We start from the raw sequence: 57,671 nt of genomic DNA on the forward strand, positions 1-57,671 counted from the left end.
ATCAAACCCCTAGACAAGGTTCATCGTCCCAGCTCAGGAAGGCACTTTCGCGTATCCGGCCAGCATCCGGACCAGCCCCAACCGAAACCGCGAGGTTAGGTCGAAGCCCCACGCTCGCAGGAGACGGGCGACGTGGTGCACGGGGCGGTTCGTCCGATGTGCTACCGATGTGAGCTGCCGTCGAGTGATTGACCGGGCTTCTTCAGGGCTGACGGTGTGGAGGTGGTCCTGCCACAAGCTTCCGAGCATGGTGCGTTCTTCGGATGGCCAGTGGTCCTTGCGCGGATATTCGGACGGCACTTGGAATCCGAGGCAGCACAGTCGTCGAGCGGCGTTCTCTGTTGAGTACTTGGCCTGTGCCGCGCTGAACACGATCTGTGCCGGGGTCAGTTCGGCACCGGGTGTGAGCCATCCGTGTGGAGCGCCCAACGGGGCCAGTAGCGGCAGGTCGTCCGGTCCCACCTGTGCCGCGTCGCCCAATCGTTCGACCTGGTACCCGAGCCGACCGAGTCGTTCGGCCACGTGGCCGGCGAGACGCCCACAAGCCTTTACCCCTTTGAAGACCTCGTCGGCCGTGATCACCTCTGAGATCGACCGCCAACGCGGGATGTGCATGAAACTTGGCAAACCGGTGTGAGTGAGTTGGGATTGTGAGGTATCCCACCTGAAGCTGCCCTTGCTGGCGCCTTGGAGCCATAGTGTTAGGTCGGAATGCCAATCGGGACCGTACGTGACCGCGCCGAAGGCTGTGGTGACCAATGCGAGATCGGAGGGGCGGGCGTCGAGGGACAGGTCGTCCGACTGCGGCCCGCTGAAATGATCACCGAGGCTGGCCCGGTAGAGAGTGATGAGCCGCCACCGGAGGAGGGGGCTCGGAATGGTCCGCACAAATGCGGCGGCGTTGGCTACCTTGACATTCCCGTCCGACTTACCGGTTAGTAGCGGCATGAGCAGGAAGTCTGGTTCGAATGAGCCGACCGCATCGAACGACGTCTGCAGACCAGCGACCTCTGTCGGCACGGCTTCCGCAATGGCATGGTCGACCAGGCGGTCGGCGATCGGCAGTGCGGTGAAGCCTACCTGGCGGAGCCAGTCGGAAGCCATGAGCGACGGTGCCCGCCGGATCAGTTCCGGCGCCGCTGCCAGTGCGGACCGCGTCACATGCGAGTGGTCGAATCCCCTGGCCGTTTTCCGGTCGACACTCAGCTCAACTTGTGGGCGGCCATGGAGGTTGACGACTATCCCGTGCGGTGGGCGAAGGGAGCGCGTGATCCAACCGTGTTTTTCACCTTCCACGTGAAAGCCGTCTGCCAGCAAGACGCCTCTACCGTCGATCCACCACACGTCTGGGTCCGAGGAGGGCACGCACACCCCGCTGGGTCCTCGCCTGTGCTTCATCTCCGCCCACCACCGTTCGAGCTGAGCCCTTACAAGAACACCAGGCTCCCACTCCGTTCGTCGTGAACCGTGTTCCGCCACCGTGCGGTACGGCGCCACCCACAGCAGCTCGTCCAGGGTGTCCACGCATGACACCGGCTTCTTCCCCCGAGCCAAACGCAGCCGTACAGATGTGCCGGGCTCTTCACCCTCCCCGAGGTCCTCGATGCGGAAGAGGTTGCCGGGCCCGGCGATGCTGACCTTCAGCAGCCGTCCGGGGCGACCGTCGCGGCCCATTCGGCAGGTGCGGACCTCGATCTCGTCGGCCAGCATGAAATAGGACAACACCCCGATTCCGAAACGGCTGTTGGGATACACCTCCAGGGGCGGGTCCAGCGCCGACCAGTCGGCCTGCTCTTCGATGTACTCGGTGAGATCGACGAACCGGGTGCCGCCCTGGGCGAAGGCGCTGCTGAGTTCGTGGGCGCCCATGCCGATGCCGTTGTCGCGGCACTCGAGGTAGGGGTCACCCTCGGTATCCACCGCCTGCCGGAAGTTGATGAGACCGGTCCAATCGGCGTCGCTCTGGCTGCCCTTGCCGGTCCGGCGCAGGAACTCGGCGCGGGCGTCGCGATACCGGAGAGCGTCCAGCGCGTTCTGGTACAACTCGCGGATTGCCAACTTCGGCTCACCATAGAGGGATTCGCCCATCAGGAGTTCCTGGACACGGTCCTCGGCGAGATTGAAGCGGATGCCTTCTGAGAGGTGCTTGGGGGTGTTGCCGCTGAGCTGAACCAGGTCGGCGTCGGCGAAGGGCGGCAGGGAGCGGAGTGGGCCGAGCGCCGGGTGGCGATTGATCGCACGCAGCAGCTCGTCAGTGTGCTGAGCGTGGTCGCGCAACGCGATCTGGACGGCCGGATGCTGACAGAGCGCGTTCAGGGAGCGGCCAAGGCCCGAAGTGCGCCAGTCGGAGGCGCGGAGGGTGGTCAGCAGCTCGGCGGGGTCCACGGCATCTGAGATGCCGAGGTGTTCGACCACGATCTCCGGGAGATCGACGGGATCGACCGCCAGTGCGTGGGCCGCTTTCGCGAGCGAGGCGACGAGCGTGTGGCGTACTTCGTGCTCATGTCCCGTGCTGGCGGCGATCACCTCGGGTAGCGCCAGGGCCGAGTCGCCAGGGACGCTGAAGGGCGCGGCGCGCTGCTCCTGGACGAAGCGGTCGAAACGTTCGGCGGACAGCGCGGTGTCGACCCAGCCGGGCCGGTCGGGGCCGCCGGGCCGGCTTCGTGGAGGGCCGAGCAGCGACTTGAGCGACTGGCCCGAATACGGCTCGGGCTCCTGGAGCAGCCAGCGATGGAAGAGCCACCAGCGGATGCGCACGGCGTCGCCGCGGGGATCGCCGGACTGGTCGAGGGTCCGCAGGCGCCGGATCAGCCGCGGGTGCGTGCGAACGAAGTTGTGGAAGCGATCGCGTTCGGGGGTCGGGGTGCCGTCGGCGAGCACGTGGACGCGCCGGGCCGCCTCGTGGGTCCAATACGTATGACCGACCAACGGCAGCAGCACGATGAGGGCGGCCTCGGTGGGGGAGAGAGCGATGGTGCCCTCGCGCCGGTCCTTGACCTGGCGGACGAGGAAGTCCATCCGCTCCTGGGCTCGCCCGGCGAATTCAGGGTCGTGCCATGGATCGCCCCGCAGGGCGTCGGAGGAGCGGGTGAACTCGGTGGCGAGCTGTCCGGCGAGGTAGGCGCAGAGCTCCTTGAGTACTTCGCGGGTGAGCCCGGCAGGCGTACGTTCCCAGGCGGGGTGGTTGGCGACCGACCGTACCCACGGGTGAGCCGCGGCCTGCATCGCCGGGCCGGGCAGCACGGCGAAGCTTCGGCGGTCGGCGTCGGTGGTGACCCGGACCCGCTGCGGTCGGCCGGGCTTGCCGTACGCGGCGTGCAGAGCGGCCACGCGGGTCTGGACCTGCTCCTCGAAGTCGACGAGATCCACCGCGTACGGCACCTCGCTGATCAGGTGTAACACTGCCCGGGAGAAGAGGCTGAACGAGTCGCCCGGCGGTGCTGCCTCGTCCTTCGCGGTGTCGGTGGGACGGACGTAGTGGGCCTTCTCGGCAGGGGAGCAGGCGTAGACGTAGGCGACCTTGCGTCGCAGGGTCGCGGCGACTTTCGGCTTGCCCCAACTGCGGACCCCTGTCGCGGATTTGCTGTCTTGCTCCAGGCCCTCACGGCAGGCGTCGACGAGGAACAGCACCCGGGCGGCGGCCGAATCCTCCAACTCCTTGCGCCAGCCGATCTCCACACAGCAGTCGGCGAACGGCTCGATCGCGAAGTCCGCGTCCTCGGGGATCAGGTAGTCGGCGCCTTCGAAGTGCTGGCCATGGCCGCTGAGCAGAATGAAGAGGACATCGCTGCGGTTGGCGTCGCGCAGGAAGCGGCTGACCCTGGCGTTGACGGCGGTCCTGGTCGTCCCGCGGGACGACTCGAGGATCTCCACCGATCCGAACTCCCGCTGGGTCAGAGCGCTTTGCACCAGCCGGAGGTCGTCCGGGATGAATGGGAGATTGGAGATTGCCGGGTCGTCGTAGGTGCTCGCCCCGATCAGCAGTGCTTTGTGTGTCACCGGGCGATCACGGTCGCTTGAAGGTGAGGGTGAGTCCCCGGGTCCCCTGGACCTGGCCGGTGCCGATCAACTGAATGCCGCCGCTCGCGGTCACCTCGAACGACAACTGTGCCTCCGCGAGCGGCAGGGCGCCGTCGCGGGCGGCCACCTCGCGGAAGATCTCCTGGAGCGCGTCCACGGTCGTGGCGAGATTCTTCCGCAGCGGCCCTAGCGGCACCGCCCGCAGCACCGCATCCCCGCCGAGGATGCTCATCGTGCCCCCGTCCCCCTGACTCTCCGGGTCGTCCTCGTCGAGGGTTACCCAGAAGGGCAGGGCCGCGATGCCGTCCCCGGCCTCGGCCGTGGTGCCGTCATCGGTCGTGCTGTCGTACATCTGTCGTCCCCCAGAGGCCCAGTGACGGATTCCGCGACAAGTGGGTCAACCTTAGGACGTGCGAAGGAAGTTCACCGGTCAGACGAGAAGTTTCTGTTCGGCTCCCAGGCTGGTGGGCGCCTTGCCAGAGTGGGCAAACCAGCGGCGTCGTGTGCCGCGGGCGATCAACAGTACGAACGGCGGAGACTCGCACCGATACCGTTCGCTTGCACCGAATGTTGTCGCGGGGGCTGGAAGTGGGCGCCCTTGGTGATGGCAACTGATGGTGGGGCATGATGGGCGGTATGACGAGTTCAGCTTCCTTAACCTGGTCCAGAATCCACCGGGTGCTGCAGGAGCATGCGCCCGTCACCGCCGCTTCGTTGCGGCCGCCGGCCACCACGGCGGCTGTTGCCGAAGCGGAACGGGCAATGATGCTCGAGGTTCCGGCCGACGTTGGGGAGTGGCTGCTCCTCGTGGACGGGGCGGTGCCCGCATCGGGTGCGGGGGTGCTGCTGCCGCCGCTGTTCGTGCCTGTCGGCCTCCAGCGCATGGTCGAGCTACGGCGTATGAAGTTGGAGATCTACGGCGGGCAGGACGGTGAGCAGGGCTTCGCGGGAGAGTCCCGCCAGGAGTTCAGTAGCGCGTTCTTCCCCGTCGGGGACGACACGACGGGTGACCTCCTGGTCGTGGATACGCGGCCGGGCGGTGCGCAGGGCTGTGTTATGAGCTGGAGCAAGTCCGAGGGTATCTATGGTGCGCCGATCTGGGCGAACACCGGGCAGATGTGGGAGGACGTCGCTGACGCTCTGGAGACGGGGCAGCAGGAAGGCGATGACGGGAGTGGGGACCCGCATCTGACCCGCAATGGCTGTGCTGCCGTGTTCTCGGTCACCGGCAGCGTGATGTGGGAGTTCTGAACCGGGTGTCGTGGCTGCTCCCGCGACTCAGCGGGAGCAGCCACGGTGGCTCAGGTGATGATCACGACGTAGTACTCGTCGTTGGCGCCATCAAGGATGCGGTTGTTGTTGTAGTAGGCGCCCAGTTGTGATCCGGCCTTGCCGTTCTGGGTGGCGTTCAGGGCGAGAGCGCTGAAGTTCTTCGCTGGTTTGGTGGGGTCGTAGATCGACTGTGCCGCGCCCTCGTAGGTGGATGCGAAGGGGTACTCATCGCATTCCAGCCCCTTGGAGGCGTAGTCCGGATCCACGCTCTTGCATACCTTGACCGCCTCGCTGCGGTTCTTGTTGTAGCGGTTCTGGTTGGTCACGTTCAGCCCCGGCTGCAACCGGTGCAGTGGGTTGCTGGCGCTCTGGCCGGCGACCTTCTTGGACGGATTGGCCGGCATCGTGTTCTTCGGCTGGGTGAACGCCTTCTGAATATGCAGTGTCACCGCTCGCTCGGCTGCCGTCGTGGCCGTGCTGTACCGCAGGGGCGTGATGTCGTAGCTGAAGGCTGCGCCGCCGGTGTGGAGCGGGTCCGCTGGGTTGTAGTTGGGCAGGTAGGAGGAGTTGTCCCACCGTACGCCGAAGGAGGCGAAGCTCCACTTCTGCCCCGGGACCACGTCCGTCCACCCGGTCGGCCATTCGGGAGCGAACCTCATGTTCCAATCGCCCCAGACTCCGTCGTCAGGTGCCAGGCCATGGCCAGGAGCCACTGAAGCGGTGACCATGAAATGCGGCCTGGTCCGGATTTGGGCGATGCTCTCCGGGCCGGGCAGTGATCCGCCTTGGCTGAGGGTGACTCCACTCGGCACGGTTTCGTAGTTGGGCACCGGGCCTACGAGGGTTTCATCGAAACCGTTGACGCCCGACGAGAAGAAGTCGGAATAGTAGTAGTCGAACTGGATCTGCCGTGACTTCGCGTCCGGCACGGTCGCGATGGCTGTGACGGTCATCTGGGAGAATCCGACCACGGTCCTGTTCCGGAACCACTCGGATGAGAACCATTGCGATTCACAGATCGCGAAACGGGACTCCAGCCACATGCTCGCGTCGTTCGCGGTGTGAGCCTTGCACTCGGCCAGCGTCATCTTCCGCTGCGGAACATCAGTAACCTGCGGGCTTGCCGCGCTGGTTGCGGCGGGTGCCACTGTGGTCGCCTCACGGATCTGTGCGGGTCCTGTGCGACGCGGAGCATTCTGCCGCGCTGTCAACTGCGGCCGTGGCAGGCCCGCCTGCAACGCACTCTGGCCGGCCTTCAGTCGGCGGAAGACCTCGGCCGGTTGCTGCGTGGGTGCACCCGATACCCAGGTCTGCACCGAAAGGACTGGCGCCTGCGAGGCCACTGCGGCAGGAGCCCCCAGGCATAGGAGCGATACAACCGCACAGCATGCAGCCAAGGCTATTCGTAATCGATTCAACGGTTCGTCCCACCCCTTCGCCAGGAGGCGCTGATCCCCCCGGCAACTGTTCGCAACTTTCAACGGACCGGACTGTACGTGACAACTAGTGAGGCTGTCATCGAATAATGATGTTTCTGGGACTGATGGTCCAATTCAAGTCAGGTCCGGACTTGCGCTGTCGCGCCAATAGTCCTTCCTCGAAGTCGGCAGCTCTGAGCCAAGGTCGGCCAACGCTGGCTGAAACAGGCGGGCCGTCCGAACCTAACCACCAAGGGTCCTTGCGGTCGCTGGCCAAGTAGGCGATGAGCGCGTGGGTGAAGGCGGTGGTGATCTCGGTGGGTGTGTCCCGGCCGAAGCTCGCCAACCAGACCGGAATGCCGAGGGGCTCGTGGCGGCGGGTGATCTTCCAGCCTCCGTGCCGGCTTTGGGACAGGTAGGCGGACGGAGGCGTAGGAGGCCAGAGTGAACAGGCTGGCGCTGCTCGGGGACAGCGGTTCGGCGACGAGGGTTTCGAGCCGCTCGGAGAGTTCGCTGACCCGTCGCCTACAGCAGCGTCTGCTCGCCGTCCTATTCCCGCCCGTACCAGCCTCGGTGGCGCGCAGTCCGTTCCGCAGTCCCTCCAGTGCTACGTGCCCGATTACGTCTGGCCCAAGGCAGCGGGACCCCCGTCGCTGGTCGACGTAGTGCGCCAAGGGGAGGAGGACCTCGCCGCGGGAGACGGCCATTCCGCCGCCGGCGCAGTCTGGAACGCACTGCGGGGCCGCCCTCGCGAACCTCTCCCAGCCCTGCGCCTCCTCGACCGCCAAGAGGGAACGCCAGGTGCTCAGGTCCGATCCGTCCTGCGCGACTTGCTGTACATCCACGTGGATGACCCCGCGCAATGGGAAGCGCTCACCGACGCGACTCGTGCAGCGCTCTTGCGCCTGGCGCATGAGCAGGGTCGGCCCCCGGCACTCTCCGATGAGTCTGTGCGGGTGAAGTGTGGAGCCCGACCCGGCTTGCCCAGGATTGATCCTGATGGAGTGTGACCAGTTGGCGCCGGACTCGTTTGTACGGTCATAGGGCGGGCTGATGTGCGACTCCGCATGGGCACGAAGCCGTTCCGCTTCTTGACCGGCTTACGGCAATGCGGAGAGGGCGCGGCCTGGCCAGCGTTGCCCTGACCTAGAGGCTCGGGCCGCTGCCCGAGGGGATCCTCATGCCCAGCAGCACACCAGTCCACCACCCCACCAAGTAGGGAACGGTCCGACTATGCGTGGCATCGAACTTGGGGCGGCAGCGCCGCCCACCCCATCTGACCGTCGAGCCCTGGACTGCGGTCGCCTCGACAGTCAGTGCGTCGACCATTTCGTCGACACTGACGGCACGGTCATTCACCACAGCGCGGCTTTGAACATGGAGACTCCCAAGGACAGCTCGCTACAGTGTCGACTCTCGCAGTGGGGAGACGAAGCGCCGTTCCTGGAAATTGACGACACCGATCTCGAGCTGTTCGGTCTCGACAAGCTACTCGCCGACCTCACTCGGGTCCGCGCACACCTGGCGGCCGCTGTAGCTGGAATGCAGGTGATGCAATGAAGGCCTGCGGCGCTGCCACCCCGAGAGTGCCCAGCCCCGAGACCCAGCGCTGGCTGACGGGCATCGGACGTGTCCGTGACGCTGAGGGTTCCCCCGCCGTCCGCGCTTTCTGGGACGCCGTCGTGGACTGGATCGTGGAGACCAACAATCCAGAGACTGTCTTCCATCAGATGATCGGCATTCTCAAACGCGAGCAGACTCGCCGTGAGCATGAGGTGTCGGCATGATCGTCGACACAACCACCCACGACGCCCTCAACAAGCTGCTGACCACCCACGGCGTAATTGCCATGGAGGCCCCCGCCGAAGACCCGATGCCGCACGGCGCCCAAGCGTGGTTCGCCACAGTCAACGGCGTGCCAACGATCATCTACGCCGCTGGCCAGACGGACGCCTTCCGCCTGGCCATCACCGAACAGGCCCTCAGCGCTGGCCGCCTGGTAGCAAGCGGAGGTAGTGCCACTTCCCTCACCTGAGCACCGCACCTGGCAGGGCGGCGTACAGGGCCACTTTCTTTCGGTTCCCGGTGTTCGATTGTCAGAAGTCCGCAAGAGGTCCACGCTGAAGGAGGTACGTCTTGAGGAGAAATAGGACCAGGTGTCGGGGACCATATGGGGACCACACCTGATGCGCGTTGACGAGCGATAGCCGCATAACTGAACAAAGCGCGCGATGAGTTCGCCCCGATTGTCGGGGAAATGAGCTCCATTCACGCAACTGGGGGTCAAGGGGTCGCAGGTTCAAATCCTGTCGTCCCGACGGTGTTTTCGCAGGTCAGAGGCCGTTCCCGCTCCGCGGGGGCGGCCTTTGGTGTCTGTGTTGTCGGGTTTCGCATGTGAGAGCGATCTCGCCTCGACGCGTTTCGGCAGGTCAGACGGCATTTTCAGGGATCGCACCTGATATGAGGCGTTTCGGTTCCTCCTGAGAGTCCGTCGGATATTCAAGGCACCCCAAGGGGATGACGAGTTCGCGGAGTTCGCTTGGCTGCCAGGCCGTGCCCCGGATGTGCTGCAGGCGTTGCCCAGCCTGCGACCTGCGGGCGCTGACAGGTTCAGCTTCCTGGGATCTACTCCGTGACAGCAGCGGTGATCTCCAGACAGATGAAGCCCTGATGGTGGCGCGGGCCAGTCAGTCGCCCCGAACGCGTGCGGTAGGTCATTTCGAGTGCGTTTGCAGGGGGCAGATCAGGTCGGTGCGGCCGGATGCGAGTCCGGCGGCCAGGTCGGGGAGGCACTCGGCGGGCCCGTCGACGACGATGACGGCGTCGGATTCGCGGCGCATGCGTTCTGCGAAGGCCAGCCGGTTCAGAAGGTCGGCTCGCGTGTGCGGGCCCGTGAGCCAGACTCCGGGGCTGCCGTTTCGGGCCGCAGCGGTGAGATGTCTGACGAGGGCGTCCCCCTCATCGGTCCACGGGTTGTCCAGGGCCACGGATGTCCGCACCAGTCGCTGGGCGTTGGCTCGGGCAGTCCGTGGCGCAGCGGCGTGCGGTACGTCGAATCCTTGCAGGTCCACCACCCGGCCGGTCCAGCTCCTGCCCGCCTTGTCCAACGGCTGCGCGCACACCCACTCGGTCACTCCGTGAACAGGGACCTGGGCCGGCGCGCAGCCGGCGTACGTGGCGAGCGCGCGGCGCAGGATGTCCGGGTTGGTGGCCGCGAAGCGGTCCAGGGAGACGTTGCCTGCTCGGGTCATGTAGGCCACCGTGAGCTGGTCGACGTCCATGCCGGTCCGGCGGGGGAAGGAGTCCCACCACAGATGGCTGCGGCGGGCCAGACCTTGCAGGCGTTCGACTTCGGGACGGCGAGAGAGCTCGTACTGTGCGAGTGCGGTGGGCACGTCGGGAGCTGCGGCGATGGCCTGCCGCAACGCGATCCCGTCTTCCATCGCGAGTTTCGTGCCGGACCCGATCGAGTAGTGAGCGGTGTGGGCGGCGTCTCCGAGCAGTACGACGTTGCCGTGGGACCAGCGAGCACAGCGGACGGTGCGAAACCGCAGCCACCGGGTGCGATTCCCCATCAGGCGGCCGCCCTGGAGATGGTCGGCGAACGCCCTCTCGAGGTAGGCCAGGGAGACAGCGTCAGAGGCGTCGGGGGCGAGGCGGGCAGTGGTGGCGTCGAACCCCGCGGCGTGCCAGGTCCTGGCATCGGTCTCGATGAGGAACGTCGTGCGGTCGGGAGCGTAGGGATACGCGTGGGCGACGAAGGTGCCGTCCGCGGTGGTCGCGGGCGCGAAAACGGCGTCGTCGAGCGCGACGTCGGCTCCGGCCCACAGATAGAGCCCTTCGCCGATGCCCACCTCGACTTCGAGCTCCGCGGCCAGCTTCTCCCGGGTGTCGCTGCTGACGCCGTCGGCGACGACCACGAGGTCGGCGTCGACCTCGTCGAGGGCGACGCGGCTGCCGAAACGCAGCTCGACGCCGGCTTCGGCAGCATGCCGGGCCAGGATCGCGAGCAGTTCGGTGCGTGCGATGCCGATCACCGCACCGTTGCGCACTGTGGCCCTTCGACCGCCGACGTGCATGGTGGTGTCGTGCGGTCTGCCTGCGTGGATGATGTCGCGCAACGTGTCGGCGTCGGCCGACTCAAGGTTGCGCTGTGTCCGCGCCGCCAAGGCCACCCCGAAACCGAACGTCGTTTCAGGAACGCTTTGTTCGTGGACGATGACGGTCGCGCCGGGATTGTCGAGCTTGAGAAGGCGGGCCGTGTAGAGGCCCCCGGGGCCGCCGCCGATCACGGCTATGCTGTTGAGCTTCATGCCGTACCGATCTCCTCGCTGAGCTTCTTCTCGATCAGCAGGCGTAGTTCCTTCTTCGATACTTTCCCGAGATTGGTCAGGGGGAATTCGGCGAGCGTCTCGACGCGCTCGGGAAGCTTGAACTTGGAGAGCCCGAGCCGGAGGAGAAATCTGCCGAGCTCATCGACGGTCGGTGGCTTCGCGGCCGGCTCGACGACGACGAACGCGCACACTCGTTCCCCGAGTACCGGGTCCGGCATGGCGACGACAGAGACATTCCGTACCGAAGGATGCTTGAGGATCATCTCCTCCACCCCGTCGGCGTGGATCTTCTCCCCACCCCGATTGATGACGTCCTTGATACGACCGTCGATCGAGTAGTACGCGCAGCCGTCCACGATGTGCCGGGACACGAGGTCACCGGTGCGGAAGAAGCCGTCGTGAGTGAAGGTCGCCGCATTGTGCTCGGGTGCGTTGAAGTAGCCGGGGATGGTGTAGGGGCCACGACAGCACAGCTCGCCCAGATCGCCGTCGGCGACTTCGGAGTCGCCTCCGACGGCCAGCACGCGGATTTCGTCCGCCGGAGAGACCGGCGTACCGATCGTGTGGCGGCGGGCCCAGTCCGAGCTGCTCTTCGGCGTGTAGAGGAACATTCCCTCGGCCATCCCGAACATCTGCCCGGCGCGGATGCCGAGTTGGGACTCGAGACGGTCGAAGAGATCGACCGGGGGCCGCTGTCCCGCCAGGAGGAACCATTCAAGGCTGCTGAAGTCGGCCTCGTCGCAGGCGGGATCGCCCAGCATGCGTATGGCGACGGCGGGCGGTACCACCGGTACCACGGTGACTCGTTCACGCGCTGTCCATGTGGCGATCGTGGTGGGGGCGGCGTCCGGGGCGAGTACGAAGGTCGCTCCGGAGAAGTGCGCAGGCTGCATCGCCGCACCGATGCCCGCGTTGTGCAGCAGCGGAAGTGGGTGCATGACGACCGACTCCGGTCCGATCCCCAACGCGTGTGCCCACGCCCGCGCGTTGTAGAGGTATTCCTGGTGGCGTCGCGGTGCCACTTTCGGCAGGCCCGTAGTGCCGCCCGAGAGCTGCAGGACGGCGACGGCAGAGGCGTCTTCGGCAGGGACGTCGCTCCGCGTGGTGCGTCTTCGCCCGGCTTCCAGGAGCCCGGAGTATGACACCCACCCGGCATCGGGCTCTGCCCGAGCGACGATGGTCGTGGTGATGATGCTGACATTCGCCGCGGTGCGCCGGGCCAGTGCGGGCAGGTCCTGGGTGCGATGGTCGGCCTGGATCAGATGCCCGCGTGCCTCTACATGACGAGCGAGGGACATGACCTCGTGCTCCCCGTGCTGTGGCAGGGTGCACAGCGGTATCAGCCCCGCTTTGACGGCACCGTAGTAGCTGACGACGGTCTCGGCGATGTTCCCCATCTGGAAGATCACCGGGTCGCCGGGCCTCAGGTCCGTCAGCAGCAGCACGCCCGTGGCGAAGGCGTCACTGAGCTCGTCGAGTTCCCTGTACGTCCAGCGGCCGTCGGCGGACACCAGCGCGGTACGAGAGGCGTGGCGCTTGGCGGTCACCTTGAACTCGGTGCCGATGGTGCGGTTCTGCCAGAGCCCGTCGCGCAGGTATGCCGCGCTGTGTTCAGCGATGAACGAGGGGGCCCCCTTCGCCGTCACGTCATCCTCCTGTGATCGGGCAGCGATTCGGCCAAGCTCTGCTTCAACCGTTCCAGATCGTCCTGGACCAGCTCCAACGCCGCCCACGGCCCAGTGACCGCGGGACGCGCGTCGGGGCGCACAACGCCGCCCAGAGCGACATCGACCAGGACCTTCGCAGCTGCCTCCGGCGGCCCGTCCACGCCCGGGCGATACCACCAGGCGACCCAATTGGCCATCCCGAGCCAGCCGAGCGCGACCGAGCGGGCAGGCAACGGGCGGCATCTCCCGGCCGCGACAGCGTCTTCGACCAGAGTCGTCAGCAATTCCAGGACCCGATGCCGCGCCTGACGATGCTTGGCGGCAAGATCGCCGGGAAGGTCGAATTCGGCACGATCGAGGAGCCGGAATCGGGTGGCGTTCTCGGCGGTGTGTACCACTATCTGGCGCAACGCCAGCTCGATCCGTTCCACCTCGTCGAGGTCACGCCGGGCCTGCGCATCTTCGAGGATTCCGACGACGCGCTCGAGCACGTCGTGCACCAAGGCCGCGAGCAGCGCCTCTTTGTTGTCGGTATATCGATAGAGAGCCGGCCGACTGATTTTCATTGCGTCGGCGATGTCCTGGAGGCTGGTGTTGGCGAAGCCCTGCTGAGCGAACAGCCGGCCTGCATGCTCGAGAAGCTCGTTGGAGACTAGTTGACGTCGGTTGGCCTGTCCGGCCATTTCGCCCTCCTGGACGTAGTCGGATCTCTTCCGCCGATGGGGACGGGACTGGTCGAACGCGATCACCTCACCACCGGCCGGAGCGCTCACGGCATTGGACCAGACCGCGTGTCTGACATCACCGTAACATGGCTGTCACGTCTGCGACAAGAGCGTAATACGATCGATGATCGATCTCCTTCTCACTGCACGTCGTTGCTGGGATGCGAGCCCTTGACAGGCATGGTCGGCGATGTAACATCGATGTCACTTACGCGACATAGACGTAATTCCGTGCCCTGGTGATTGGAGTATTTCGGTGGAAACGCAAGAATCAAAAGGAATTCCCGCTCATCCCCAGCCGGAAGAACCGTCTTCTCCCGAACGCCTCATCGTCCGTTCCGCCGACGGCACCGAGATCGTGGTCCACAAGCGCGGAAACGGGCCGGGACTGGTCATCGCACATGGAGCACTGTCCACGGCCGAGGACTGGGCCCCGCTGTCGGCCGCACTGGCGTCGCGCGTGACCACCTACACCATCGAGCGCCGCGGATACACTTCCGCGGCTGAGCGCAGCAGTCATTCAATGGAACGCGAGCAGGAGGACCTTCTCGCGGTCGCCGACGCCATCGGCGGTGCTTACCTTCTCGGCCACTCCTACGCCGCGATCGTCGCGCTGGAAGCGGCGCTGGCAGGCCCGCTGCACGGCCTGATCGCCTATGAGCCGCCGCTTCCTTTGGACAGGCCGATCGGTGGCCCCGCGCTGCCGGTGTACGAAGCCGCGGTCGACCGCGGAGATTACGACGGAGCTCTCGAGATCGGCCTGGCCGAGTTCGTCCGGCTCCCGAAGGATCAGATCGCTGCCTTTCGCCAGTTCATGCCCGAAAGGTGGGACGCCATGGCACGGTTCACGCCGTCCTGGGTGCGCGAAGTGGCGGCGATCGACGCGACCAACCTCGCTATCACGCGCTACGCCGAGATCGCCTGCCCCACCGCCGTCGTCACAGGAACCGTCAGCCCGCAATGGCTGCAGGCGGTCGCTGCACGGCTGGTGGACAACGTGCCGCATTCACGGCTCATCACCATCGCCGACCATGCCCACGAGGCCCATCTGAGCGCGACTGACCTGCTCGCCTCCGAGATCGCCTCCTTCATCGACGCGACGCGGCAATAGGACGGGACGTGCGCGCATCGTACGGGGCCTTGGGCGGGGGGCCTCCCGCAGAAGGACGGCGGAAGCCTCCCGTCCCGGTACGGAGCCGACCATGACGACACCCACTGTTTCCCCACCTCCGGGCGCGTGCCACCGCGCCTCTCGCGCAGGCTACGAAGGCCACACCTTCTCCATGCGCGTGCCTGCGCGCGACATCGAGGCGCGCTGCGTCGGACGGTTCCGGCACATAGGCGGTGCGCTGGTGGCCAGTTGGGGGCTCTCCGCTCTCGTGGACGATGTCGGGCTTCTGATCAGCGAACTTGTCACCAACGCGATGACGCACGGCGCTGGCGACGGGATCTCTCTCGTCCTGTGCGTCACTGGCGGTGCGTTGCGCGTGGAAGTCACCGACGGGTCCCAGGCCCGCCCCCGAGTGCGCGACGTCTCGGCGCATGCCGAGAACGGCCGAGGCATGATCATCGTGAACCAGCTGGCCGACGCGTGGGGCGTGAGCGAAGACGGCAGGACGGTCTGGTGCTCGTTGGCGCTCCCCCGTACGGGACTGTCTCAATGACGGCGGACCCCGCTCAGCCTCGCGTCGCAGAGCGGAAGGGCAGGCGAATCCCTTGACCCGGACCAGGCCGCGCGCGGACGCGGTCCGCAACCGGAAGAGAATCGTCGCCGCCGCCGGAGAGCAGATCGCCCGTCACGGCCCCGAGGTGGGCATCGATGAGATCGCCGCGGCGGCGGGTGTGGCCGTAGGAACCCTGTACCGGCACTTCCCCACGAGGACCGACCTGGTCGCGGCCGTCGTCGCCGAGTACGTGGCCCGGGTCGCGGACGATGCGGAAGCCGTCCTGGCGCGCGTTGCCGCCGGGGCCCGTGCCGCGGATGAACTGACCGCCTTCCTCGGCCGCGTCGCCGAGACGGCCGCGATTCACCGCGCCGGGAAGGCAACCGCCCGGACCCTCGGCGAAGAACCGGCTGACCGCCCCTGCGAAGACCGCGGAGCCGCCGCCGTCAGCGCTGTCATCCGCGCGGGCCAATCAGAAGGTGACATCCACCCCGACGTCACCCTCGCGGACATCTACCTGTTGTCCGCCACCGCACCCACCGGCCAGTCGCCGGCCGCTCTCGCCCGCTGGCTCGTCCTTGTCGTCCCGGGCCTCACCACCCGAGCCCGGCGAGCACCCGGCTGACCATGATGCCGCCCAGCCCTTGGCGTCGGGCCAGGATCTGTCCTGGCCCGACGCAGCAGGATCCAGGTCAGGTCAGGTCGCGTACCCGGGGGTGATCTCGCTGACGGCGATGTCTCCCCACTGGCGGTTGGCTGACGTCACCGTGATGCGGATGCTGGAGGTCGTCACGGGGTCGAAGTCGATGCGGCGGGTTTCCAGGGTCCAGTCGTTGTGGTCCCACGTCAGCTGGACGCCGTGTCTGATCGATTGCCAGGCGCTGCCGTCCCAGTAGTCAACGTCCATTCCGGTGATGGCTTGGCCCTGGGCGAAGACGTTGGCGATCGTGAGGCTGTTGACGGACGGACGGCCCTTGGGCCAGGTCAGGGTGATCGTGCCGGGCAGTGTGACATCCGTTGCGCTCTGCCAGGGCGTACCGGTGTCACCGTCGCTGATCACGCTGACGGGCAGCGAGCCGTCGAGGGTTGCCATGTCGGTGGTGGCGGTCGGCAGCGGCGGTGCCGTGGCGGGCAGGGCAGGCGCCGGGCCCGGGTATATCTCGGACACGCCGATGCCGTTGGCGCCGTCCGCCGCGGCCTCGGTCACGGTGACGCGGAGCCGAGTGGTGTTCACCGTGTCGAACGCGATCGACTTCGCTTCGAGCGTCCAGTCGTCGTGATCCCAGCTCAGGGTGGCTCCGTGCCGCAACGGCTGCCAGCGCAGGCCGTCCCAGTAGTCCAAGTCCAGCCCCGTCACACCCTGTTCCTGGCAGTAGTCACAGACCAGGGTGATCCCGCTCAGCGGTACCTCCATGTCGGGCCAGGTCATGGTGAGCGTCGAGGGGAGAGCGGGGTGGGCGGCGGCGTGCCACTCCGTGGTGGGGTCACCGTCGGCGATGGCTTGCGCCGACAACGAGCCCGCGGCCGTGGGCAGGCCGGTCTGTATCTCGGGCCTACCGGGGATGACCGGGATCGCCGGTTCCTGTCCTTCTACCCCGGTCACGGTGAGCTGGGTCAGCCGGAGCGGCGAGGGTGCGTCCAGGGTGATGCGAAGACGGCTGGCCGCGACCGTCGTGCCCAGGCGAATCGGGTGGTTGGTGCGTGCCGCGGTGTCGATGAGCACTGGCGTCCACTGATGTCCGTCGAACGTGTCGATGCTGACCTTCATGCGCTGGTTGCCGGGTCCCGCGAGGGCGACCTCGTCGATGGCGGACTGCTGCTTCCATGCCAGCCTCACCGCGGTCGGCGCGCCGGGCTGGACGGTGATTCCTTGATGCCCTGACCTGCTGATGAGCGCGTCGCCCGGCCCCTGTTGTGCCCCGCCCAGAGTGGCCGTCGCCGAGCGCTGGAGCGCAGTGTCCGTGCTGCTGTGCTTGACCTTCGTGGTGCCGAGGACCGTCCAACCGTTGAGAGTGCGGGCGGTGGTGGCGAGGTTGAGGCCGGGCTGCCATCCCTGGGTGCGGTCGACGATCGCGGTGGCGAAGTAGTAGCTGTCGCTGCGGAGCCCGACCGGCGCGAACGTCGTGCGGTCGTTGTACGCCGTTCCCTTGAGCCAGCCCGCGGGATCCGACTCCGACAACACCGAGTAGGCCGGTCTGCCGGTTCTCTTGTCGAGCAACGCGTAGGCCACGCGGTACTTGTGGTTCCAGCCGGGAAGGTCGTTGGGCAGCACGCCGACCCCGGTGTTCGACCATTGGGCTGCCACAGTCACCGGCTTCCCCGCGGTCACGGCCGGGTACGTCACCTGGTCGGGTGCGAGCCGGTAGCCGCCGTTGAGTGCGAAGTCATGGACGAGGCCGGGGTTGTCGCGGACCCAGGAGGGCAGGTCGGTGGCGGGCCAGCGCAGGTCGAGTGTGTTGGCGTGCACGTTCTCCGCGTCGCTGACGACGCGGGTCAGCACGGTGCGCAGACCGTCCGTGGCCAGGGCTCCGTCACACGAGGTGGTGGGACGCAGGACGAAGTTCTGGTAGCAGTTCTCGCCGAAGACCGGTGAGGCGGGGAAGTGGGCCTTGATGGCGTTCTGGTCGGCGGGCGGGAACCAGACCTTGCTGCCGAGGCTGTCGCGGCGGATCGCCAGCCCGTTCGCGGTGATGGCCGCGTCCTGGTTGGCGGTCCCGAACTCGCCGCCGTAGTTCAGCGGGACGATGATCCTGTCGAACAGGCGCGAGTAGAGCCGCGTCGCCCAGTTGAGGGTGGGTGCGATGTCCGCCGTGGGCAACTGCAGGTGCGAGCCCTCGCCCCACCATCCCAACGCGGTGGTGTCGATGAAGTCGGTGGTCGCCGCGTCGTTGAAGCGGGCTGCGAACGCGGTCAGGAAGGTGGTGAACTTCTGCCGGTAGACCGGGTCGGTCAGTACCGGGTCGGGGAAGTCGGTGTCCGACAGCACTGGGGCCTTGGCGGCGCCGTCGTCGAAGACGTACTGCGGAGTCGCCTGCCTCGTGAAGTCCTGGCTGTCGTTGACGATGCGGAATCCCAGCTTGAGGCCGCGCGCCCGGGCGCCGTTGACGAGGGCGATGAAGTTGGCGTCGTCCGCCCAGGCGTAGTGGCCCTCGGTCGGCTCGAACGCGGACCACGGCATGCGAATGTACAGCTCGCTCGCGGAGGCCCGGTACGGGTCGACCTCACTCCAGTACGTCGCCGCGTCGGGGAACCTTCCGTCAGTGCTCTCGATGTACAGCTGCCAGCCCATGGCCGGATTCTTGATCACATCCGACACGTTCCGCGCCGGCGAGACGGTGACCATTCGGCCGCTGTCGACGTGCCCCTGAGGGGGCGCGGCGCCCAGGCACATGAGGGCGGTCGCCACAGCGGCCGCGCAAGACGTGAACCGTGCGAGCGTGCGCATCTACTACCTCCAGGTGTGGTTGGAACCATTAGCCGGGCCCGGAGGAACTCTGTCAATACTTTTGACATAGAGTCGTCTGATGGTGGTGACACAGAGAGTCTGCGTCCTTAAAATGGACGACAGTTGGGACTGGGTGCGCCGAGTTGAGGTTGCTGACACCGTACGCGGGGAAATGTGTCAACTCTACGAACGAAGTGAGAGGTGCGCGTCTCGTTTGGTGGGCCTCACTGGACGTCAGCCGAGATCCGGCCGCGGCTCCAGGTGAACGGTGGGGTCGGCGCAGTGATCGAGCTCGAGGACGGTGACCTCGTTCGTGCCGAGGTTGAGGACCGGCCACGGCACGTAGAGCGTGCGCTGAGGACCTCGGGCCCAGTAGCGGCCGAGCAGGAAGCCGTTTATCCAGGCATAGCCCTTGGTCCAGCCCGGAAGCGCGAGGTAGGTATCGCCAGGCTCCTCCAGCTCGACCGTGCCACGGTAGAAGGTGTGACCGGGCCGTGCGGCTGACGCGGCAGCGGTGTCCCAGGGGAGCCGGCCGGGTGTGCTGTCATCCAGAGGTATCGGTTCGGCGATCCAGCCGTGCAGGTACTGCCGGTTGTGGCGAGCGCCGGTGAAGCCCTTGCTGTCGCCGATCCCGGCACCGTAGTTGACCCGCCCCATCGACTCGACCAGCAGTTCCAGCCGCGACTGGCGGCCGGGAACCGCGACCAGCAACGGGGTCTCCCGCTCGGTGTCCCGTTCGAGTACGGCAAGGGGGGCGTCGTCGACGTTCACGTGGGCACGGTCGGCAAGCCCGTCGACGGTCAGCGGCTGGGCCGCACGCGGGCCGGGGATCGTGGTCCGGTAGCGAACCACACCATGCGGAACGCCGAGGTCCTCGAAGGAGGGCGGGACGGGAGAGCGCACCGGCCCGGTGGAGAGGTTCTCGATGACCTGCTCCAGCGGCAGCATGCGGTCGAGCATCACTTCGTGCGGGGCCATCGGGTCGGGCAGCTTCTCGGGCTCGGGCACGGGACCGTCCGCGTACCGGAGGAGCACCTCGCGGAATGCCCAGAACTTGGCGGTGGGCGCGCCGCGTTCATCGAGCGGGGCATCGTAGTCATAGGAAGTGACGGTGGGCTGGTAGCCGCGGCCGGTTCCAGCGTCGGCGGTGTTGGCGCCCGCCCAGGTGCCGAAGTTGGTGCCGCCGTGAGCCATGTAGAGGTTGACGGAGGCTCCCGCCGCCAGAATCTCCTCGAGCGCGGATACGGCGTCCTGTGCCGACCGGACGGTGTGCTGCTCGCCCCAGTGGTCGAACCAGCCGTTCCAGAACTCCATGCACATGGGCGGGTCCTGCGGACGATGACGGCGCAGCTCGGCGAACGCCTCGCCCGCCCGGCTGCCGAAGTTGACGGTAGCCAGGTGGCCGCGAAGGCTCCCCCCGGTCAGGAAGAAGTCGCCCGGCCCGTCGGAGGTGAACAGCGGGACGTCGATGCCGCGGGATCGCAGGCCTTCGGCGAGATGGAGCAGGTAGTCGCTGTCCGTGCCGTAGGAGCCGTATTCGTTCTCGATCTGGACCATCAGGACGTTGCCGCCCCTCGTGCTCTGGTGGTCGGCCAGGAGCGGGATCAGCGTGTCGTACCAGCGGTCGACGTGGGCCAGGTAGCCCGGATCGCTGGTGCGCAGCGTGCCATGCGCGCCCGTGGGCAGCCACCAGGGCAGGCCGCCGTTCTCCCACTCGGCGCAGATGTACGGGCTGGGGCGGACGATCGCGTACAGGCCGGCGTCGGCGGCGGCGTGCAGGAAGCCGTCCAGGTCTGCGTTTCCGCTGAAGGTGTAGCTCCCGGGACGGGGTTCGTGGAAGTTCCAGGGCACATAGGTCTCCACGGTGTTGAGACCCATGGCGCGGAGCATGCGCAGGTGGCCCGGCCACTGCTCGGGCCGGCTCCGGAAGTAGTGGAGGGCGCCTGACAGCAGGCGCAACGGGCGTCCGTCGATGGCGAACCCGGTCGGGGAGATCTCCAGCATGCGGTGGTCCTCGGGGTGATGGGTCGGTCAGTCAGGGAAGGCTGGGGCGGCCGGAAACCGACACGCACGTTCATCCGGCGGCCGTCGGCGGGAGACGCCTACGCCGCTGACGGTCGATCGGCAGCGGGGGCGCGCAGAGGAAAGCGGCTGCGAGGCGCCGCCGATGTCGCGCGCGTTGAGCGGCGAGTACTACTGGCACCCGATCGAAGACCTGTGCCGATCGGGCTCCGAGCCTCCGGGAGTGGCGGGAGATCAGGTGAGGGCGGCGCCCCGGAGCAGGATCGAGGCGAGTCCCGGTGTCTCCCGCAGCACCAGGGCGGCACCGCCGAGCGCACCGGCGCGTGAGCCGTGTTCCAGTTGGGCCGGGACGAGTTCGACCTCGCGGGACAGGGCCATCGCGTAGCGCTGAAGGGAGGTCCGCATCGGGTTGAGCAGGATGTCACCGGCTCGGGCGAGCTCACCGCCGACCACGATGCGCTCGGGGTTGAGCAGGTTGCAGATGTTGGCCAGGACCCGGCCGACGAGCTGCCCGGCGTCGCTGAGCACGCCCGCGCAGGCGCGGTCGCCGGCGTCGGCGGCGTCGAGGATCTCCTCGATCGTGACCTCCGCGCCGAACCGCGGTCGGAGGGTTTCGAGGATGGCGGGAACGGCGGCGTACTGAATCAGGCAACCGCGGTTGCCGCACGGGCAGGCGGGGCCGTCGATGTCCACCGACATGTGACCGAGCTCGCCGGCGCCGCCGACCGCACCCCGGTACAGCTCGCCGTTGAAGAACATGCCGGTGCCGATCCCGCTGGAGAGACCGAAGTAGAAGAGGTTCTGGGCTCCTCGCCCCGCGCCGTGCATGATCTCGGCGACGCTCTCCAGCCGCGTGTTGTTCTCCACGAGCACAGGCACGTTCAGACGTTGGCCGAACTCGTGGGGGACGTTGACACCGACCCATGCCTGGCCGGGCAGGGACGGCCCGACGGTGCCGGTGGCGCTGGCGATCTGGCCCGGCACGCCGACACCGACTCCGATGAGGTCGGGGCGGCTGAGCCGGGCCTCGTCGAGGAGGTTGTCGAGCAGGGCGAGGGCGGCGGCAGCACGGTCGGTCCACGAGGCGTCGGCCTGGATCGTCGCGCCCGCGTTGCCCAGAGGCTGGCCCGCCAGGTCCGTGATGAAGACGTCGATATTGCGGAGGGTGAAGTCGAGGCCGGCCGCGGCGCCCGCCGCCGGGTTGATGGTCAGCACCTCACGCGCGCGGCCGTCGAGCCGTTTCCCCGCGGGGGGCTCGGTCTCGATCACCAGATTGCGTTCGAGGAGCTCGCTGATGATGGTCGACACCGTTGTCCGCGAGACACCGGCCAGCCGGGCGAGTTCGGCACGGTGGGTCGGTCCGCGGTTGAGCAGCAGGGAGAACAGCCGCTCCTGGTTGGTGCGGCGAAGGCTTTGCAAAGATCCGCTTCGCTCCGACATCATGACGTCCAGGGTAGTCGCGATCGGGTCAACTTTGTCAAGAGATCTTACAGTTGCATGGACCCGTGAACGAGTTCTGTCCAGTTTCGTACGGTCACCACTCGGCGAAGGAGCCGTCGCGGTGGCGGAGCACGGGGTTGCGCCATCGATGGCCGGTCTCGGTGGCCCGGCGGACCGCGGCCTCGTCGATCTCGATGCCGAGGCCGGGGCCCAGGGGGCGGTGGAGATAGCCGTTGTCGAACCGGAAGACATCGGTGTCGAGGAGGTAGTCGAGCAGCCCTTCGCCCTCTCCGTAGCCGATGCCGATGCTCTGCTCCTGGATCAGCACGTTGGGGGTGGCGAAGTCGATCTGGAGGCTGGCGGCGAGGGCGATGGGGCCGAGCGGGCAGTGCGGGGCGAGCTGCACGTCGTGTGCCTCGGCCATGGCGGCGATCCTGCGGACCTCGGAGATCCCGCCGGCGTGGCTCAGGTCCGGCTGCACGACCGCGATGCCGCTGCGCAGTACTTCCTTGAAGTCCCAGCGGGAGTAGAGCCGCTCGCCGGTCGCGATGGGTACGGAGGTGGTCCCGGTGACTTGCGCGAGGTCCCGGGAGTACTCCGGCAGGACGACCTCCTCGGCGAACAGCGGCAGGTACTCCTCCAGTAGTGGGAGCACCCGGCGGGCCATCGCGGTGCTGGCGCGGCCGTGGAAGTCGATGGCGAAGTCGACCTCGTCACCGACGGCCTCGCGGACGGCTGCTACGCGGGCGACCATGTGGCGAACGACGGCGGGGGAGTCGATCGGGGTCATCTGGTCGCTCGCGCCGAACTTCATGGCGTCGAACCCGGCGGCCACGGCGGCCCTGGCGCTGTCGGCCAGTGCACCGGGCTCGTTCCCGTGGACCCAGGGGTAGGCCCGAATCCTCTCGCGGACCGGACCCCCGAGCAGGTCGTACACCGGGACACCGTAGGCCTTTCCCTTGATGTCCCACAGTGCCTGGTCGATCCCGGAGACGGCGCTGGAGAGCACCGGTCCGCCACGGTAGAAACCGCCCTTGGTCAGGGTCTGCCAGTGGTCCTCGATGAGCATCGGATCGGAGCCGACCAGCTGGTCGGAGAGTTCGGCGACGGCTGCCGCGACTGTCTCGGCCCTGCCCTCGACGATCGGTTCGCCCCAGCCGGAGATGCCCTCGTCGGTCTGGACGCACAGGAACAGCCAACGGGGCTTGACCAGGAAGGTCTCGAGGCTCACTATCTTCACGACCGGATCTCCTTCGGGCGGTGGGGAACTCGGTGCGCGGGTCGGCGCACGAGTGAAATGACGTGCGGAGCCTCGCGCGGGGCCGGCGCCGCACCGCCGACGGCGGCGCACAAGCCGGCCCGCGAGGCGGCCGGTGCGAAGGTCCGGCGGGGGCCGAGGGGCTGACACGCGCACAGTGGTGACTGGTGCCAGTACGCCCTGGCACCAATCACCGGTCCCCGTGCCTCAGGCCGGTGACATCGCGTCAGGGCGCCCTGGTCGATGAGCTCATTGACAATCGCGGAGACGGTGGCGGCGAGAAAGCGGCTCGGTACGCGAGTTCCGGCCCGACGCGCCGCGCTCCGCGTGAGGGCGCTGAGACCGTGTCCCGGGCCGTCTGCCCCCGTGCCTGCGGTGAAAAGCCGAAGTCGTCTGCCACATCGCAAACCTGACACAGTCCCGGAAGAGCGTCAAGTGTCTGGACGATTAGGCCAGAGTGAGTGGGGGAGTCGTCCGCTCATCGAGCGGAATGCCCACTCCAAGTTCGGTGATGTGTCAAAAGTATTGACACGCTCGTGAGTGATGAGCCCTAATGTGTGCAGGCACTTCGCAACCCAAGGAGAGCCACGGTGAGTCGACCTACCCTTCTCGTCACCGGTGGCCTGGGCGCCCTCGCCTCCGTGCTGAATCCGGCTCTGCGTGAGTCGTACGACATGCGGATCGCGACGCTGGCGCCGACGGCCGACGCCGAGGACGAGCTGGTCCTCGGTGACCTTCTCGACCCAGCAGTCATGGATCGGGCCACCCGAGGGGTGGACGCCATCCTCCATCTCGCCGCCATGGCCAGCCCGCGGGCAGGTTGGGACGAGATCGCGAAGAACGTGGCCATCACCGCGTCGCTGCTCGACTCCGCGCAGCGCCACGGGGTCGGCCGCATCGTTCTGGCCAGCTCCAATCACGCCGCCGGCCTGAACTACCGAGACGGGGAGTTCCCCGTCGCTCCGCAGGCACTGCCCCGACCGTGCTGCGCCTACGGGGCCGGCAAGATCGCGGCTGAAGCGCTGGGCCGGCTACACGCCGAACGAACCGGCGCGACGGTCATCAGCCTGCGATTCGGCCTGGTGGGCTGGCCACTGGCCGAACGCGACTACAACGCGATGTGGCTGTCGGACCACGACGCCCGCGCCCTTGTCGCCGGGGCACTCGTCACGACCGTGCGCCACGGCATCTACTTCGGCGTCTCCCGCCATGGGAGCCGCTACTGGGACATCGGCAACGCCACGTCCGACCTCGGCTACCGGCCCCGAGACCCGCTCCCCGCGGGAGCCGCGAACCTGCCCTGGGCGCATGACACGCCCTGCCTGATGTTCCCGCCCCGAGGCACCACAGCCTCCGGGCCACACCCAAGTTCCGATACCACCTGAGACGAGCACGAGATGCGAAGAGTTTCGCTGCGCACGGCATCCATCGCCCTCGCCCTGACCAGTGCCCTGGTCACCAGCGCGTGCGCCACCACCAGCGACTCCGCCAGCGGTGGCAAGTCGTTCACCTACTGGTCGATGTGGACCCAGACCGAGCCTCAGGCCAAGGTCCTGCAGCGCTCCATCGACGCCTTCACGGCCAAGACCGGCATCAAGGTCAACGTCCAGTGGCAGGGCCGCAAGGTGCTGGACAAGGTCGGCCCCGCCCTGCTCGCCGGCAACGCGCCCGACCTTGTGGACCAGACCTTCGACCAGATGCTGCCGACTCTCGCCGCCACCGGCCAGGCCCGTGACCTCACCGGCGTACTCGGCATGGACACCGGCGAGCATCGCAAGGTGAGCGACGTGATCCCCGCCAAGCTCCGCGACATCCTGCCCGCCGGCAAGGACGGCACCCCGTGGATGATCCCCTACGAGGCCATCACCGTCTCCCTCTTCTACAACTCCACCGCCATCGCAGGCCCCGCCCCGAAGACCTTCGACGACCTGCTGGCCCTGTGCCGGCAGGCCAAGGCCACGGGCAAGGCGTGCATAGGTACGGACGGCGACGCCAGCTGGGCCACCACCTACTGGTTCGACTACCTCCTGAACCGCAACGGAGGCTCACTGCCCGCGCTGGCCGCCGACAAATCCGGCGCGGCGTGGAAGAACCCGGTGGTCCTCAAGACTGCCCACCAGATAGAGCAGTTGGTCAAGGGCGGCTACCTGATCCCCGGCTACGACGCGACCAAGTACCCCGAACAGCAGAACAACTGGGCCACCGGCAAGTCGCTGTTCTTCCTCATGGGCAGCTGGCTGCCCAGCGAGACCAGCACCTTCGCCCCGCAGGGCTTCCAGTACCACTCGGTGAACTTCCCCTCCACCGGCGACACCGCCAAGGACGCCGTCGATGTCATCCCGCTCGGCTTCGCCGTCCCGAAGAAGGGCAAGAACGCCGAAGCCGCCGAGAAGTTCATCGCCTTCTTCCTCCAGCGCTCCCAGATCAGCGGCATCTCCACCACCGCGGGCAACATCACTCCGCGCACCGACACCCAGGCCCCGGCAAGCCTCGCCGACGCGGCACAGAGCTTGAACCAGTCGCAGACCCGGCTGCCCTTCGACAACCTCAGCCCCGACTACGAGGACAAGGTCCTGAACCCGGTCTTCACCGATCTGTGGTTCGGCAAGACCGACGCGGCCGGCTTCGTCACCAAGATGACCAGTGCCTCCGCCGACTACTGGAAGGCCAAGGGCTAATGCCACCCCGATCCACCGCCGGGCGGCTCTCCCCCCGCCCGGCGGGCAACAGCCCCTTCCAGCGCGCACAGAACCGCGCGTTCTGGCCCTTCATGACACCGGCTCTGGTCCTCTTCCTTCTCTTCTTCGTCGCCCCGATCGTCTTCAGCGTCTGGCTCAGCTTCCACAGCTGGGACGGCATCACCGACATCCACGCACGGGGCGGCAAGAACTACCGGCAGCTCTTCCTCGACCCGACCTTCCGGGCGGCCCTGCGCAACACCGGACTGATCCTGGTCGTCGGCGGGCTGATCACCTTCGTCCTCAGCTTCGCCATCACTCTCTTTCTGCGGGAGATGGTCGGCCGCAAGTTCGTCCGCTACGTGCTGTTCTTCCCCGTCCTGGTCAACCCCCTGGTCTTCGGCGTGATGGCGGGCCTGCTGTTCAGGCCGGACGGCGTGGTCAACCACCTGCTGCGCACCCTGGGCGTCACCGACCCGCCCAAGTGGCTGGCGATGGACAACATCTTCACCCTGATCCTCGCCACCACGATCTGGGCGGCTGTCGGCTTCTACACCACGATCATCATGTCCGCGGTCGAACAGATCCCCGTCTACTACTACGAGGCGGCCGAGCTCGACGGGGCCGGCGCCTGGACCAAGTTCCGCCACATCACCTTGCCGCTGTCGTGGGAAGTCGTCACCGTCTGCGCACTCCTGTGGACCATCGCCTCGATCAGAGTCTTCGAACTGGTCCTGGTCTTCGGCGGATCGACCGGCGGCACCCCGCCGCCCCAGACCTACACCACCGCGCTCTACGTCTACGAGACCGGCTTCTCCGCCAAGGCCCAGCACGACTTCGGCGTCGCCTCCGCCGCGGCACTCGTCAGCCTGGTACTCATCACCGTCGTCGCTGTCCTGCTGCGCAGCGTCATGCGCCGCGACGCCGTCGAAGTCTGAACCACAAGGAGATCGCGTGCCCGCGACGACCACGAACCCCGGCCACCGCACACGGCCCGCCAGGCCCCGGCGCGGGCTCTCCCTCAGGCCACGCCATCTCGGCTCCGCCCTGATCTGGGGCCTCGTCATCACCAACCTGCTCCTGCTCGTGTGGATGGTGCTGACCTCCCTGCGGGACACCAAGTCCATCTTCGAGCACCCTGTGGGGTGGCCGAGCTCCCCGCACTGGGCCAACTACACCACGGCATGGAAGACCGGCGGCTTCGGCCGGGGCCTGGTCAACTCCACCGTCGTCTCCACCACCTCAGCCGCGGCCGCGGTCGCCGTGGCGGCCCCCGCCGCCTACGCGCTCGCACGGACCCGCAAGCGAGTCGGCGGCCCCCTCACGATGCTGTTCGCACTCGGCGTCGGCATTCCCGGCCAGCTGATCGTGATTCCGGTCTACCTGGCCTTCGCCAAGACACAGGACGCCACGCACCTCAAGCTGCTCGACAGCATGCAAGGCCTCATTCTCGTCTACACCGGCCTGGCCATTCCCTTCACCGTCTTCCTCCTCACGGGCTACTTCGTCTCGCTGCCACTGGAGATCGAGGAGGCGGCCGTGATCGACGGCGCGGGGACGGTACGCACCTTCATCCAGGTCGTGCTGCCTCTGGCCCGCTCCGGACTCATCACCGCCTTCACACTCGCGGTCCTGGGCGCATGGAACGAGACCCTGTTCTCCATCATCCTCACCACCCGCGCACAGACCCGGACCCTGCCCGCCGCTCTGCTCTCCTTCATCGACCAGCAGCAGTTCCAGGGCAGCGACTGGGGCGGCATGTTCGCCGGCGTGATCATCGTCATGCTCCCGGTTCTGGCGCTTTTCGTGGTGCTCGGCCAGCGCCTGGTCTCCGGAATGACCGTGGGGGCCGGCAAATGACCACCGTCCTGACCGCCGTACCGGCCTCGGACACGGTGGATGAACTCGGAGAGGGCCCGCGCCGCGACCCCCGCACCGGTGAGCTGCTCTGGGTCGACATCCCGGCCGGCACCGTGCACCGCGGCCACCGGGCCGGTGAACGCATAGCCCGCACGGCGACGTACCAGGTGGGCACCGCGGCCGGGGGCATGGTCGGCGCCGTGGCGCCACTGCCCGACCCGGGCGCCGGCTGGCTCGTCGCCGCACACGACGCGATCTGCCATCTCGCGGAAGACGGCACCGTACGTGTGCTGAGCCGCCCCGAAGCCAGGCGTGGCACCCGCTTCAACGACGGCGCATGCGACCCGCAGGGACGGTTCTGGATCGGCAGCATGGGCCGCCCCCCGCAACACGGCTCCGGCCGACTGCTCCGGGTGGAACTCGACGGCTCGGTCACCACGGTGCTCACCTCGGTGACCATCGCCAACGGCATCGGCTGGAGCCCGGACGGTCGGCAGACCTACTTCATCGACACCGCGACCCGCCGTCTCGATGTCCTGAGCCTCGGCCCGCGGGGCGAGGCGACAGAGCTGCGCACTCTCGTGGTCTTCCCATCCGAACACGGTGTTCCCGACGGACTCGACGTCGATGAGGAAGGCTGCGTCTGGGTCGCGCTCTGGGACGGCTGGGCCGTGCACCGCTACTCACCGCGCGGCGAACTGCTCACCGTGGTCGAGACACCGGTCAGGCGCCCCACCGCCTGCTGCTTCCTCGGCGACACCCTGGTCATCACCACCGCCCGGGACGGCCTGACCGACGCCGACCTCCGCGCCCAGCCCGATGCGGGGAAACTGCTCACCGCGAAGGTCGGCGTCCATGCCCCAGCCGCCCGCCCCTACCTGGGCCACGATCTCCTGGACCACGTCTGCCCATGACCACCCGACCAGAACGCCTGCGCCAGCTCCTCCACCAGCACCGCCTGGTCGCGATCCTGCGCGCCCACAACGGCGACCACCTGATACCCGCCACCCGCACCCTGCTCGACGCCGGACTGCGCTGCATCGAGATCACCCTCCCCACCCCGGGCAGCCTCGCCGCCATCCACGCCGCGCGCACCGCCGCCGGTGACGGCACTCTGATAGGGGCCGGCACCGTGCTCACCCCTGGCGACGTCCGCCGGGCCGCCGAAGCCGGAGCCGACTTTATCGTCTGCCCCCACAGCGAGGAGTCGGTACTCGCCACCGCCAACGACCTGGGACTCGGCTCGCTGCCCGGAGCGTTCACCCCCACCGAGGCACTCCACGCCAGCAGGCTCGGCGCCACCGCCGTCAAACTCTTCCCGGCCGGTTCACTGAGCCCCGCCTACCTGACGGCACTCGCCGGACCATTGCCACACCTGCCGTTCGTCCCCACCGGCGGCATCACCATCGATTCCGCCAGCCGCTGGCTGGCCGCCGGAGCAATCGCCGTCGCCGTGGGATCCCCCCTGCTCGGCGACGCACTCTCGAGCGGCGATCTCGACCAACTGCACACCCGCGCGCGGGCATTCGTCTCGGCCGTCGAGCGGAGGCCGGCATGAGCGACCTCGTCGTACTCGGCGAGACGATGGCGGCCCTGACGGCCGACCGCATCGGACCCTTGCGCCACGCCCGCACGCTAAGCCTCTCCGTGGCCGGAGCCGAATCCACCGTGGCCATAGGGGTGCGGCGACTCGGACACAGCGCCACGTGGCTCGGCCGCCTTGGCGACGACGAACTCGCCGCTCTGGTCCGCGACACCTTGCGCGCCGAAGGTGTGTCCGTCCACGCGACCGTCGACCCGACGGCCCCCACGGGCCTGTTGCTCAAGGAACGCCGCACGGCCGACGTCCGCCGCGTGCACTACTACCGCCACGACTCGGCAGGCTCCCGGCTCACGCCCACCGACCTTCCGGCCGGAGTCGTGGAGCAGGCCCGGATCCTGCACACGAGCGCCATCACCTGCGCGCTCTCCGACAGCGCCCTCGCGACCGTCAGAGTCGCCCTGGACCGTGCCCGGCAGCACGGCGTGACTGTCTCCTTCGACGCCAACCACCGCGACCGCCTGTGGAGTCGGGCCAAGGCCGCCCGGACACTGCGCCCACTGCTGCCCCTGACCGACCTGCTCTTCGCCAGCCTGGACGAGGCGCAGATGCTGCTGGACTCGGACGCATCCGATCCCGCCGCTCTCGCCAGGGAGTTACTCAGCCATGGACCGCGGACCGCGGTGGTCACGCTCGGGGCGGACGGCGCGTGGTCGGCCGGGCCCGCCGGCGTGCACCATGTCAGAGCCGTAGCCGTCAGTGAGGTGGACCCGGTCGGCGCCGGGGACTCCTTCGTGGCGGGCTACCTGGCCGGCCTGCTCTCGGGCGCCGATCAGCCCACCTGCCTCTCCCATGCCGCGAGGGTCGCCGCCTTCTCGGTGGCCTGCCAGGGCGATTGGGAAGGGCTGCCCACGGCTGCCGAGCACTCGCTGCTCCCCGGAGCGGCCGGCGAGGTTCGCCGCTAGCTCTGTCTTCGAGGCCGCGGTCCGTACGTTACGTACGGGCCGCGGCTTTTTCATGGGCAAATCTGTCCATGTTCCGTACATCGCAGGAGTTAACTGCGAGTAGACACTCCGAGAAATGTCAGAAGTATTGACGCACTGCCATGGCGTGGTGAGACTCGCCAGCTAACCGGACCCTCATCATCCGGTTTCTTCCACGCCCCTAGGAGACGCGCAGTGCTCCACTCCCTCAGACATCGCCCAGCTCCGCACCGCGCTAGACGCAGGTGCCTCGTCCTCCTCGCCCTCGGCTCACTGGCCGCCGCGCTTGCGGTCATACCGGCCTCGCCCGCCCAGGCCGCCACGACACCCCCGCCGAACCTGATGGGGAACCCGGGTTTCGAGTCGGGTTCGCTCTCCCCGTGGTACGCGTGGAACAGCTCCGTTGTCAGTACGGAGAGTCCGCGGACCGGTGGCTATGCCTTGAAGATCGGTACGTCGGAGGCTTCTGCCGAGCAGGTGGTTTCTGTTCAGCCGAACACCACGTATCGCTTGTCGGGTTGGCTGAAGTCCGGTGCTGCCGGCGAGCCGATGGTGCTGGGTGTCAAGGACAACTACGGAGGTCCTGGCAAGTCGGCCACCACGTCCAGCACTTCGTACACCGAGGCCGACGTGGTGTTCACCACCGGAGCCGGCAACACCCAGGCCACCGTGTACTGCTACAAGAACACCAGCAGCGCACCCGGCTACTGCGACGACGTCGCCCTCATCCCGATCTCCTCACCGAACCTGATGGGGAACCCGGGTTTCGAGTCGGGTTCGCTCTCCCCGTGGTACGCGTGGAACAACTCCGTCGTCAGCGCCGAGAGTCCAAGGTCGGGGGGTTACGCGCTGAAGATCGGTACCTCGGAGGCTTCCGCTGAGCAGGTGGTTTCTGTTCAGCCGAACACCACGTATCGCTTGTCGGGTTGGCTGAAGTCCGGTGCTGCCGGCGAGCCGATGGTGCTGGGTGTCAAGGACAACTACGGAGGCCCCGGCAAGTCGGCCACCACGTCCAGCACTTCGTACACCGAGGCCGACGTGGTGTTCACCACCGGAGCCAGTAACACCCAGGTCACCGTGTACTGCTACAAGAACAGCAGCAGCGCACCTGGCTACTGCGACGACCTCACGCTCACCAACTGGATCACCGTCAACCCCGCCCGGGACACATCGAGTGTGATCAAGAACCCGGCGATGGGCTGGCAGCTCTACGTAGAGAGCACCACCGGGCTTTTCCCGGACGCCGCCACCTTCTGGAGCCAGGTCGACCCCTACCGCGCTTCAGCCTCCGAGCTCTACATCCGGATGCCCTGGTCCGCCTTCGAACCCACTCAGGGTCATTTCGCCTGGAACGAGGACGCCAACTTCATCGCCCTGGTCCAGGGCGCCCAGCAGCGCGGCCTCAAGCTCGCCTTCCGCATCAACGAGGACAGTCAGGACTACACCGACCGCCAGTCCACTCCCCAGTACGTCTTCGACGCCGGCGCGGCGCAAGCCCCCGCTCTGTCCGACACCGGCTTCCGTGACCCGGTCCTCACCGACCCCGTCTACCGCCAGAAGTTCGCCACGTTCCTCACGGCCTTCGCCGCCCGTTTCAACGACCCCGCCGTCACCGACTTCGTCGACACCACCGGCCTCGGCTGGTGGGGGGAGGGCCACCACACCCAGCTCGCCACCGCCGACCTGGCCCCCACCCTCACCTGGGTCACCAACCTCTACGCCCAGAAGCTCGACAAGGTGCTGCTCAACCTCAACTACGGCGGCGAGTTCTCCGCCGGCCAGGACCCGATCTACACCAGCGGCTTCGCCATCCGCCGTGACAGCCTCGGCAGCTCGGTCTGGTTCCCCACCAGCGACCAGGACGCCATCAAAGCCCACTTCCCCGCTACGGCCGTCTTCGGCGAGAACTGCTACCAGAGCTTCGCCACCAATCCCAACGGCTGCGACGGAGCCATCGGCACCGACGGCATCCGCACCGTCCTCACCAGAGTCGTCGCCGACGCCAAGAACATCCACGCCAACACCCTCGACCTACGCTGGCCCGCGAACGACGTCCCCACCTGGGTGCGTGACAACCCCGACCTCGTCCAGGACTTCGCCCTCAACGGCGGCTACCGCATCGCACCCGACCAGGTCGGCTACCCCTCCTCAGCCATGGCCGGGGCGACGGTCCCGATCATCCAGACCTGGTCCAACACCGGCGTCGGAGAACTGCCGAACGACCTCGCCGGATGGAATCACAAGTACAAGGTCTCCTACGCGCTGCTGAAGGCAGACGGCACGGTCGCCGCCCAGTACGTCGACCCCGGCATCGATCCCGGCGCGTGGGTCAAGGGCGCGCCGTCGACCAGCGCCTCCTCCGCGGCCTTCACCGCACCGGCGGGCACCTACCAGCTGGCCGTGGCGATCGTCGACAGCGCCAACGGAAACACGCCCGCGATCAATCTGGCGCTCACCGGCACCGCGCCGAGCTCCGGCTGGCGGTCACTGGGAGCATTCACGGTCACTCCCGCGTACGCCACGTGGTCACTGCAGAACGGCAACAGCGGGCTGGCGGCGGACGTTCAGAACGGCTCCACCAGCCCCGGGGCCCCCGTCCTCCAGTGGCCGTACCTGAACGGCTCCAATCAGCAGTGGCAGTTCAACAGCGTCGGCAACGGCTACTACCACGTGGTCAACGCCAAGAGCGGGCTGTGTCTCGACGTCAGCGGTTCCAACCTCGCTGACGGCGCGTCAGTCATCCAGTCGACCTGCGGCACCTCGCAGAGCCAGAGCTGGGCCACCCAGGACTTCGGCGACGGCAACCTGAGACTGCAGGCGGAGCACAGCCTCAAGTGCCTCGACGTGCAAGGCGCCTCCACCGCGCAAGGAGCCTTCCTCGTCCAGAACACCTGCGCCCTGGTGGCGAGCCAGGAATGGACCAGGATCGGCGTCCAGTAGATCCGACCCGACACGTGAGGGGCGGCCGACGGCGAACGCCGGCCGCCCCTCACGCAAGCGGCCGGCCTTCGTGCGGTACCTAGCGCAGGCCGTCGTTGATCTTCCTCGCTGTGGCGTCCAGGGCTTCGACCTCGGCGTCGTCGAGGACGGCGAAGACGAGCCGGCGGACTTCCTCGACGTGCGCGGGGGCGACCTTCACCATGTGGGCGAGTCCGGCTTCGGTCAGGACGGCCTTGGTGAACCGACCGTCGTCACAGTCCGTGACGCGCTGGACGAAGCCGCGCCGTTCCAGCCGGGCCACCAGATGCGAGAGCCGGGACAGTTCCGAGTGGGCGCGGTCGGCCAGCTCGGACAGCCTCATCGCATGGTCCGGCTGATCGGACAGGCCGGCCATCACGTAGTACTCCAGAAAGCTGAGGCCGGCCTCGCGTTTGAGCTGCGCCTCCAGTGCGGCCGGCAGGCGCGTCATGAGGGTCGCCAGTTCGCGCCAGGCGTGAAGCTGCGAAGGGGTCAACCACTGCGGTTGCTCGCTGCGCTGGGGGGCGATCGACATGCCCGGATTCTATCACTTGAAGATTCATGTAGCTGTTGGTAGTCTCATGAAAATTCAACTCATCCTGAGAGGGCATACCGATGACGCTGACCATTCCCCCTGCGGGCGACTACAAGATCGACCCCGAGGAGTCGGGGATCCACTTCAAGAGCACGCACATGTTCGGGCTCGGGTCGGTGACCGGCACGTTCGCCCTGCGCTCCGGACACGTATCGATCGCCTCACCGCTGACCGCCAGCAGCGCGGAGGCGGTCGCCGACGCCACCAGCTTCAGCACCGGCAGTGACGCGCGGGACAAGAAGGTGCTGTCGAGCGCCTTCCTCGATCCGGCCGCCTACCCGGAGATCAGTTTCACGTCGGTCTCCGCGGTGAACGCCGACGGCACCTGGATCCTCCGGGGCACGCTCACGGCGCACGGAGTGGACGCTCCCGTGGAGTTCACCGTGACCGACTCGGGCTTCGTCGACGGCACCCTCCACCTCGCCGCGACCGCGACCGTGGACCGCTATGCCCACGGCATCACCGCGATGAAGGGCATGGCCGGCCGCTATCTGCACCTGACCGTCACTGTCCAGGCTCGTCAGTAGATCCGCACGGGCCCGTCTGTCACCACCCGCGGGGACTGGGCGACCGCAGTCGCCCACCGACTTCGCCCGCAAGAGCGGTCGCTGGACCCCGCCCGTCCAGCCCTCGCGTAAGGGAGCCGGGCGCTGTCCTGCGAGGTGACTACGGGCACATCACCATTGGCGCACGCACCTCTGTCCAGGACGGCAGCCTGCTCCATACCACCGCACGCTGGCCTCATTGGGTCGGGCTCAGTCACCCTTAATCGTGCGGTGGTTCGCAAAGGGGCCGTCGTGGGCGCTGGAGCACTCATCCCAGAAGGCTTCGAGGTTCCCTCGGCCACCACGGCGCTCGGCGTACCAGCAAGAATCCGCCAACACGCCCTCGATCCCGCATGGATCGACGAAGCTGTCGCCACCTACGCCCGCACCGCAGCTCGCTACCGCCAGCAGCTGCGGCACCTCGACAGCTGAACCCGACCGACCGCCCCGCGCGTACATCGACCGGTCACTGCTCTTTGAGCATGCTCTCCAGCCGGTCGAGGTCCTCGCGCAGTAGACCGACGACATAGGGAACGCTGTCGCTGCCCGACGGAGCCCGCTTGGCGACCAGACCGCCTAGAGCGATGTCAACCATGCCCGTCACCAGCAGCTCCGGAGTCGCCGAGCCGGCACCCGAGTGACGGGGATACCAGAAAGCAATCCAGTTGGCGACCCCGAGCAGGGAGAACGCCGCCAGCTCCGCATCCACCGGGCGGCAAGAGCCTTCCTTGACCGCCTGGGACACCAAGTCCGTCAGCGAAAGCAGGGTCTGACGGCGCGCCTGCAAATGCTGTTCGGCCAGCGGCTCGGGCAGCGCACCCTCGCTGGTGAGCAGGAGCCGGAACCGCTGCGGGTTGCGGGCGACGGTCAGCGCCATGTCGGTGACACCTTCTCTCAACCGGTCGATGGCCGGGCGGGAGTCGGGCTTGGCCAGCCGCTGCATGTCCTGAGCCGTGTGGAGCGTGAAGCCTCGAACGAGGATCTCCAGCAACTCTTCCTTGCCGCGGATGTAGTGGTAGATGCCGGTGCGGGTCAGACCGATGGCTTCCGCCAGCTCCTGCAATGACGTGCCGGCCACACCCTGGCGCGCGAAGAGCTGCTCCGCAGCCTCCATGAGTCGGCTCATCACCATGTCGTGGCGGGCTGCGCTGCGTGTCGTCGGCTTAGGCATAGCTGCATTAAACCGCTCGGCCGGCTGACGCCAGGCCCAAGGGTGACACTCCCGTCAAGAAACGTGACGAAGAAGGGGCGGCCCACCGGCTGCGCAGCCACCGTTCTCGACGAGCGCGCCCGCATCGCCCGCGAGCGCCCACAACTGAGTGAGTACGAACCCTTGTCGCCAGAAGTCACTGTCAATATTCTGACGCCCACGTCAAGCATTCACGTTACGCGGAGGTACCGGTCGTATGAAACCCCTGATGCCCCAAGCCGCATCGTCACTCACTGTGCCGTCTTCCCCGTCCGGGGATGTACGCCATGACCAAGTCATGCACGCCTGGCGTACATGGTCGACGGAGCATCGCGTTCTGGCCGCCGCCCTCGGCGGCTTCGTGGCGGTCCACGTCTCGAGTCTGCTCGGCTTCTGGCTGGGCGGCTTCGGACTCACCCGGCTCGACTACAACACGGCCAACGGCATCGTGCTCCTGCCGCACGGAACGCCCACGCAGCAGTTCGTCGTCGGTGCCCTCAGTCACTACATCGACGGCGTCGTGTTCGCTGTTCTCTTCGCTCTCGGCCTCTCACCGCTGCTGCCGCTACCGGGCACGCGGTTGGGGAACATCGTGAAGGCCCTGACCTTCGCGACAGTGCTGGCGCTGCTGTCCATCTTCGTCACGGCCCCCTTTGTCTTCGGGCCCGCCAGAGGTGTTCACGACGCCCTCGGCGGGCTCCACGCGGGCCCGAACTACATCGTCAGCGTGCTGATCTTCCATTGGATGTACGGGCTTCATCTCGGCGTCATCTACAACCCGTTCGACGCTCCCCGCGCGAAGCCCGCAAGCAGACTCCCGCAGGAGCAGCCATCCGATCCGTTCTAACTGGCTGTCCGCTGCCGGGTCCGATCACCCCGACTCCGGTCCGCTGGCCCTCTCGCCGCATCGCGCGCCGCGCGGTGCGGCGAGCCGCGTCACCGGCCGCCCTGCTCCTTGGCGGCTGCAACCGTGGACATCGCCGTTGACGAATTGACTTATGCGTCGGATAATCGTCAGTACCGTCAAATGAATGGAGCAAGGTGTCTGCGATGGTGAAGAGGGTCGGACTTGTCGTCCCCAGCTCGAACGTGACCGTGGAGACGGAGATGCCCCGCCTCCTGGCCAGGGCGGAGGGGGCTGACTTCACGTTTCACTCCAGCCGCATGCGCATGCACGCGGTGACCCCGGCGCAGCTGAGGGCCATGAACGCGCAGAGCGAGCGCTGCGTCATGGAGATCGGCGACGCGGGTGTCGACATCGTGCTGTACGCGTGCCTCGTGGCCATCATGGCCAGCGGCCGTGGAGAACATCGCAACGTCGAATTCGCTGCTGCGGAGCAGCTGGGGACCGGCGGCTCGGACGCCAAGGTGCTGTCCAGCGCCGGTGCGCTGGTGACCGCCCTGAAGGCCCTCGACGCCGAGCGCGTAGCGCTCGTGATGCCTTACATGAAACCGCTCGCCGAGAAGGTCGTGGACTATGTGGAGGCCGAGGGCTTCACGGTCACCGACTGGTGCGCCCTGGAGGTGGCCGACAACAGCGACGTGGGTTGTATCCCCGGCCACCGCGTCATGGACGCGGCGCGCAGTCTCGACCTCAGCAGCGCCGATGTCCTGGTCATCTCGGCCTGCGTGCAGATGCCGTCGCTCGACCTGGTGCAAAGCGCCGAGGTCGAGCTGGGCCTGCCGGTGGTCTCCGCTGCTACCGCCGGTGCCTTTGCGATCTTGCGGAGCCTCGGGCTGCCCGTGAACATCCCCGACGCTGGTTCGCTGCTACGTGCGGACGCACCCATAGCCGCCGCGTGACAGCGTCACGTCACCCCAAGGAACAAGGAGTAACCGTGGCCCAGAAGCCGGAACACCGCGTTCGAGGCGTCGACCATGCGGCTTTCCCGACCTTCGACCCCGCCGCAACCACCCGGTTCTACCGGGACGTGCTGAGGTTTCCGGTCGTGCACTCGATCTGTGCGGCCGGCTGGGGGCCGGAGAAGCACCCAGACTTCATCCACTTCTTCTTCGACATCGGCAACGGGGACCGCATCGCCTTCTTCTACTACTTCGGCACCGTGCCGTTCGGCGACCAGAGTGCCCCCGGCGACGCCTGGGCGCGGCTGGGACATGACGTCCCCGAATTCTTCCTCAACTCCCGCCACCTCGCCATCCATGTGGAGGACGAGGAGGACCTGCTCGAGTACCGCCTTCGGCTCGACGAGTCCGAATGGCCCGTGGAGATGCAGGTCATGCACGAGACGATCGAGTCGATCTACACCCATGACCCGAACGGCTACATGATCGAAATCACCCGGGCGCTGCGTCCGGTCACCCCGCAGGAAGACCTCGACGCGGCACTGACCATCGATGCCCTGTGCGAAGTCGTCCAGGGGGCGGAGCCGTCGATGGACAAGCTCCTGACCCGCAAGGCGGAGCTGATCGTCGCACGGGCGGCGGCCTGGGAGGAGAAGCAGGACGCGGATGCGCAGGAGGTGGTGCAGTCGTGATGACACGCATCTATGTCCTCGATGTTCCGGAGAACGTGGGCGTCATCAAGGTGGCGTCTCAGGACCCGGTGATCGACGTCGACATGGTGGGTCCCTACTACAGGATCACTGCTGCCCATGACGACATCGTCATCGACCGACGCGCGGCGGGCTGCCGGCATGCTGTCTGGTACAGCGCGGTCGCGGGACTTGAGGAATCCGTCATCGTTCAACACGACAAGGACGTGCTGCGGGTGAGCCCTCGATGAGCGCGCCCAGCGACGAACGTCTGGGCGCTGGACGCCATGTACCGCCCGGCGCCATCCCTGTGCACACTGTCACCACTGCTCACGAACTGACCACCCAGGACGGGGCAACGGTCAGCGGGCTGCTGCGGACTGTGCCCGGGGCCACCGCCGTGGCCGTTCTGATGCATCCGCGTCAGGATTTCTCCCACCACGTTCTGGTGCCCGAGCTCCTCGCCCGTGGTTACGCGGTGTGGACGCAGAACACCCGCGGCGCGGGCAACGACCTGACTCTGCTGCACGAACAGGCACTGCTGGACGCCGCTGCCGGCCACACATTTCTGCGGGACCACGGCTTCGCCACGGTCGTCTCTGTGGGCCACTCGGGTGGCGCGGCCCTGGCCGCCTACTACATCGAACAGGCCGGTCTCCCGCCCGCCCACCGGGAGACGGCGACCCCCGGTGGCAAGCCTGTTCCGCTGGCCGAGGCGCGGATGCCGGTACCCGACGGCCTGTTGCTCATGGCACCACATCTCGGGCAAGGGCACCTGCTCATGCGGATGATCGACCCGTCGGTCGTCGACGAGACCGACCCCATGTCGGTCGATCCGGCCCTTGACCCCTACGACCACCGCAACGGCTTCACCGAGCCGCCCACCAGCTCCCGCTACACACGTGACTTCATTGAGGAATACCGCCAGGCGCAGCGTGCCCGCGTCGAACGGATTGACCAGGTCGCCAGGGAACGAGTCGCCGTTTCCGCCAGGGCACGCAAACGCTACGCGAACACCCGCGAGGCGAATGACCGCCGCCGGTCCCTGGCCTCGGGCGTCATCCTTGTGCACCGCACCGACGCCGACCTCCGGGGAGTCGACCTCAGCATTGACGCCAACGACCGTCCCTACGGCTCCCTCTTCGGCCGCCGACCAGACCTGACCAACTACGGGATCGTCGGCTTCGGACGCCTCACCACCCCTGAGGCCTGGCTGTCGACCTGGTCGGGTATCTCCAGCCGAGCGGGACTGCTGCGGTGCGCAACCGGTATCGCCGTTCCGGTGCTTCTGGTGGAACTGACCGGTGACCAGGCCTGCTTCCCCGCGGACGCCCGCGAACTCGCCGGCGCGTTCGCCTCCGGGGATGTCACTCATGTACGAGTGCCAGGCCGTCACTTCGGGGCTCCGCTCACCGAAGGAATGACATCGGGAGCGACGCTGGCCGCCGAGACCGTGTCCGACTGGCTGCGTACCCGATTCCCCAACCCTGCCGCAGGCCAGTAAGGAGCCACAACATGCCACCCGTACCCGATGGAACAGTGCACCCCTTTTCGCCAGGCGGACCCAGCGAGCGCGGCCTCGTCACCTACCCGGAGAAGGCCGTTGCCGAGTACCGCGCGACGGGCTACTGGACGGGAAGGACCCTGCCGGCCGAGCTGAGAGCCGCGGCACATGAGCATGCCGACAGGCAGGCGCTGATCACCCCGGAAGTCGCCCTTACCTACGAGGAGTTGTTCACACTCGCCGAGAACTTCGCGGCGGGGCTGGTGGAAGCGACCGAGCTCTGGCCCGGCGATGCAGTGATGTTCCAGATGGGCAATGTGGCCGAGACGGTCGTGTCCTACCTGGGCTGCCTGCTGGCCGGCATCCGCCCCGTCTGTACGCTGCCGCAGCACGGAGTCCGCGAGATCAGCGTTCTCGCCCGGCACGTCGGCGCCCGAGGGCTGATCCTGCAGGCCGACTTCGGGCGCGGTCAGCTGCCCGATCAGGCACGCCAGTTGATGTCCGACGGTGTCATCACCGAAGTGGTGGTCGCCCGTGGTCCGGCGTTCGGCTCCGCCCTTACCTACGACGCTCTCCTGCGTGTGGGGGAAGTGGTCGACTCGGCACACCTCCCGTACCACTCCCTCAGCCCTGACCAGATCGCGGTCTTCCAGCTCTCCGGGGGCACCACAGGCCTGCCCAAGGTGGCTCCGCGCCTGCACGAGGAGTACACCTACAACTCCGTTGCCTGGGCGACCACCCTCAACTGGGGCCCCGGCACTGTTGCCCTGTACCCCTTGCCGATCATGCACAACGCCGGAATCTCGGTCGGTTTGCAGCCGGCGCTCCTCACCGGAGCCACCCTGGTCCTGGCGCCCACAGCCGGCATCCCCGCGCTGCTCGACTTGATCGAGGCCACGCGCCCCGACGCGCTCCCGCTCGTGCCACCCGCGCTGGCGGTCCGCCTGCTCGAAGAGCCTCGCAGCAGGCAGGTGGACCTGTCGTCCATCAAGACCTTCATTGTCGGAGGCCAGAAGCTCGCCCTGGAGACCGCGGAGCGTCTGCGCGACGTGCTGGGCATCAGCATCCGGCAGAAGTTCGGCATGGCGGAAGGTATGTTCCTCGTCACGCCATCGGACGCTGGAGAGGAGGTACGCCACCACACGGTCGGCTCGCCCATCTCCCCGGCCGACGAAATCCGTATCCTGCATCCGGACGGGAAGAGCGAGGTCCCGGACGGCGCTCTCGGTGAACTGTGCGTTCGCGGCCCCTACACCATCCGCGGCTACTTCCGGGCGGAACAGCACAACGCCGCTGCGTTCACCGCCGATGGCTTCTACCGCACCGGTGACCTCGCGCGCCGCCGGATCGTTGACGGCATGGCCTACTACTCCATTGACGGCCGGATCAAGGACGTGATCAACCGGGGCGTGGAGAAGATTCACGCGGACGAGGTCGAAGAGCTGATCATGCGGCATCCGGATGTGGTGAACGCCGCCCTGGTCGCCATGCCCGACAAGGTCCTAGGGGAACGCGGATGCGCCTACCTGGTGCTGAAGCCAGCCGCCGCGCCGCCCACGGTGGCATCGCTGGGGGTGTTCCTGCTGGGCGAGGGGCTGGCCAGGTACAAGCTCCCCGAGCGGGTGGAGCTCATCGAGTCCCTTCCGCTGTCGAACGTCGGCAAGGTCGCGAAGAAGGCCCTGCGCGAGGACATCGCCATGAAGCTGGCCGCGGAGCCGCACGTCTGAGAACCCTTACCTGTGCCAGTCGTTTCGGTCCCGGCCGAGACGCGCGGCCACCCGCTCGGCACCGTGGCAGAGATCCCGTGCTACCAGCCTGTGATGATCGCGCACCGCAGCGACCGCCGCCGACAGGTGAAGCGCGCCGTACGCGGACAGGTACTCCGGCGAGGCGTCCTCGCCCGGGCTGCAGCTCGCGATGGTCTCCCGGGCCAGGGCAACGCAGTCGGCCACATCCCCGGTGGAGGTGAGCCCGCACGCCAGGCTCCACGTGGCCGCCGCAAGCGCCGGATCGCGGACCTGGTCGGCCGGGGCGACGCCCCGGTCGGCCGCGATACGGGCCTGCACCGGCTCGCCCACGCGGCGCAGCCAGACCTGAGCCATGCCGTACACGGAGTCGTGTGGCACGCCATCCTCGACGCTGCTGTGACGGAGTGCGGTAGTTGGCCCGACCGACAACTCCATTGCTCAGTTCCCGGCATGAGCCGGCACATCCCGGTGCCGGGGTGAGGGTCAGTTCGCCGATGAGGCGGTGGTGAGATGACCGCCGTTGCGTACGGCCTCGGGGGTGAGTCCGGTCCAGCGGCGGAAGGCCCGGTAGAAGGAGTTGGTGTCGTCGTAGGCGAGGAGGTAGGCGACCTGCGACGTGGGGAGGGTGCGGTCCGCGAGGTAGCGGCGGGCGAGCCTTTCCCGGGTGTCGCTGAGGACGGCCTGATAGCTGGTGTCCTCCGCCTGGAGCTGCCGCTGGAGCGTGCGGGGGCTGAGCACGAGCTGCGAAGCGATGGCGTTGATCGAGCACTCGCCGGCGGGCAGCAGCTTGTGGAGCGCGGCCCGCACCCGGTCGGCCGTGGTGGCGGACGCTTCGAGCTCGGAAAGGCGGCGGCGCAGTTCCGGTGCGAAGAAGTTCCACATGGACTCGTCCTCGGTGAGGAACGGTAGCGAGGCGTCCTCGGCGGAGAAGGCGACGGCGTCGGTTTCACCCTCGCGGATCGGTGTGCCGAAGTAGGAGCTGGTCTCGGCTGAGGGCTCCGGGACCCGGCGCATGGTGACGCGGATAGGCCGCACCTCGTGCCGCGTGCCGATACGGGCCAGCGCTACCCAGAACGCCAGCTCGGTGGCGACGAGGAGCGGGGGCGGCGTCGGTCCCTGCGGCCAGCCGACCCCGATCGTCAGCCCGGTGCGGTCAAAGGTGACGCGCAGCTTCAGGGGGCCGATGAGGGGCTTGAACGCGGCGATGCGCTCGGCCGCTGTGCGCAGATCCGCGCTGCACAGTGCCGCGAAGATCGGCGGGTTGAACACCTCAACGGACAGTGCCCGCCCGATCCGCACCGCCAGGTCGGGATTCCCGGCCTCGGCGTTCAGGGCGTCCCAGAACCGGTAGTACTCCTCGGTCGTCATCGTGACCTGGCCGTGCCCCAAGATGCCGGCCGGGAGCTGCGCCCGCCGCAGTACACGGGCGCCGGAGATCCCGAGGTCGTACAGGAGCGCGCGGGCCCCCGGGTCCACGGTGAACCGGTCTGATGCCATGCTCCGAGAGTAGTTCCGCGAACGGGATCGCGTGGATGCCGTGTGCGCCATCCGACGCGCAGAAGACGCCACCTCTCCATGGCGTGAACGGCAAGAGGGCAGGCGTCCTCGGCTAGTCCCTCGTCATGATTCTCCGCTTAGCGTGGAAGCCACGAACCACCACAGCTCGTGACCGTCGACCCCTGTGCCACGGAGCTGATCGGCCAGCGTGCCGTCATGGACGACGCCACCTCCATCGGCGGCATCAGAACCCAGTTCGGCATATGACCAGCAGACACCGCCGCCTCCCGCACTCCGCCAGACGATGAGGAACCCATGACCACCACCAAGATCGCGATCGTGACCGGCGCCTCCTCCGGCATCGGCGAAGCGACCGCTCTCAAGCTGATCGGCCTCGGCTACACCGTCTACGGAGCGGCACGCCGCACCGACCGCCTGCACAAGCTCGCCGAACACGGACTGCGTCCGCTGGCGATGGACGTCACTGACGACGACTCCATGACGAACGGCGTAGACCGCGTCATCTCGGAGACCGGGCGCATCGACGTCCTGGTCAACAACGCCGGGTACGGCTCGTACGGCGCGCTGGAGGACGTCTCGCAGGACGAGGCCCGCCGCCAGTTCGACGTCAACGTCTTCGGCGCCGTCCGCCTGACCCAGATCGTCCTGCCGCACATGCGTGCCCGGCGCAGCGGGACGGTCGTCAACATCACTTCCATGGGCGGGAAGATCTACACCCCGCTGGGCGGCTGGTACCACGGCACGAAATTCGCCCTCGAAGCCCTCAGCGATTGCCTCCGGCTGGAGGTCAAGCCGTTCGGTGTCGACGTCGTCGTCATCGAACCCGGCGGTATCCGCACCGAGTGGAGCGGCATCGCCGCCGACCACCTGGAGAAGTCCTCCACCTCGGGCGTCTACGCCGGCCAGGCCCAGGCCGTCGCCGCCTCCATGCGCTCCGAGGCCATAGCCAAGCGGATGTCCCCGCCCACCGTCATCGCCGACACCGTCGGCAAGGCCGTCACGGCACGCCGCCCCAAGACCCGCTACGCCACGGGCTTCAGCGCACGCCCCCTCATCACCCTGCGACGATTCCTGCCCGACCGCGCCTTCGACGCCCTGATGTCCCGGGCCATGGGTCTTCCCCGCTGAGCCACCCGGTCCGGAGTCGGCCCCAAGTACTGGACGGTGTACGGCTGGGACTACCCCAACAACGCGGCCCCTGCCCGAGTCGGCGTGGAAAGAAAGAACATCGACTGGGTGGCCGAGGCGTTCCGCCCCTACGGCTACGACATGGTCTGCACCGACGGCTGGATCGAATGCTCCTGCGCAAGAGCCATGTCAGGCAGGCGGACCACCCCCGCTTGCGCGGGAAGGACCGCATGGCCGAACTGGCCGAGCAACGGCGTGCGTTGTTTCCTTGCTGCCTCTCTCACGGCGGCTGTGTGCAGGGCACGTTGGGCGGACGGGTTCCGCTTCCTCTTCCTTGCTCGTACGGGGCGTGCCGGGCGACCTTCGGCTGTACCCGTTCCTGGTTCTCGCCGGGCTCCTTCTGGTGGTGGGGACTTTCACCTGGGCAGACGGCAGGCCGCTCCCGTCATCCCACGGCTTTGCCAACCCTTGACCGTTTGGCGGGTGTCGGCGATCCCGGCGCACGTGCTGTAGGGTCCGGCGCACGACCTTCGGCTGTACCTGCTTTGCCTCGTCCTCGCACGGGCTCCCCGCACTAGGAGAGTTACGTGCCGAAGAACCGACACAAGGCGACCAAACGCGTCGTCCTCCCAGCCGCTCTGGCGTGCGCCGCCGCGCTGGTCTGGGCCGCGATAGGCGTGCCCGGCTGGGCAGGGCAGCCTGTCCACGGTCCCGCGGCGGCCGTGCCGGCCCACGGCCCGGCGGCGGCCGTGGAGCCCGTGGCCTGCGACCAGAAGGACAGCCCGGACAAGGGCTGGTACCGGCCTGTGTATGTGCACCGAGCCGACAAGGAGTCCGCGCCCGGTGCCGTCGAGATCGTTCGCAAGGTCATGTGGGACGTCGACCAGGTCTTCGACGCCAGCGCCCGACGGCTCGGCGGTGAGAGCCGGCGGCTGCGCTTCGTCCAGGACGCGCGGTGCCGGATCGAGGTCATGAGTGTCGCCGTCGACGGCCTGCCCGCGCGGCCCAGTTTCGGGCAGGCCCGCAAGGCCGCGCAGGCGGCGATCGCCGCCGAGGTACGCAAGGCCGACCCGGCCACCCGGCAGCGTGAAAGGCGTATCCGCAACGTCCTGTTCCTGGACACCAGCCCCCGCGGCTGCGGAGTGGGGCCGGTGCCCTCACCCACGCACCGGGCCGATCTGCACAACGGCTGGGCCTCGGTGTCCTGGGGTTGCGCCACGCAGCCCGCGGTGACCCACGAACTGATCCACCAGTTCGGTGTCACGCACTGCGACAACCGGAAGGACCAGGGGGCCGACCCGATCTGCCGGGGCTACGACAAGACCCCGCGCTGCGACGAACTGAACGCCAATCAGGTCCTGGACTGCCCCAAGGACGAATTCGCGTACTTCGATCCCCGCCCCGCGCCCGGCAGTCCGCTCGCCGAGAAGCCGTCCACCAACGTCGCGAACAGCCCTTACCTGATCAAGGATCAGCCGACGCCGTCCCTGAAGGTCCGGATGGTCGTCAGCGGGAGCGGTCTGTGCCTCGCCGCGGCGGACTCCTCCATGGTGAAGCGGACGTCCTGCGACGGTGCGGGCCTCACCTGGGAGCGAACCATCAACGACCAGGGCTACTTCACCCTGTCCTCGGGCGGTAAGTGCCTGGCCCAGGCGAAGTCGCCCGACCGGAATCCGAGGCTGATCGCGTGCGCACCGGGTGACAGCGGCCAGGACTGGTGGATGTCGCCGGGGCGGGGCGCCGCCGCTGAGCAGTACAAGGTCGTGAACCGGGCGACCCGGCAGGCGCTGCGGTTCACGCCCGACGCGCACGCGGAAGGACAACTCCTCGCCATGGGCAGCCAGTCCACTGCCACGGGCTTCGTGCTGGCCGACACCAACTGACACGACACCAACGAGCACCACGCCAACTGACACGACACCAACTGGCACGACACCAACTGACACCGGGAGCCCCGGTGACGGCAGCCGCGTACGGCTCAAAGGCCGCCCCGCGCGCACCCGCCGTCACCGGGTCCGATGCGCGCGGGGACTGACGTTCCGGAACTTCGCGTAAAGCGTTGGCAAACTCGCGGGATGCCGTGCGTGGCCAGCGGTCTGACATGGTGACAGGCCCGGCCGAGAGGGGGACCTCCGTCCCCCCTGTGAACCGCTCCGGTCGGCACAGGTCTTGCAACAGGAAGGTGGCCTGCATGCCCGTTGGTCGGATCCCGGAGCACTCTCCGCAAATGTGCGGTTGATGCGCCCCAACTCAGGAAAAGCATGCCTTCATTCTGGCGTGACAATTTTCCATGAGGGCTGAACCCGAGATCTTCCACGCGCGGAAGCGATTCGACAGGTAATTCCTCACCTCGTCGCTTCCGTTCATTCCGGCCTGCTCTCGTCGAGTCCGCGGCCTGGTGTGCGCCCTCGTGAAGACCTGCTGGAAACCCTGGCTGAGCTGCGGACTTTGCGCGGCGCGGCCGATAAGTGCTGCCCGGGAACGGGCACAAGAGCGTGCGTACTCACAAGTCAGTGCCAGCACAATATTTTTGACGACGCGCCTCGTCGGGCTCGGTCGGTAAAACCCGCTGGTCAGTCGGGGAAATCCGAACCTTGGTGGTCCACGCCGAGCGGTTGGCCGAGCGGATCAAGTCGCGGGAATAGGTTGCGCATTCGTCATTCAGTGCGGTAGCAATTCTCTCGGAATCAACGAGTCCGGCTGTCGGAGCCGGAACAGCTTCGGCGTTTGCCCCCTCTCTGTTCTGGGCCGCCGAAGCATGACTGGAGGTCAATCCCATGTCTCATAAACGACAACCGAGGCATCGCCGCGTGAGTGCCAAGACCGGCACCATCGCGGTCGCCGGTCTGGCGGCGCTCGGCGCGACGGCGTTCCTTCTGCCGCACGCCAATGCGGACACCAGCGGCACGGCGGCGCCCCGTGCACTGAGTCTGAGCGCCGCCACCGAACTCGGCCGGACACTGTCGGCCGACCTCGGTGGCCATGAGGCCGGCTACTACTACGACGACGCCGCGGGCCACCTGGTCGTGAACGTGCTGAACGAGGGCGACGCGGCCACGGCGAAGGCCAAGGGCGCGCAGGCCCGGGTGGTGAAGTACAGCACCGACCAGCTCATGTCGGCGGAGCGGCAGTTGGCCAAGGCTCCCGTCGCGGGCACCGCCTGGTCCATCGACCCGCGCACCGACAAGGTGTCGGTGGAGGTGGACAGCACGGTCACGAGCAGCAACTGGTCGAAATTGATAGGTCAGACGAAGCAGCTCGGTGACCAGGTCACCGTCAGGCGGATCGGCGGAACGTTCAAGCCGTTCGCCGGCGGCGGGGACGCGATCTATGCGGGGCGCGGACGCTGCTCGCTGGGCTTCAACATCGTCAAGAACGGCAAGCCCGGATTCCTGACGGCAGGTCACTGCAGCATGGCCGGCAACGAGTGGTCCCTCCAGCAGGGTGGTCCGTCCGTCGGCAAGATCACGCAGAAGTCCTGGCCCGGCCACGACTACTCGCTGGTCATGTACAACAACTCCAAGGCCGCGGCGCCCAGCGTGGTGAACCTGGGCAACGGCCAGACACAGAGGATCACCGGTGCCGCGGAGGCGGTGGTCGGCATGTCCGTCAAGCGCATGGGCTCCACGACCGGGCTGCACGGCGGCAAGGTCACCGGCCTCAACGCCACCGTCAACTACGAGGGCGGCTACACGGTCAACGGACTCATCAAGACCGATGTCTGCTCCGAGCCGGGCGACAGCGGCGGTTCGATGTTCTCGGGCGACAAGGCGGTCGGCCTGACCTCGGGCGGCGGCGGCGACTGCACCTCGGGCGGCACCACGTACTTCCAGCCCGTCACCAAGGCCCTGGCCGCGGTCGGCGCCCGCATCGGCGGAGGCGGCGGCGCACCGGCCGAGCCGACCGACCCCAGCCAGCCGACCGACCCGGGCCAGCCCACCGGGTCGCCCGAGCCGAGCGACCCTGGCCAGCCGAGCGACCCTGGCCAGCCGACCGACCCGGGCCAGCCGACCGACCCGGGCCAGCCGACCGACCCGGGCCAGCCCACCGGGTCGGCCGAGCCGACCGACGACCCCGGCCAGCCCACCGACTGGCCCACCGGGTGGGCCGAGCCGAGTCCCTGGGACCCCACCGCGTAACCGCTGTTGAGGAGGACCGCTCCGGCGAGTCCGACCCCGGCCGAGCGGATGCCCGCCCCTCGCGGCACGCACTCCCCGCGCGATCCCGTCGCCCGTCACCCGAGGCGGCCCGGATCGCCACGGCCCCACCAACAGGTGCGTCGAGATCCCGAACCCGCCCCGACGCGCCCACCGCCCGGTTCCCGCCCCCTCCCCCCGGGCGGGGCGGGAACCGGGCGGCCATCGAGCCCCGAGCGGGCTCAGCTCCCCCCGATCACCACTCCAAGGAGTTTCGTGTGAAACGGAAAGCCGCCATCGCGGCCCTGTCCCTCGCAGTCATCAGCCTGACCGTCGCGAAAGGCATGGGTGCCACACCCTCAGGCCAGCCGTCGGCGCACAAGGACGGCTACATCGTCGTCATGAAGGACGGCGACAAGGCCCCGGCCACCTTCTCGTCGGGACACTCGCACATCGACATCACCGCGTCGTACGGCGCGGCCATCCACGGATTCTCGGCGAAACTGACTACGGATCAGCTGAACGACCTGCGCAAGGATCCCGCGGTCGCCTACGTGCAGCGTGACGGCGTCGGGCACGCCGACGGCCAGAAGATCCCCACCGGGGTGAGCCGGATCCGCGCCCTGGACAACAAGGCGCTGAAGACCGGTGACGGCAAGGACCAGCGCGTCGACGCGAACATCGCCATCCTCGACACCGGCGTCGCCGACCACTCCGACCTGAACGTCGTCAAGCGCGTCAACTGCAGCCACGTCGACAGGTGTGTCGAGGACGCGGGCAACGACGACGACGGCCACGGCACCAACGTCGCCGGTATCGCCGCCGAACGGGACAACAACGAGGGCTACGTCGGTGTGGCGCCTGGCGCCCGGATCACCTCGATCAAGACCCTCGACGACCAGGGCAGCGGCAGCACCTCCGAACTCGTCGGCGCCCTGGACTGGGTCACCGCCCACGCGAGCACCATCGACGTGGTCAACATCAGCGCCGGCTACTCGGGCGACACCCGGGCCATCACCGACGCCGTCAACCGCGCGATAGCCAAGGGCGTCGTGGTCGTGGTGTCCGCCGGCAACGACCACCAGGACGCCAGGAAGCAGTCGCCGGCGAACATCCCCGACGCCATCACCGTCTCCTCGCTGTCCGACGGTGACGGCAAGCCCGGAGGCCAGGGCGGGTTCGGCTGGTGCAACAAGAACAACAAGAACAAGGACGACACCCTCTCCGACTTCAGCAACTTCGGACCGGGCATCGACATCGCCGCCCCCGGCGACTGCATCCAGGCCACCGGCAGTGACGGCGGCTACTCCAACTACAGCGGTACCTCGCAGGCGGCGCCGCACGTGACCGGCGCAGCGGCACTGATCATCAGCGGTTCGGCCAAGCCGAAGGACCGCGCGGGCGTACTCGCCGTCCGCGACAAGCTGCGTGCGAACGGCCAGGACAACTGGACGGACACCTCCCACGACGGCGTCAAGGAGCCGCTGCTCGACATCCACAACTCCGCCGTGTTCAAGCCCGCCTTCGCCGACGGCGACGCTCCGCCGCAGCCCGGTGAGCCGACCCCGTCCGGCCAACCGACCCCGCCCGGTGGACCGACCCCCTCCGGTGAGCCGACCTCGCCCGGTGACCCGACCGGGTTCGGCCGCATCAGCACCTCGTGCGACTTCAGTTCGACCACGTGCGGATTCGACGCGAGCGCCCTGGGCGGTGCGAACAGCACCTACACCTGGGACTTCGGTGACGGTGCCAAGGCGACCGGAGTGAAGGTGACCCATACCTTCTCGAAGAAGCTCGGAACGTACGCGCCGACCGTGACCTACACCGACCGCAACGGAAAGACCGTCACGGCCGCGGCGACCGTCAACTGCGCCGACTTCTACGGCCCCTTCTGCTACGCCTACTGAGGACAGGCAAGACCGGTCCGGCCGTCCTCCTCCCGGGACGGCCGGACCTTCCTCTTGGTGACCCGATGACCCGCCAGGACCCACGACCCCGTCCTCCCTGACGGGCCGAAGTGCCTGGTGTACGGCCCGTGTTCGCACCTCTTCCTCTTGCTCGCTCGCCGAAGTCGCCCACCTGGGTGACCTTGCGCACGTTCGCGCGCTGTCGCGTCTGCCGTCACCAGGCAAGACGGACGAGTCGATCCGCCATCTCGCTACTTTGCCGATCCTTTGCCTTGACTGGGGTCAGGCCGATGGCCACCATGTGCGGAAGCCCAGTGGCCGCCGTCGGCTTCCTCCCTGCAGGGCGAGTCGCACCGCGGCGCATGTGTCCTCTCCGCGCACTGCCGTGCGGCACATCCCCGGTACGGGTCCGTCAGGGACCTGTCCGCTCCGGAATCAGGTGTTTGGATGTCTGCGACACAACGGCATGCCCTCGTCGATCTGACGGACAGTGAACTGGCGGCGCCACTGCGCGGTGGCGAGGCCGCCGAAGACGAACTCGCCGAGCTCTACGCCCGCCACCACGCAGCGGTCCGCGCGTACGCGCGCTCGCACTGCCGGGACCCGCACACGGCCGACGACATCGCCTCCGAGGCGTTCACCCGGACGATAGAGGCGACCCGGCGGGGCGGCGGCCCCCAAGGGCCTTGGCATCCCTACCTGTTGACCGCGGTGCGGCGCATCGCCCTGGACTGGGCGGTCATAAACCGCCGGGCGCTGCCGAGCGATCAACTGCAGGACGAGGTCGACGACGCCCTCACGGGCGAGGAGCTGGCGCTCAGCCGCGAAGAGGGCGCTCTGGTCGTCCGCAGCTTCCGGCAGTTGCCGGAACGCTGGCAGACCGTCCTGTGGTACACGTCGGTCAACGGCGAACCGCTCGCCAAGGTGGCCGCCCGCATGGGGATCAGCGAGAGCGGCGCGGCGTCGCTCGCCGACCGGGCCCGCGAGGGTCTGCGCGAGGCGTATCTGAGTGTGCACGCCCACGGCGACGGCGGGGGCGAGCAGTGCGGCCGGTTCAGCGGCCTGCTGGCCGCGGCGGTACGACGCCGTCGTCGGCCCGGCCGGGACCTCAAGCGGCACCTGGCCGACTGCGCCCGCTGCCGCAGAGCCCTGCTGGACCTGACCGACATCAACGGCAGGCTGCGGGTCGTGCTGCCGGGCGCGATCCTGTTCGGCGTGGGAGCCCGGCTGGCGGCCGGCGCGGGAGCGGGCGCCACGAAGGGGACCTCGGCCGCGGCGCTCTCCACCCCGGCCTCGTCCTGGCACGCACTGCCGGTGGCCAAGACCGCGATGTCCGTCGGCGCGGCGACGTCACTGGCGGTGGGCGCCTACTTCGTACTGACCCCGTACGAAGTGCCGCAGACCCGGCCGTACGCGTCTCCGCGCGCCTCGGCCCCGGTGACACCGTCCTCGGTTCCCCCGCCCAGCCCGTCCTCTCCTCCGGTGTCCGTCCCGCCGTCCCTACCGGGCCTTGTCGTCGGGCCGCACGCCGTACTGCGGGTCACGACGAGCGGCGACTGCCTGGAGCCCGTTTCGGCGTCCGCGGGCTTCCTGCGCGAAGCCGGCTGCGACGGCGGCGCCCATCAGGACTGGGTGGAGACCCATGTCCTCGGCTCCCAGGTTCTGCTGCACAATTCGGCCACGGGCCTGTGTCTGCGTGACTCCGGGAAGGGCTCGGGGCCCGATGCGCAGGCGCACTGCGACAGCGGTGACCCGCGTCAGGTCTGGGAGGTACGGTTCAGTCTGGAGCTGGAGTCCATGGTGGTCGTCGGGCGCTCGGGGCAGACGTATCGCGCCTGACGGGAGACGGTCGGCGACCCGCCTCCGCGCGATCCCGCATAGGATTGCCCCCTGTCCCCCCACAGGGCGAAGCCGCACTACCCATCGCACTGCCCATCATTCCCGTGGCATCGGTGGAACCGGAGTCGTCCCCGTGACCTGGGCGGTATGGAGCGGGCGGCCGGGCCGCGCGCTACTGGATGAGAAGGGTTCGTCGTTCTCATCCGGAGGGTCATCGTGCAGCACAACATCCGTCCGACCAGCGTGGCGGCATATCTGCGCTGCTATCCCCACGACGTGTGGAAGATGCCCAGCCACCACTGGCTGCTGAACGATCTCGCGGACAGGCGGGGACTGCCCCACCCGGCGGTGTTCTTCGACAACGGCGCGTCGTCGCTGTCTCCGCGCCGCTGCCTGCAGGCCCTTCTGGAGCAGGCGCGGGCCGGCCACTACGACGTCGTGCTGATCCCGGGCCCGTGGGTGTTCAGCCTGGAGGACGCGGAGGCGGATCGCATCATCGCGGTGCTGGGCACGTACGGCTGCCGGGTCATCGAGGCCACCGCGGGGGCGGACGACGGTCAGGGCGCCGAGGGAAGCGGTCAGCCGCCGCGGTCCCACTGCCTGCTGGTGTGAAGCCGGTCCCGCGTCGTGCCGAGCTTCTTCAGGATCTTCGCGACATGGTGTTCGACGGTGCGGCAGGACAGGAACAGGGCATCGGCGATGTCCTGGTTCGAGGCCCCGTCGCCGAGCAGCCGGGCCACCTCGCGTTCGCGGGGGGAGAGCTCGGATCCATAGCCGGTACGGCCGCGCGGCGCGGGCCGTTCCTGTCCCAGGGCACGGATGTGCTGCCGGCACCGGGCGGTGTCGGACGTGGCGCCCAGCCGGTCGTACTCGGCGATGACCTCCGTGAGGCGGGCCGCGGCGTCCGCCGGGCGGCCGCGGGCCAGGGACAGGGCGCCGAGTTCGGCGGCCCGCGCGGCCGGGTAGGGGCGGCCGACGCCGAGCCATTGGGTCCGCGTCCTCGAGAAGAGGTCTGCCGCGGACGCCGGGTCGCCGTCGCGCTCCAGCAGGGCGCGGCACAGGTACTGCTCGGCCACCGCGCCCGGCGCGTCGAGACCCTCGGTCCCGGCGCGATGGGCCTCGGTCAGGTCCTCCGCCGCGGCACGGTCCTTGCGCCGCAACGCCGTCTCCACGGCTGTGGGGACCAGGTCGAGGCAGTAGACCCACTCCTCCTTGTACGGCAGGAGCGGCAGGTAGTCGCTCACGATCCGCCAGGCGGCGTCGGGGTCGTCGCGGGCCAGCTGGAGCCGGGCGGCGCCGGCGGCCGCTCCGAGGGCGTTGACGTTGAGGTGGGCGCTGTCCCGGGCGAGAACCCGGTCGAAGAGTTCCGCCGCCCGGGTCGTGCGGCCCCGGGCGGCGGCCGTGACGCCACGCACCGTTGCCAGCAGGTCGTCGACGGCGAGCGGCTCGTCCAGGTACCCCGCGCAGAACGCCGTGTACCGGGCGTCCCAGTCGCGCCAGTGGCCGGCGAACCACGACAGCAGCAGCTCGTACGAGCGGCAGTTCACCACCAGGCCGTGCGCGTGGTGCTGCCGGGCGAGCGCGAGGGCCTCCGCGGTCCAGGCCGCGGCGCGTTCGTCCTGGCCGGTGCAGATCCCGGTCTCGGCGGCGTTGGCGACGGCGCGCGCGGTGTGCCGGACCACTTCCGGGTCGTCGTCCCGGCGGGGCAGCCCCGCCAGCAGGCCCGGGACCTCGGGGCGCCCCTGACCGGCCAGGACCGTGATCCGGTTGACCTCCACGGAGGCGCGGGCGGCACGGTCCCGGCTGTCGGCGAGGGTGGCCTGCGCGCGGTCCAGCCAGGCACGCTGCTCGGTCGCGGAGAACCGGCTCGTCTCCCACATGGCGAGTACGGACATGGCCCGCGCGGCGAGTTCGGGACGGCGTCCCTCCAGCTCCGTGACCGCCTTCTCGATCTCCGCCTCCCCGGCGGGGTCGGCTGCCTGGTTCAGCAGCATCTTGCCGAGATCCAGCCGGATCTCGCCGCGGGCAGCGGTGGGCAGCCCAGGACCGGCCAGAATCCGCCGCAGGGTGGCGATCGTGTGCGTGTACTCCGTGGCGTCCCACGCGATCCGGGCCAGGCTGAGCGCGGCGCGGGCGTGCATGCCCTCGGGCACGGTCGGCTCGTCGAGGATGTCGCGCAGCAGATTCGCGGCGGTTCCCTCGTCGCCGCAGGCCACGGCACGGTCGGCCGCGGCCTGCGCCTGGTGGAGCCAGGCGGAGGTGTCGCCGAGGGCCCGGGTGTGGTGGGCGATCTGCACCAGCGGCGGGTCGGGCAGTGTCCACAGCGTCTCGAGCACTTTCCGGTGGGTGTGCAGTCGTACGGGCCCGGGGATGCCGTCGTAGACCGCCTGCCGGGCCAGGGCGTGCGCGAAGCCGTAGCAGTCGGTGCCGCGCTCTCGCAGCACGGCGGCTTCCAGCGTCTCCAGCAGCGCCCGGCCGCCCGGCTCCGGTTCCAGTGCGGCGCACTCCGACAGCAGCCCCTGGCTCGCGGGCACCGCGAGGACGGCCGCCGCCTCGACCAGGGCCGTCGCGTCGGGGGAGAGCCGGTTGGTGCGTTCGCTCAGCGCCTCGCGCAGGCTGCGGGGCACTCCGAGCAGGTCGTCTTCGGGTTGGTCGCTGAGAGTGATCAGATCTTCCACGGTGACCAGTGGCAAGCCCGCGCTGCGGTCGAAGAGTGTGCGCACCAGGGCGGGGGTGGCGCCGTCGCCGAGGACGGATCGGGCCATCGCCCGCAGATCCTCCTCACGCAGCGGCCCCAGGGCTATCTCGGCACCGCCGGTGCCGGCCGGGGGGCGGAAGGCGGCCCCCAGCACCGGGGTGTGGGCCGGCACGTCCTCACCGCGATACGTCAGCACCAGTGCCGTGTCCGCGGGCAGATCGCGGGCCAGGAGCAGGACCAGATCGCGGGTGGCCTCGTCGGCCCAGTGCACGTCCTCCACCACCAGCAGCACCGGTGCGATCGACGCCAGCACCGTCCGCACCGCCTGCGCGATCCGGTAGCGCTGGGCCGCGGGATCCGGCGGTTCCGGGGGCTCCGGGGGCAGCCGGTCGGCCAGATCCGGCAGCAGCGGCGCGAGAACGCCCGCCGACGGGCCGATCCCGTCGGCCGCGGCGAGCCACTCTCCCGTGCCCCGCAGCGCGTCGATCACCGGACCGAACGGCAGGGGTTCGCGCAGCGGATGGCAGCCGCCCACGATCACCCGCACACTGTCGGCTTCCAGCACCGCGGACGCCTCGGCGACCAGCCGCGACTTCCCGATGCCCGCCTCTCCCTCGACCAGCACCGCGCAGGGACGCGAGCGCACCGCGCGCAGCAGCGTGCCCAACTCCCGGTCGCGCCCCACGAAAGCCGCCGGCCGTCGCGTCGAGAACTCCTGGTCACGGCTCTGCACAGCTGCCATGCCGCACTCCCGTCCGTCCACCGCGCCCCGCCGCCATCGGCTGCCGCACGACGGCACCGGATCCTCCCAACCTAACTCCCACCCCGCCCTCCGTCCCCCGCAGCGAAGCCCCCGCGGGGGATCGTGGGTCCAGTCGCGACGGTGGGGTCACGGAACGTGACGATAGTCGCGCATGTCGTGCATTTCTGGCGGGCGCAGCCGTACACCGTCATGCGGCGCCCGCGGACGAGCTGCGGCCCCGTGCCGTCTGTCGCGCTAGGGCCTTTTTGCCCACCGACGAGCGCGGATTTCCCCGAGCGCAAGAGGTTGAAATGGCATCCGGCGAGCGGACGGCACCCGCATGGACCGTCTCGATGAAACGGAGCCGGGCCGGAGCGGCTTCGCGTTCCGGCCCGGTGGTATCCGAAGCGGCTACTGAGGCTGTGGTGTCACCTGGCTCAGGTCGGTGGTGAGCGTCTGGCTGACGGCGGCGTATCCGTCTGTTGTGAGGTTGACGTGGTCGCCCGTGTCGAAGTCGAGGGGTGCCGAGCCGGCGCTGAGGTCTTGGAGCGGTGGATCGGTTTGGCTGTTGGGGTCATCGATCGCCACTGAGCCATTGATGTCGATGTAGGTGCACCCTGGGGGGAGGGTGGCCTGCAACGACGTGATCCATTGGTTTACGGTCAACCGGTTGTCCTCCACGCCGGCAGTGCACAAGGGGTGGCCTCCGCACGGTGTGAGAGTGAGGAACACCGCGCGGATCCCCCATGCCTGGAGTTGGTCACGGAGTACCTGGTATCCGTCGGTGACAACCGCGTCGTTGGCACCGGTGAGGATGTCGTCGCCTCCTTCGTAGATGACGACGGTGCTGATCCCCGGGGCGCTGAAGACATCTCTGTCGAGGCGTGTCAGCGCGGCTAGTCCGCCTGGTCCCTTGTCCTGCGTGAGGAAATTGTTGGGAATACCTGCGGCGATGACGCCTGCTGGACTGACGCCTTGGTCGTTCGACTGGAACGCGCTGGCAAGATTGTCGGAAACGCGAGGCGCGGCGGGGGGAACAGTACTCCCGGAGACGTTGTAGAGGCCGTCGCCGAGGACGGCGACCGTCGGCCTGGGACTGGATCCTGTGACGTCGACTGCCGCCAGAACCGCGGCGCCGTAGATGAAAGCCGTCCCTGTTCCGGAGAAGGCGCTGTTGGCGGTGTCCATGGTGTGGTCACCGCTGCCGAGCGCGCTGAAGTATGTCAGTGCGGCAGATCCGTTGGTGTGCATGACGAGGTAGTCGACGGCGTTGACCAGGTGATAGCTGGCCACGATGCCTTTGCCTGCGGTCACGGGGAAGGGAAGGGGGTCGCTGTAGACCTCTCCGCCGATCGGAACGGTGACGGATGTCGCGCCGCCATTGAAGGTCATCCGGACCGGCGTGCCAGCTGCCGTGCCCCACGCGCTTCCTTGGTTGGCAAGCGTGGCGCTGTCGATGGCCAGGGGCACCCGGCCCTGGGAGTTGGACAGCCGTATCCGGACACTGTCACCACCGATACTGGGTGTGACGGTGGTACGGACGGTCTGGTTGCCGAAGCTCCTGCCGGCGAATTGGTAGGGCGTATCCGTGGGGGAACTCCACGAGCCCGTCCAGGACGAGCCGTTCGGGCCGGAGGTCGTGTTCCGTACTGCCATGCCGAAGATGTGCAGCGCAGGGATGTGAGCCTGGGCAGTGTCGCTGAGATCGGGCAGAGTGACGGAGGAGATCGGTACGCCGGCCTTGATGGGGACGGCGATGGCATAGATCTTGTGCGCCGACGTGAGTTGTCCGGTGGGACCGTTGGCGTGCGGAAGAGTCAATACCGACACGCTCGATGGGCCCACGGACCAGTCCGGCACAGGAAGGTAGTAACTCCGAGGGTTTGTCGTGCCGTCGGCGTAGGTAACCGTCCCGCTGGCCTCGCTGCAGTTCTTGTACGTGCTGTCGTCAAGGGTGCAGTTTGTCCCGCTGACGGGAGTGTCGTCAGGGACGTAGGGGCTGCTGTGGTCCTCGGCCTGATGGTCCGAGGCGCTGCCCCCGTACGTCGATGTCGCAAGGAAGACGATCGCGTTCCCGCGTTCGTTGTTCATGGTGATCGTCTGGTTCGCGGCAAGGACGTTGTCGGCGGAACCCGCGCCGAAGTTGGGCAGGACAAAGCTGGCACCGTCGATGGTGACCTTTTGTCCCGGCTGCCACCCCGCCGCCTGCAGGTCCTGCAGAGAGAAGGAGTGGCCGGTTCCGTCCACGTTGCCGACCGACTGCGCCGTGTCCTTCGTCACCGCAATATTGTTGAAGGCTGCGCTGAGACTCGAGTAGGTCTTGCCCACATGCCCGACGGCGGTGAA

At 68.1% G+C, this 57,671-nt stretch carries 45 protein-coding genes (1 of these 45 running past the window's edge); 28 read left to right on the forward strand and 17 right to left on the reverse strand.

The window, feature by feature from the left end; translation table 11 throughout:
• Positions 1 to 33: 33 nt before the first annotated feature.
• Positions 34 to 3,999 (reverse strand): caspase family protein, encoded by a 3,966-nt coding sequence (locus AB0M29_RS13455; protein ID WP_365382379.1) that lies wholly within the window; start codon positions 3,997 to 3,999, stop codon positions 34 to 36.
• Between the two features lie 7 nt (positions 4,000 to 4,006).
• Positions 4,007 to 4,372, reverse strand: a complete 366-nt coding sequence (locus tag AB0M29_RS13460) for a hypothetical protein (RefSeq protein WP_365382380.1) — start codon at positions 4,370 to 4,372, stop codon at positions 4,007 to 4,009.
• 284 nt (positions 4,373 to 4,656) lie between these two features.
• On the opposite strand from AB0M29_RS13460, the gene AB0M29_RS13465 reads away from it, so the two are divergent.
• Positions 4,657 to 5,271 carry an SMI1/KNR4 family protein gene (locus tag AB0M29_RS13465; protein WP_365382381.1) on the forward strand — a complete coding sequence of 205 codons (615 nt, stop codon included), beginning with the start codon at positions 4,657 to 4,659 and terminating at the stop codon, positions 5,269 to 5,271.
• Positions 5,272 to 5,321: 50 nt separating this feature from the next.
• Here AB0M29_RS13465 and AB0M29_RS13470 read toward each other — a convergent pair whose 3' ends face one another.
• The gene (locus AB0M29_RS13470; RefSeq protein WP_365382382.1) at positions 5,322 to 6,608 is read right to left on the reverse strand and encodes a NucA/NucB deoxyribonuclease domain-containing protein; all 1,287 of its coding nucleotides are present in this window, start codon (positions 6,606 to 6,608) and stop codon (positions 5,322 to 5,324) included.
• Positions 6,609 to 6,807: 199 nt separating this feature from the next.
• A complete protein-coding gene (locus AB0M29_RS13475) occupies positions 6,808 to 7,278 on the reverse strand; it encodes a DUF317 domain-containing protein (protein WP_365382529.1) in 471 nt (156 codons plus the stop codon).
• 665 nt (positions 7,279 to 7,943) lie between these two features.
• On the opposite strand from AB0M29_RS13475, the gene AB0M29_RS13480 reads away from it, so the two are divergent.
• Together AB0M29_RS13480 and AB0M29_RS13485 are read left to right on the forward strand one after the other, a co-directional pair.
• Positions 7,944 to 8,270: a hypothetical protein gene (locus tag AB0M29_RS13480; RefSeq protein ID WP_365382383.1), complete on the forward strand. Its 327-nt coding sequence runs from the start codon at positions 7,944 to 7,946 to the stop codon at positions 8,268 to 8,270.
• Between the two features lie 223 nt (positions 8,271 to 8,493).
• Positions 8,494 to 8,745 carry a hypothetical protein gene (locus tag AB0M29_RS13485; RefSeq protein ID WP_365382384.1) on the forward strand — a complete coding sequence of 84 codons (252 nt, stop codon included), beginning with the start codon at positions 8,494 to 8,496 and terminating at the stop codon, positions 8,743 to 8,745.
• 679 nt (positions 8,746 to 9,424) lie between these two features.
• On the opposite strand, the gene AB0M29_RS13490 is transcribed toward AB0M29_RS13485, so the two are convergent.
• The 3 genes from AB0M29_RS13490 to AB0M29_RS13500 are packed head-to-tail and all read right to left on the reverse strand — an operon-like array spanning position 9,425 to position 13,394.
• Positions 9,425 to 11,023, reverse strand: coding sequence for an FAD-dependent monooxygenase (locus AB0M29_RS13490; RefSeq protein ID WP_365382385.1), 1,599 nt, complete (start codon positions 11,021 to 11,023; stop codon positions 9,425 to 9,427).
• Positions 11,020 to 12,777, reverse strand: a complete 1,758-nt coding sequence (locus tag AB0M29_RS13495) for an AMP-binding protein (RefSeq protein ID WP_365382386.1) — start codon at positions 12,775 to 12,777, stop codon at positions 11,020 to 11,022. The genes AB0M29_RS13490 and AB0M29_RS13495 overlap by 4 nt, the downstream gene beginning before the upstream one ends.
• On the reverse strand, positions 12,687 to 13,394 hold the full coding sequence (locus AB0M29_RS13500) for a TetR/AcrR family transcriptional regulator (RefSeq protein ID WP_365382387.1): 708 nt from the start codon (positions 13,392 to 13,394) through the stop codon (positions 12,687 to 12,689). The genes AB0M29_RS13495 and AB0M29_RS13500 overlap by 91 nt, the downstream gene beginning before the upstream one ends.
• A 298-nt stretch (positions 13,395 to 13,692) precedes the next feature.
• On the opposite strand from AB0M29_RS13500, the gene AB0M29_RS13505 reads away from it, so the two are divergent.
• The 3 genes from AB0M29_RS13505 to AB0M29_RS13515 all read left to right on the forward strand — a co-directional run bounded on the left by AB0M29_RS13505 (position 13,693) and on the right by AB0M29_RS13515 (position 15,725).
• On the forward strand, positions 13,693 to 14,547 hold the full coding sequence (locus tag AB0M29_RS13505) for an alpha/beta hydrolase (protein ID WP_365382388.1): 855 nt from the start codon (positions 13,693 to 13,695) through the stop codon (positions 14,545 to 14,547).
• A 91-nt stretch (positions 14,548 to 14,638) separates the two neighbouring features.
• Positions 14,639 to 15,100 carry an ATP-binding protein gene (locus tag AB0M29_RS13510; RefSeq protein WP_365382389.1) on the forward strand — a complete coding sequence of 154 codons (462 nt, stop codon included), beginning with the start codon at positions 14,639 to 14,641 and terminating at the stop codon, positions 15,098 to 15,100.
• 52 nt (positions 15,101 to 15,152) lie between these two features.
• Positions 15,153 to 15,725, forward strand: coding sequence for a TetR family transcriptional regulator (locus AB0M29_RS13515; RefSeq protein WP_365382390.1), 573 nt, complete (start codon positions 15,153 to 15,155; stop codon positions 15,723 to 15,725).
• A 72-nt stretch (positions 15,726 to 15,797) separates the two neighbouring features.
• On the opposite strand, the gene AB0M29_RS13520 is transcribed toward AB0M29_RS13515, so the two are convergent.
• The 4 genes from AB0M29_RS13520 to dgoD all read right to left on the reverse strand — a co-directional run bounded on the left by AB0M29_RS13520 (position 15,798) and on the right by dgoD (position 23,247).
• Positions 15,798 to 18,389, reverse strand: a complete 2,592-nt coding sequence (locus AB0M29_RS13520) for a hypothetical protein (protein ID WP_365382391.1) — start codon at positions 18,387 to 18,389, stop codon at positions 15,798 to 15,800.
• Positions 18,390 to 18,779: 390 nt separating this feature from the next.
• Positions 18,780 to 20,549, reverse strand: a complete 1,770-nt coding sequence (locus AB0M29_RS13525; protein ID WP_365382392.1) for a glycoside hydrolase family 35 protein — start codon at positions 20,547 to 20,549, stop codon at positions 18,780 to 18,782.
• Between the two features lie 252 nt (positions 20,550 to 20,801).
• Positions 20,802 to 22,010 carry an ROK family transcriptional regulator gene (locus AB0M29_RS13530; protein WP_365382393.1) on the reverse strand — a complete coding sequence of 403 codons (1,209 nt, stop codon included), beginning with the start codon at positions 22,008 to 22,010 and terminating at the stop codon, positions 20,802 to 20,804.
• Positions 22,011 to 22,101: 91 nt separating this feature from the next.
• Entirely contained in the window at positions 22,102 to 23,247 is a 1,146-nt protein-coding gene (gene dgoD / locus AB0M29_RS13535) for a galactonate dehydratase (protein WP_365382394.1), read from the reverse strand.
• Between the two features lie 608 nt (positions 23,248 to 23,855).
• On the opposite strand from dgoD, the gene AB0M29_RS13540 reads away from it, so the two are divergent.
• The 8 genes from AB0M29_RS13540 to AB0M29_RS13575 all read left to right on the forward strand — a co-directional run bounded on the left by AB0M29_RS13540 (position 23,856) and on the right by AB0M29_RS13575 (position 33,266).
• Positions 23,856 to 24,650: an NAD-dependent epimerase/dehydratase family protein gene (locus tag AB0M29_RS13540; protein ID WP_365382395.1), complete on the forward strand. Its 795-nt coding sequence runs from the start codon at positions 23,856 to 23,858 to the stop codon at positions 24,648 to 24,650.
• A gap of 12 nt (positions 24,651 to 24,662) precedes the next feature.
• A complete protein-coding gene (locus AB0M29_RS13545; RefSeq protein WP_365382396.1) occupies positions 24,663 to 25,943 on the forward strand; it encodes an ABC transporter substrate-binding protein in 1,281 nt (426 codons plus the stop codon).
• Positions 25,943 to 26,881 (forward strand): sugar ABC transporter permease, encoded by a 939-nt coding sequence (locus AB0M29_RS13550; RefSeq protein ID WP_365382397.1) that lies wholly within the window; start codon positions 25,943 to 25,945, stop codon positions 26,879 to 26,881. The genes AB0M29_RS13545 and AB0M29_RS13550 overlap by 1 nt, the downstream gene beginning before the upstream one ends.
• Before the next feature lie 16 nt (positions 26,882 to 26,897).
• Positions 26,898 to 27,803: a carbohydrate ABC transporter permease gene (locus AB0M29_RS13555; protein ID WP_365382398.1), complete on the forward strand. Its 906-nt coding sequence runs from the start codon at positions 26,898 to 26,900 to the stop codon at positions 27,801 to 27,803.
• On the forward strand, positions 27,800 to 28,717 hold the full coding sequence (locus AB0M29_RS13560) for an SMP-30/gluconolactonase/LRE family protein (protein WP_365382399.1): 918 nt from the start codon (positions 27,800 to 27,802) through the stop codon (positions 28,715 to 28,717). Before AB0M29_RS13555 ends, AB0M29_RS13560 begins: the two co-directional genes overlap by 4 nt.
• Complete coding sequence (locus tag AB0M29_RS13565) at positions 28,714 to 29,361, forward strand: bifunctional 4-hydroxy-2-oxoglutarate aldolase/2-dehydro-3-deoxy-phosphogluconate aldolase (RefSeq protein ID WP_365382400.1); 648 nt, start codon at positions 28,714 to 28,716, stop codon at positions 29,359 to 29,361. The genes AB0M29_RS13560 and AB0M29_RS13565 overlap by 4 nt, the downstream gene beginning before the upstream one ends.
• A complete protein-coding gene (locus tag AB0M29_RS13570; RefSeq protein WP_365382401.1) occupies positions 29,358 to 30,308 on the forward strand; it encodes a sugar kinase in 951 nt (316 codons plus the stop codon). Before AB0M29_RS13565 ends, AB0M29_RS13570 begins: the two co-directional genes overlap by 4 nt.
• Before the next feature lie 360 nt (positions 30,309 to 30,668).
• Positions 30,669 to 33,266: an RICIN domain-containing protein gene (locus AB0M29_RS13575; protein WP_365382402.1), complete on the forward strand. Its 2,598-nt coding sequence runs from the start codon at positions 30,669 to 30,671 to the stop codon at positions 33,264 to 33,266.
• Positions 33,267 to 33,345: 79 nt separating this feature from the next.
• Here AB0M29_RS13575 and AB0M29_RS13580 read toward each other — a convergent pair whose 3' ends face one another.
• On the reverse strand, positions 33,346 to 33,819 hold the full coding sequence (locus tag AB0M29_RS13580; protein WP_365382403.1) for a MarR family transcriptional regulator: 474 nt from the start codon (positions 33,817 to 33,819) through the stop codon (positions 33,346 to 33,348).
• An 80-nt stretch (positions 33,820 to 33,899) separates the two neighbouring features.
• Here AB0M29_RS13580 and AB0M29_RS13585 point away from each other — a divergent pair, with 80 nt between their 5' ends.
• Positions 33,900 to 34,406 carry a YceI family protein gene (locus tag AB0M29_RS13585; protein WP_365382404.1) on the forward strand — a complete coding sequence of 169 codons (507 nt, stop codon included), beginning with the start codon at positions 33,900 to 33,902 and terminating at the stop codon, positions 34,404 to 34,406.
• Between the two features lie 270 nt (positions 34,407 to 34,676).
• Entirely contained in the window at positions 34,677 to 34,856 is a 180-nt protein-coding gene (locus AB0M29_RS13590) for a hypothetical protein (RefSeq protein WP_365382405.1), read from the forward strand.
• A 34-nt stretch (positions 34,857 to 34,890) separates the two neighbouring features.
• Here the strand turns inward: AB0M29_RS13590 and AB0M29_RS13595 are convergent, their stop codons facing one another.
• Entirely contained in the window at positions 34,891 to 35,595 is a 705-nt protein-coding gene (locus tag AB0M29_RS13595; RefSeq protein ID WP_365382406.1) for a TetR/AcrR family transcriptional regulator, read from the reverse strand.
• 316 nt (positions 35,596 to 35,911) lie between these two features.
• Here AB0M29_RS13595 and AB0M29_RS13600 point away from each other — a divergent pair, with 316 nt between their 5' ends.
• The 6 genes from AB0M29_RS13600 to AB0M29_RS13625 all read left to right on the forward strand — a co-directional run bounded on the left by AB0M29_RS13600 (position 35,912) and on the right by AB0M29_RS13625 (position 41,336).
• Entirely contained in the window at positions 35,912 to 36,460 is a 549-nt protein-coding gene (locus tag AB0M29_RS13600; protein WP_365382407.1) for a DUF6789 family protein, read from the forward strand.
• A gap of 203 nt (positions 36,461 to 36,663) precedes the next feature.
• Positions 36,664 to 37,416 carry an Asp/Glu racemase gene (locus tag AB0M29_RS13605; protein ID WP_365382408.1) on the forward strand — a complete coding sequence of 251 codons (753 nt, stop codon included), beginning with the start codon at positions 36,664 to 36,666 and terminating at the stop codon, positions 37,414 to 37,416.
• A 35-nt stretch (positions 37,417 to 37,451) separates the two neighbouring features.
• The gene (locus AB0M29_RS13610) at positions 37,452 to 38,108 is read left to right on the forward strand and encodes a VOC family protein (protein ID WP_365382409.1); all 657 of its coding nucleotides are present in this window, start codon (positions 37,452 to 37,454) and stop codon (positions 38,106 to 38,108) included.
• Positions 38,105 to 38,356: a hypothetical protein gene (locus AB0M29_RS13615; protein ID WP_365382410.1), complete on the forward strand. Its 252-nt coding sequence runs from the start codon at positions 38,105 to 38,107 to the stop codon at positions 38,354 to 38,356. The genes AB0M29_RS13610 and AB0M29_RS13615 overlap by 4 nt, the downstream gene beginning before the upstream one ends.
• Before the next feature lie 197 nt (positions 38,357 to 38,553).
• Positions 38,554 to 39,609 (forward strand): hypothetical protein, encoded by a 1,056-nt coding sequence (locus AB0M29_RS13620; protein WP_365382411.1) that lies wholly within the window; start codon positions 38,554 to 38,556, stop codon positions 39,607 to 39,609.
• Positions 39,610 to 39,620: 11 nt separating this feature from the next.
• Positions 39,621 to 41,336 carry an AMP-binding protein gene (locus AB0M29_RS13625; RefSeq protein ID WP_365382412.1) on the forward strand — a complete coding sequence of 572 codons (1,716 nt, stop codon included), beginning with the start codon at positions 39,621 to 39,623 and terminating at the stop codon, positions 41,334 to 41,336.
• A 6-nt stretch (positions 41,337 to 41,342) separates the two neighbouring features.
• On the opposite strand, the gene AB0M29_RS13630 is transcribed toward AB0M29_RS13625, so the two are convergent.
• Together AB0M29_RS13630 and AB0M29_RS13635 are read right to left on the reverse strand one after the other, a co-directional pair.
• Entirely contained in the window at positions 41,343 to 41,711 is a 369-nt protein-coding gene (locus AB0M29_RS13630; RefSeq protein WP_365382413.1) for a hypothetical protein, read from the reverse strand.
• Positions 41,712 to 41,840: 129 nt separating this feature from the next.
• A complete protein-coding gene (locus AB0M29_RS13635) occupies positions 41,841 to 42,854 on the reverse strand; it encodes an AraC family transcriptional regulator ligand-binding domain-containing protein (RefSeq protein WP_365382414.1) in 1,014 nt (337 codons plus the stop codon).
• A gap of 315 nt (positions 42,855 to 43,169) precedes the next feature.
• On the opposite strand from AB0M29_RS13635, the gene AB0M29_RS13640 reads away from it, so the two are divergent.
• The 6 genes from AB0M29_RS13640 to AB0M29_RS13665 all read left to right on the forward strand — a co-directional run bounded on the left by AB0M29_RS13640 (position 43,170) and on the right by AB0M29_RS13665 (position 52,497).
• Complete coding sequence (locus AB0M29_RS13640; RefSeq protein ID WP_365382415.1) at positions 43,170 to 44,003, forward strand: oxidoreductase; 834 nt, start codon at positions 43,170 to 43,172, stop codon at positions 44,001 to 44,003.
• 587 nt (positions 44,004 to 44,590) lie between these two features.
• The gene (locus tag AB0M29_RS13645; RefSeq protein ID WP_365382416.1) at positions 44,591 to 45,886 is read left to right on the forward strand and encodes a hypothetical protein; all 1,296 of its coding nucleotides are present in this window, start codon (positions 44,591 to 44,593) and stop codon (positions 45,884 to 45,886) included.
• Positions 45,887 to 46,813: 927 nt separating this feature from the next.
• Positions 46,814 to 48,142 carry an alpha-lytic protease prodomain-containing protein gene (locus AB0M29_RS13650; RefSeq protein ID WP_365382417.1) on the forward strand — a complete coding sequence of 443 codons (1,329 nt, stop codon included), beginning with the start codon at positions 46,814 to 46,816 and terminating at the stop codon, positions 48,140 to 48,142.
• A 275-nt stretch (positions 48,143 to 48,417) separates the two neighbouring features.
• Positions 48,418 to 50,046, forward strand: a complete 1,629-nt coding sequence (locus tag AB0M29_RS13655) for a S8 family serine peptidase (RefSeq protein ID WP_365382418.1) — start codon at positions 48,418 to 48,420, stop codon at positions 50,044 to 50,046.
• Positions 50,047 to 50,493: 447 nt separating this feature from the next.
• Complete coding sequence (locus tag AB0M29_RS13660; protein ID WP_365382419.1) at positions 50,494 to 51,885, forward strand: sigma-70 family RNA polymerase sigma factor; 1,392 nt, start codon at positions 50,494 to 50,496, stop codon at positions 51,883 to 51,885.
• 216 nt (positions 51,886 to 52,101) lie between these two features.
• Positions 52,102 to 52,497 carry a hypothetical protein gene (locus tag AB0M29_RS13665; protein ID WP_365382420.1) on the forward strand — a complete coding sequence of 132 codons (396 nt, stop codon included), beginning with the start codon at positions 52,102 to 52,104 and terminating at the stop codon, positions 52,495 to 52,497.
• Here the strand turns inward: AB0M29_RS13665 and AB0M29_RS13670 are convergent.
• Both AB0M29_RS13670 and AB0M29_RS13675 read right to left on the reverse strand, forming a co-directional pair.
• Positions 52,464 to 55,325: an AAA family ATPase gene (locus AB0M29_RS13670; protein WP_365382421.1), complete on the reverse strand. Its 2,862-nt coding sequence runs from the start codon at positions 55,323 to 55,325 to the stop codon at positions 52,464 to 52,466. The genes AB0M29_RS13665 and AB0M29_RS13670 overlap by 34 nt on opposite strands.
• Before the next feature lie 411 nt (positions 55,326 to 55,736).
• Positions 55,737 to 57,671, reverse strand: partial view of a hypothetical protein gene (locus AB0M29_RS13675; RefSeq protein ID WP_365382422.1) — the 3' end only. Its footprint extends 2,145 nt past the window's final position; only the last 1,935 of its 4,080 coding nucleotides appear in the window; its start codon lies off the right edge, out of view — the gene reads right to left on this strand; its stop codon occupies positions 55,737 to 55,739.

It is taken from the genome of Streptomyces sp. NPDC051976, assembly GCF_040680795.1.
Lineage (GTDB): Bacteria > Actinomycetota > Actinomycetes > Streptomycetales > Streptomycetaceae > Actinacidiphila.

What these genes read in the sequence shown, in the direction of transcription:
- AB0M29_RS13485 (WP_365382384.1), top strand. Translation starts at nt 8,494, where the DNA reads ATGATCGTCGACACAACCACCCACGACGCCCTCAACAAGCTGCTGACC.
- AB0M29_RS13600 (WP_365382407.1), top strand. Translation starts at nt 35,912, where the DNA reads ATGCACGCCTGGCGTACATGGTCGACGGAGCATCGCGTTCTGGCCGCC.
- AB0M29_RS13530 (WP_365382393.1), bottom strand. Translation starts at nt 22,010, where the DNA reads ATGATGTCGGAGCGAAGCGGATCTTTGCAAAGCCTTCGCCGCACCAAC.
- AB0M29_RS13585 (WP_365382404.1), top strand. Translation starts at nt 33,900, where the DNA reads ATGACGCTGACCATTCCCCCTGCGGGCGACTACAAGATCGACCCCGAG.
- AB0M29_RS13670 (WP_365382421.1), bottom strand. Translation starts at nt 55,325, where the DNA reads ATGGCAGCTGTGCAGAGCCGTGACCAGGAGTTCTCGACGCGACGGCCG.
- AB0M29_RS13575 (WP_365382402.1), top strand. Translation starts at nt 30,669, where the DNA reads ATGGGGAACCCGGGTTTCGAGTCGGGTTCGCTCTCCCCGTGGTACGCG.
- AB0M29_RS13580 (WP_365382403.1), bottom strand. Translation starts at nt 33,819, where the DNA reads ATGTCGATCGCCCCCCAGCGCAGCGAGCAACCGCAGTGGTTGACCCCT.
- AB0M29_RS13480 (WP_365382383.1), top strand. Translation starts at nt 7,944, where the DNA reads ATGCGTGGCATCGAACTTGGGGCGGCAGCGCCGCCCACCCCATCTGAC.
- AB0M29_RS13510 (WP_365382389.1), top strand. Translation starts at nt 14,639, where the DNA reads ATGACGACACCCACTGTTTCCCCACCTCCGGGCGCGTGCCACCGCGCC.
- AB0M29_RS13630 (WP_365382413.1), bottom strand. Translation starts at nt 41,711, where the DNA reads ATGGCTCAGGTCTGGCTGCGCCGCGTGGGCGAGCCGGTGCAGGCCCGT.
- AB0M29_RS13570 (WP_365382401.1), top strand. Translation starts at nt 29,358, where the DNA reads ATGAGCGACCTCGTCGTACTCGGCGAGACGATGGCGGCCCTGACGGCC.
- AB0M29_RS13490 (WP_365382385.1), bottom strand. Translation starts at nt 11,023, where the DNA reads ATGAAGCTCAACAGCATAGCCGTGATCGGCGGCGGCCCCGGGGGCCTC.
- AB0M29_RS13550 (WP_365382397.1), top strand. Translation starts at nt 25,943, where the DNA reads ATGCCACCCCGATCCACCGCCGGGCGGCTCTCCCCCCGCCCGGCGGGC.
- AB0M29_RS13545 (WP_365382396.1), top strand. Translation starts at nt 24,663, where the DNA reads ATGCGAAGAGTTTCGCTGCGCACGGCATCCATCGCCCTCGCCCTGACC.
- AB0M29_RS13565 (WP_365382400.1), top strand. Translation starts at nt 28,714, where the DNA reads ATGACCACCCGACCAGAACGCCTGCGCCAGCTCCTCCACCAGCACCGC.
- AB0M29_RS13500 (WP_365382387.1), bottom strand. Translation starts at nt 13,394, where the DNA reads ATGGCCGGACAGGCCAACCGACGTCAACTAGTCTCCAACGAGCTTCTC.
- AB0M29_RS13640 (WP_365382415.1), top strand. Translation starts at nt 43,170, where the DNA reads ATGACCACCACCAAGATCGCGATCGTGACCGGCGCCTCCTCCGGCATC.
- AB0M29_RS13465 (WP_365382381.1), top strand. Translation starts at nt 4,657, where the DNA reads ATGACGAGTTCAGCTTCCTTAACCTGGTCCAGAATCCACCGGGTGCTG.
- AB0M29_RS13525 (WP_365382392.1), bottom strand. Translation starts at nt 20,549, where the DNA reads ATGCTGGAGATCTCCCCGACCGGGTTCGCCATCGACGGACGCCCGTTG.
- AB0M29_RS13625 (WP_365382412.1), top strand. Translation starts at nt 39,621, where the DNA reads ATGCCACCCGTACCCGATGGAACAGTGCACCCCTTTTCGCCAGGCGGA.
- AB0M29_RS13635 (WP_365382414.1), bottom strand. Translation starts at nt 42,854, where the DNA reads ATGGCATCAGACCGGTTCACCGTGGACCCGGGGGCCCGCGCGCTCCTG.
- AB0M29_RS13660 (WP_365382419.1), top strand. Translation starts at nt 50,494, where the DNA reads ATGTCTGCGACACAACGGCATGCCCTCGTCGATCTGACGGACAGTGAA.
- AB0M29_RS13595 (WP_365382406.1), bottom strand. Translation starts at nt 35,595, where the DNA reads ATGCCTAAGCCGACGACACGCAGCGCAGCCCGCCACGACATGGTGATG.
- AB0M29_RS13560 (WP_365382399.1), top strand. Translation starts at nt 27,800, where the DNA reads ATGACCACCGTCCTGACCGCCGTACCGGCCTCGGACACGGTGGATGAA.
- AB0M29_RS13520 (WP_365382391.1), bottom strand. Translation starts at nt 18,389, where the DNA reads ATGGGCTGGCAGCTGTACATCGAGAGCACTGACGGAAGGTTCCCCGAC.
- AB0M29_RS13605 (WP_365382408.1), top strand. Translation starts at nt 36,664, where the DNA reads ATGGTGAAGAGGGTCGGACTTGTCGTCCCCAGCTCGAACGTGACCGTG.
- AB0M29_RS13460 (WP_365382380.1), bottom strand. Translation starts at nt 4,372, where the DNA reads ATGTACGACAGCACGACCGATGACGGCACCACGGCCGAGGCCGGGGAC.